Raw genomic sequence first — 57,671 nt, 5'->3', positions numbered from 1 at the left:
CGTCGAAGGATTCGGGCTCAGCGAAGCGTCCCCGGTGACCCATGTCGGCCATTTGTTCCAAGAACCGATCTATGGCCGCATCGGATTGCCGTTGCCGATGACGGAATGCCGGATCGTGGATGCCAACGCCGAACCCGGTGAACCGGCAAACGCGGTTCCCGACGGAGAAGTCGGCGAGCTGTGCGTTCGTGGTCCACAGGTCATGCTCGGTTATTGGGGCGACCACGAAGCGACTCGCATGTCGATTCGCGACGGCTGGCTGCACACGGGAGATTTGGCGATCCGGCATGACGACGGCTGGTACAGCATCGTGGGTCGGAAAAAGGACCTGATCATCACGTCTGGTTTCAACGTGTACCCGAGCGAAGTTGAGTCGGTGTTGTGCCAAGCGGCCAACGTCAAGGATGCCGCCGTCGTGGCCATGCCGGATGAGATTCGCGGCGAGGCGGTCCACGCTTACATCGTCACCGCCGATGGATCGCCGCCCGATGTCGAAGCCTTGGAAGCGCACTGTCGCGATCATCTTTCGGCACACAAACGGCCGCGGGCGTACACCCATTGCCCCGACGATTTACCGCGAAACTTTTTGGGCAAGGTGATCCGCCGTGAGCTGCGAGAGACACAGGCCATGGACAACTAGGAGCATGTGATGAATCCATCAACATCGAATTCACAACCGATCGCCGTGATCGCCGGTGCACGCACGCCGCTGTCCAAGGCCTTTACCGATCTGGCGGACGTCAGCGCCGTTCAGCTCGGTACTCATGCGGTCACCGCTGCGGTCACCCGCGCGGCTGCAACGACCGACGCGTTGGACATCGATCAGGTCGACGAGCTGGTGATGGGCAACGTGGCCGGACCGCCGGATGCGGCAAACATCGCCCGCGTGATCGCGCTCTCGGCCGGTCTGCCCAAGGAACGCATTGCGCACACCGTCAATCGAAACTGCGCCTCAGGGATGGAATCAATCTTCGCCGCTTGGGATTCCATCGCACGCGGCCGTGCGTCGATCGTCGTCAGCGGCGGAACCGAATCGATGTCCCAGGTCCCGATGCTGTTTCGACGCGATGCGGCCAAGCACTGGATGCGGTTGGCGCGTAGCAAAACGATCTGGCAAAAGCTGCAAACACTTGCCGCATTTCGGCCGCGCCATTTCAAACCCGTCGTCGGAATTCAGCTCGGGCTGACCGACCCGGTGTCGGGATTGAACATGGGCGAAACGGCCGAGGTGCTGGCCAGGGAGTTTGGGATCACGCGTGAGGAGCAAGACGCATTTGCGTTGTTGAGTCACCAACGCGCTTCGGCGGCGCGGGAAGAATGTTTCTTGTCGGGCGAAATCGCCGAGATCGAAACCAAACGCGGCGTCGTCGCCAAAGACAATGGCCCGCGAGACGGACAGTCCCTCGAACAACTCGCCCGCTTGAAACCCCTGTTCGACGCCGGGGGAAGTGTGACCGCGGGCAACAGCTGTCCGTTGACCGATGGTGCCGCGGCGCTGGTGTTGAGCGACCTTTCGACGGCGGAGCGATTCGAACAACCGCTGGGCTACATCACCGATTACGCGATCGCCGGTTGCGATCCCCATCGCATGGGCTTGGGACCGGTTTATGCAACGGCCAAGCTGCTGGCCAAGAGCGGCATGTCGTTGGCCGATTTCGATTTAATTGAACTCAACGAAGCCTTTGCGGCACAGGTGATCGCCTGCGAGATCGCGGCGGCTTCGAAATCATTCGCCTCCCAGGAATTGGGACGCGGCCAACCGCTCGGCGAGTTGTCGCGCGACGTGATGAACATCCACGGCGGCTCGATCGCCTTGGGACACCCCGTCGGAATGACCGGAACGCGGCTCGTCTTGACACTGCTGCGGGCGCTGCGGAAACGCGGCCAACAAGTCGGCCTGGCGACGTTGTGCGTCGGCGGGGGCCAGGGTGTGGCAATGATCGTCCGAACCCAACTCGAGGACTGAACGATGACTCATCAAAATCTCAACAACTTCAAACTCTCCCTGGACGATTCCGGCATTTACCGAGTTGCGCTCGACGTTCCCGGCCGACCGATGAACGTGTTGGACGAAAACGTGATGGGGGAACTGGAACAAATCGTCAACGAATTGGAAACCCGCAGTGACGTGAAGCTGGTGGTTTTCAAAAGCACCAAAGAGAGCGGCTTTCTGGCGGGTGCCGACGTGGAGGCGATTGAATCGATCCAGTCCGCCGAACAGGCCGATCGCTTGATGCAACAGGGGCAACAGCTCTTTGAGCGGATCGAAAAACTGCCGATGACGACGCTCGCCGTGTTGCACGGCCCCTGCTTGGGCGGCGGTCTAGAACTCGCACTGGCCTGTGACTATCGAATCGCACGGGACAACAGTAGCACCAAAATCGGTCTGCCGGAAATCAAACTCGGACTGATCCCCGGTTGGGGTGGCACCCAGCGATTGCCCCGACGCGTCGGACTCAAACACGCCCTGTCGATGATCCTGTCGGGCAAACACCTGTCGGCGCGCGAGGCGATGAAGATCGGTTTGGTGGACCGGGCGATCCCGCCGGATCAGTGGCGCGACGGTGTGGTACGGGTGATCGACACGCTGGTGCGTGGCGGATCATTACGTCCAAAGCGATTGAATACCGAGTGGATTGGCCGTTTGTTCGAGCGACTTCCGCTGGTGCGAAACATGATGGTTTCGGTGACGGAGAACCGCCTGGCCGGTAAGTCGAGACATTACCCGGCACTGGGGGCGGCGATTCACGCAATCGTCGACGGCTACCACCGGAATGTCGATGGCTTTGAAACCGAACGCCGCGAATTCTGTCAGTTGATCAACACCCCCACCTGTCGCCAATTGTTGCGGCTGTTCTTCTCCAGAGAACGCGCCCGAGACATGCAAACATGGGCGCCCCATTCGCTGCGTCTGATTCACGGGGACCCGATCCGACGTTTGGGTGTGATCGGTGCCGGTGCGATGGGAGCGGGGATCGCTCAGGCCGCCGCCATTCGCGGCTACGGTGTCCACATCAAGGAGGTCGATGACGAGGCGGCGCGTCAGGGTTCGGCGCGCGTCGATCGACTGATTTCGAAGTACAGTCGGCACAAACAGTGGAACGAATTCCGTGAAACTGAGCTGCGTGACCGTATCACCCTCGGAACCGAATTCCGCCTGTTTGCGAACGCCGACTGCGTGATCGAAGCGGTCGTCGAACGGATGGACGTCAAACAGCGTGTGCTGGCTGACGCGGAAAAGGAACTCGGCAAATCCGCAATCCTCGCCACCAACACGTCGTCGCTGTCGGTCACGGAAATGGCCCAGTCGCTCCAGCGACCCGATCATTTCGCCGGCTTGCATTTCTTCAATCCGGTCCATCGCATGGAATTGGTCGAAGTGGTGCGTGGCGAACAGACCAGCGATGCGACGATCGCCCAACTGGTTTCGCTCGTGCGGGCGTTGGGCAAGACCCCCATCGTCACGTCGGATTCGCCGGGGTTCCTGGTCAATCGAATCCTCTTCCCCTATTTGGGCGAAGCGATCTTGATGGTCCGCGAGGGGTTGGCCATCGGAACGATCGATCGTGAACTCCGTCAGTTCGGCATGCCGATGGGACCGCTTCAATTGCTCGATCAAGTCGGTTTGGACGTCGCACTGCATGTCGCCCGATCGCTCGGCGTGGTGATGAGTGACGTCGACGACGTGATCGAAGTGTTGTCGCCACTGGCCGAGCGGAATCAAATCGGGGCGAAGTCAAAGCGTGGATTCTATGACTACCGTGGCAAGAAACCACAACCGCGACAGACGTCCGAAGTCGTGGATTTCATGGTGGAACCGGCGCCGCCGGAACGTTTCACCCCCGACGGGCTGTCCGACATTCAGCGGCGGCTCGTGTACCCGATGTTGGCCGAAGCGATCCGATGCGATGACGAACGAGTCGTTGAGCACTCTTGGGCGATCGACTTGGCCATGGTTCTGGGAACCGGGTTTGCGCCCCACCGAGGCGGCCCGCTGAGCGTGGTCGAGCAAATCGGGACGCAGACCGTGTTGGCAAACATGGAACTGCTGCGTTTGCAACACGGCGAACGATTTACTCCACCGGAAAAGCTTTTACTGGGAGCGAGACAATGAGTTTAGAAATCGATCCAACCACGACCCATGCAACCAATCCGGTGGTGACTCCGGGCAATGACCCCGTCAAGCGTTCAAGGACGAACGACGAGCGGCACACCGATGGCGCGGAACTAGAAACGGCGTCCGAAAAGCCGACCGAGTCGTTCGCCGAGATCGCACTTCGACTGGGCGGCGCATCGGTCGACGAGGCGCAGCGCACCGGCGTGATCGATACCGCCGACGATCAGGTCGAAGACCTGTTCGCCGAGCAGCACAAGACGATCCACAGCCCGATCCACCGCGCTGTCTGGGATCGTCACGTGCCGACGGAATTGTTCGCGCCAAATCTCGCCTTGCCCAGCGGTGACGTGGCACACGTCGTCGACCGCTCGCTGAGCATCGTGCGGACACATCGCAAACTCGGTTCGCTGGTCGATGGTAACGGCAAGATCAGTGACGAAGTGCTGCGGGACCTGGGCGACGCCGGTTACTGGGGCTTGTTGGTGGGACAAGAGTACGGCGGTTCAGGCGCGACCATGCGTGATTTCGCCAGAATGATCACGCAGATGGCCACGATCGATCCGACCGTGGCCGGATTGGCGTCGGTTCATGGATGCATCGGCGCGGTCGACCCGCTGCGTGCGTTCGGCAGTGAAGACCAAAAGCGTCGTTTCTTGCCGGGACTGGCCGACGGAACCCGGCTGTCGGCGTTCGCGCTGACCGAACCGGGGGCCGGAAGCGATTTGACGGCATTGCGGACGACCGCCGTTCGTGATGGAGGTGACTATGTGGTCAACGGAGAGAAACTGTTCATCACCAACGCGACCTTTGGCCGAACGATCGGTTTGGTTTGCAAAATCGATGGCGTTCCGAGTGTCTTGATCGTTGAACTGCCGCAGCAGGAGACCGAATCGTTTCGAATCAATCGCTATGGGATCTACGCGCTGCGACGTGCCCAAAACAACGGGCTGATCTTCAAAAATTTCCGTGTCCCGGCGGCCAACCGGTTGGTCCCGCGACACGGCGATGGTTTGACGATCGCGTACCACGGTCTAAATCTGGGACGGGTCTCGTTGTGTGCCAATGCCGCCGGCGCGATGCGGTGGATGTTGGCCGAGATGTTGCCGTGGGCCCGCTATCGTGAAACGTATGGGCAAGCGATCGAAAAGCGTGAATTGGTTCGCCGCCGCGTCGGACAACTCGCCGGTCTGATCGTTGCGTGCGATGCGCTGACGCACTGGTGTGCCAACCTGCTGGACCAGGGATACCGTGGCGAAATGGAGTGCATCATCGCCAAGATCTTTGGCAGCGAAGCACAAAAGGAGGCGGCGATCGAATTATTCATGAAGACGCATGGAGGCCGATCGTTCTTAGCCGGACACCTGTTCGGTGACAACGTCCATGATTTCCTAGCCCCGTGTATCTACGAAGGCGAAGGAGAGATGCTGGGGATGGCGTTCTTCAAGTCGCTGGTCAAGCAACATGGCAAGCAGCACTTTGAACCGATCGGACGAACGCTCCATGAACGGGGCATCAAAACGCCCAGTCTGGTCAACCCGACGCATCTGTGGGCGCTGCGTCGTCCGATGCTGGGCTACGCGAAATGGTATCTCGGCCGCACGCTGCACCGCTCGCAGTGGAGGAAACTTCCCGGCGAAACAACTTCGCAGGAACTCGACCGGCATGTCCGCTTCGCTCAGCGCTATCTGTCCGCAAGCGGAATGGAGATTAGCGGCACGATGCGTCAGCACCAATTGAAATTGGCGGACCGTCAATGTCGGATGTCGACGCTTTCGCTGCGGATCCAAAACGCGGTCACGCTGTTGGTCACGGCCCTGTACGCCGCCGGTCAAAACGACCCGGTTACCCGCGCGGCAGCCGACACGGTTTGTCGCGAACTGAAACGTCGTATCACGGGAGGGCATCCGAGCGACGGCGATTTCCGCCAGGTCACGACGCTGGGGGCGACGATCGCCGAGGAAGGATGGAATGAGTTGCTCGGCGTCGAATCGGGGGCGATTCTACAGGGGTACAAGTGATGCATGGCAATTGCGTTTCCGGTGCCGGACGGCGTCCCGTCCACGCCGCGGCGAACGTCGTTGCGGCAACCGTTTTCCGCTCGTTGCTAAGTAAAAGGAACCATCAATGAAGATGATCGAAGCCACGGACAGCAATCAAGTCTTGTCGATGGGTGGACACGTCAACTGCGAAACCAACCGCCGCGCGGTGATCGCGTTGGGCGGTGGCGGCGCGCGGGGGCTCTCACATTTAGGTGTCATGGAGGCGATCGGTGAATCGGGAGTTCGAACCGAGCGCATCGTTGGGGTCAGCATCGGTAGTTTGATGGGCGGCTTGTGCGCCGTCGATTCCGACGTCAAACAGGTGCAGGCCAAAGCGATCGGACTCCTGCATTCGCCGGTCTTTTCAGAAAAATGCCGGCAGCTGATGGCGGCCGCTTCGAAGGTCTCTGCCGGCAATCGCAAGCAGACCCAACAACTCGGACCAGCCGATTGGTTCGGGCTGTGGTACCGTCGTTTGGAACGCATCATGCGGCACGGCCACCGCTTGACGAAGATGGTGCGTGGGCCGTCGATCCTCTCCGATGAGATCTTGCACGAAGCGATCGACGCCTTGATTCCCGACATCGATTTGTCAGAAACGTCGATTCCGTTGAGCATCGTCGCGGCGGACCTGAAAAGTGGTCACCGTGTGGTCTTGGAACGTGGTTCCCTGCGAAAAGCGATCTTGGCCTCCACGGCCATTCCCGGCTTTTTCCCTCCGATCCCATGGGACGACATGTTGTTGTCGGACATCGGCGTGTTGGATGCGATCCCGTTGTCGATCGCAAAATCTTATGCTTCGGATTTAACGATCGGAGTCGATGTCGGCAGTTCGGTGCAACGGATCGACACGTTCGGTACCGCGATCGACGTGGTGATGCGGATGGAAGAAATCGGCGAGCGGCTGTGTCGTCGCCACTCGTTGCCCCATGCCGACATTCTGATTCGCCCCGATGTCGGATACCGACCGTGGTATGATTTCACCGAACCCGGAGCGTTGATTCAGTCAGGATTGCAGGCGGCCAGAGCGGCACTGCGGCACGTGACAATCGCCAGCGCCGCCTGTTGACCAACCCACGCGCCTGACGCTGTGAAGTATTTTTTAGCGGTAGGGCGCGAGCCCTCCGGTGTTTCGGGAACGTTGAGGAACCGGAGGGCTTGCGCCCTGCCGCTAACACCTCGTAAAACGCAGGGAATAAATGCTTCACAGCGTAGCCACGCGCCGCTCGCTCACGCGTCCCGCTGAAATCACCAGCACGTCGCGCCAGCCAGCACGCCGCGTTAGCCAGTGGCGCGTGTCCAACCCCTCATTGATTTCAACAATTTTGCCGCCGGCAACCCTTCTCGCCCCGGTTGTCTCTTAAAATCGGTTGCTTAGAGAGCATTGTCGACAGAGTGCACGGGACATTTCGATTTTATTACGGGGGAACCTTGGCATGGGCACCAATAGCGGGACGGTGGCGGTCCAAAACGCGCACGCTGCGGATAGCTTGATCGATCATTTCTTTCAGGTCCGTGCGTTTTCAGAACTGATCGTCGAACCTCTGTCCCCCGAAGACTGCGTGATTCAGTCGATGGACGATGCCAGCCCGATCCGTTGGCACCTGGCGCACACGACGTGGTTCTTTGAAACGTTTTTGCTGAAACCGAGCGGAGATTACCGGCCGTTTGATGAACGTTTCGAGTATTTGTTCAATTCCTATTACAACAGCGTCGGCGAACAATACCCGCGGGGCAAACGCGGCTTGATGTCTCGTCCCAATTTGGCGGAGACGCTCGACTATCGCAGCCACGTCGATCAAGCGATGCGGTCGCTCGTCGACGGCCACGATCTGACCGACGATGAGCGGCACGTGTTGGAAATCGGAATCCATCACGAACAACAGCATCAGGAATTGATGCTGACCGATCTGAAACACGCACTTTCATGCAATCCGCTTGCACCGGTGTATCGCGATGGAGCGTGTGAAGATCTCGACGCAGCGGTCGGTCAGTCATGGGTCGAGTTTGATCCGGGGGTGGTTCGGATCGGACACGACGGCGACTCCTTTTGTTTCGATAACGAACTCCCCCGACACCGTGTCTTTCTAGAACCCTTTCAAATCGCTGATCGCTGCGTGACCAATCGCGAGTACCTGGAGTTCATGGAAGATGGGGGATACGATCGGCCCGAACTGTGGTTGTCGCTGGGATGGTCGGCGGTCAACGAGCACGGCTGGCGATCGCCGTTGTATTGGACCAAAACGGGCTCGCGTTGGTCGCACTTCACGTTGTCCGGACGCAAGCCGATTCGGCTCGATCAGCCCGTCTGCCATGTCAGTTATTTCGAAGCCGACGCATTTGCCCGCTGGGCCGGATGCCGATTGGCAACCGAAGCCGAATGGGAACACGCCGTCTGCTGCCAGCTGGACGACCCGTTCTCGGCATTGCAACGCGGCAATTGGAGCGACGAACTGCTCCGCAGCGGTCGCTGTATCCACCCCAAGTTGTCTGGCACGGACGGTTACCGCAATCCGCAATCTCAATACAGTGGCATCGACCGTGACGACTCCGGCCGGCCTCCATTGGCCGACGTTATGGGCAACGTTTGGGAATGGACCAGCAGCCACTACTCGGCATACCCCGGCTACCGGGCGCCGGCGGGTGCGTTGGGCGAATACAACGGGAAATTCATGTGCAACGTCTTCGTCCTCAAGGGCGGATCATGCGCGACTCCGTCTGGACATGCGCGACCGAGCTATCGCAATTTCTTCGCCCCAGAGTCGCGCTGGCAATTTACCGGCATCCGGTTGGCACGCTCCTAAAGTACCAGAGTCCCCCGCTAGTTGACTCGACCATGGTTCAGGGTACGCACCGTGTTAAAAACCGCACCGCCAAAAGCGTCTTCTCGATCGATCACGTTTCAGCACGACGTGATCACGGGACTCGGCAAGAGCCCCAAACGGTTGCCGTGCAAGTATTTTTACGACAAACGCGGGTCGGCCCTGTTTGACGAAATTTGTGAACTCGACGAGTACTACCTGACTCGGACCGAGCAAGCCATCATGGATCGGTACGCGTCGGAGATGGGCGCCCAGATCGATTCGGGAGCGATGTTGGTTGAGTATGGTAGCGGCAGCAGCATCAAAACCCGAATCTTGCTGGATCATCTGATCGACCCGGTCGCTTATGTCCCGGTCGATATTTCGCATCGGCATCTACAACGTGTGGCAGAACGTTTACGGGCGGATTATCCGCAGCTGGAGGTGATTCCGGTGACCGCCGATTTCACCCGCCCGTTTTCACTTCCAACCCCTCGCAAACCCGCCACGCACTGTGCCGTTTACTTTCCCGGATCGACGATCGGAAATTTTGAACCGGCCGAGGCGGAGCGACTGTTGCGATCGATCACCGAGCGATGCGGCGATGGCGGCGGGCTGCTGATCGGGATCGACCTGGTCAAAGATGTCGAGACCTTGGAGCGCGCGTACAACGACGATGCCGGCGTGACGGCGGCATTTAATCTAAACCTGTTGCATCGGATTGGCGACGAACTGGACGCCGAGATCGACGTGGAAGCGTTCGAACACGTCGCGTTCTACAACGGGGAAGCGTCCCGAATCGAAATCTACATTCGCTCGTTGAAACGACAAACGATCCGCATCGCGGAGAACTCGTTTCAGCTCGATGCAGGCGAATTGATTCACACCGAGTATTCGCACAAATACACGATCGACGGCTTTTCGAAGCTGGCCGCTCGTGCAGGGTTGGCATTGCATCGCAGTTGGACCGATGATGACCGGCTGTTTGCCGTGCTGCATCTGGTGGTCACCGGCGGGCAAATGTAGCCGCCGTCGCCGGCCGGCGGCTCCTGCACGCGCTGTCGAGCGTTACGACAGCAGTGTTGTCCCGTTACTTGGCGTCCGCTTTCAGATTGTCGGTGGCCCAGAGTATCCCGCGGGAGACCAGGTCCAGGTAGCGATCGTCGCCGACGGTTTCGTTGTTGTGGCCGAGCGTGGTGCTAAAGATCTTGGTTTGCTTGGGCCCGTACAGATTGGTCCAAACCACGACCGCCTGAGCCGTTTTGGGTTTGGCGTTGGGGTTCTGGTTCAGATCCCTCTTTCGCGGCGATTGAACTTGATCCCCGGTCGCCAGCACTTGGGTGTTCCCAAACACTCGGACGTTGTTGTAAAGCTCTTCGTTGATCGTCGTCCAGTTGTTCAGCCCCTTGGTTACCGGATGATCCGCTTGAGTGTAGTGGACGTCGATCGGGGATTGAGGACCATGGCCGGTCGATTGGACGCCGATCATTTCGTACCAACCGGCGTTCTCGGCCCCGATTTCGACCGGGTTTCGGAAATCGCCCCAGCGGTAACTGTGCATCGCGCAGTGCAGGTTGACCGCCGGAACGCCGGCCCGGTGGGCAGCCAGAATACGATCGACGTAGGGGCGTTCGGTGACCGACGCGGAGCACTCGTCGTGCAGGATCACGTCGTAGTCTTCGGCCCAGTCCTCCGACTCGTAGACTTCAAAACGGGTGCCGGTCGTCTTGCTGGGATTAAATTCGATCGTCACCACGGCATTGATCCGCTTCTCGATGCCTTGCTTCAGCAATTGGGTTTGGGTTGCATAGTCATGGCAGCACCCGCCGGCGACCAGCAAGACCTTGAGCGGTTTGTCCTGCGCGTGGGCCGGTCGGACCGCGGCGAACGAAATCAGCGCGACGCCGCACAGGAACAGGTACAGGGCGCGACGGCCGACAGAGAGACGGCCGACAGAGAGACGGCCGACAGAGAGACTTTGGAGCGGATTCATGGTGGAGGGCCTTGGAGAGTCGGATCAACCGATGGAGCAGGAGAGGTCGTCGCGGGGCGAGCGGTCGACGTTAAAATTGATGGCCTTTGCGGGGGCCGTCATTGCACTGGGTCAGAATCTCGGGGCCGTCCTCGGTCATCATCACCGTGTGTTCGAATTGGGCCGACGGGCGCCCGTCTTTGGTCCGCACCGTCCATCCATCCACCTTGTCGCAGCGGGCGTAGCGGGTTCCGGCATTGATCATCGGTTCGACGGTGAAACACATGCCGGGGAACAGTCGATCGATACGGCTTTGCCGATTCGGGAAGTGGGGGATCGAGGGATCCAGGTGAAATTGTTTCCCCAGTCCGTGCCCGACGTATTCGCGGACGACCGAAAAACCACGCCGATGCGCCTCGGGCACGATCGTCTCGCCGATTTTCGAAACCGTGCATCCGGGAGTCAGCGCGTCGATCGCCAGGTGCATGCAGTCAAAGGCGCATTGAGTGACCGCTTTGCGCTCCTCGGAGACCTCTCCGATCAAAAACGTTTCGCTTTGGTCCCCGTGCCAGCCGTCGACGATGGTGGTCACGTCGATGTTGACGATGTCGCCGTCTGTCAGCTCCTCGTCGCCGGGGATGCCATGGCAGATCACTTCATTGATGCTCGTGCAGCAGCTTTTCGGGAAATTCTGATACCCCAGCGTTGCCGCGGTATGCCCGTTGTCGAGCGTCCACTGTGCGATCATCTCGTCGATTCTGCCCGTGGTGATGCCGGCCTTGATGTGCGGTCGGATGTAGTCCATCAGGCTCGCATTGACGCGTCCGGCGCGGCGCATCGCATCGCGTTGCTGGTCGTTTAGAATCAGTTTTCGTTGCTTTTGCAGCATTCCTTTCATGTTCCCTTCGATGCGAACAGCGGTAGATCTGCTCGTGGTTAATCCTGCGGCAAGCCGGCGTCGGTGCCCTGGTGCCCTGGTGCCCTGGTGCCCTGGTGGCCTGGTGGCCTGGTGGCCTGGTGCCCTGGCGGAATCGCGTTTGATCGCCGGCCGGCGTCAGTGCGTATCGTACCAACCCGAAAGTGTCGTTCGTAGAACCGAAAACACCCCTCGCTCAGATTTTTTAGAAGCCCACCGGCGACTGATCCTACGACCGGTTCGGCAACACGGGGTCCGTCGCGAAGTCAATTCCGGACATCGTCATGCCCCGCCCAGAGGGGCATAGAGTGCGAAAACCAGGCCTCCGCGGGGATCAACTGGCATGAAAACCGCACGAATCAACCGAAATCCGCGATCGGTCGAGAAACCCTGGCCCGCGCGGAAGGTTAGATCAGTGGGCCGGCGAAGTGATCTCCGCTTCCAAAAACTGGCGCGATTGGTGCCAGTCGATTTGATGGGGGGCAATTAGAATGAGCCGGTCCGCAGGCCCATTGAGTCGAAATCTCATCCACTTCTTTTGACAAAACCGCTGCAATAATGCATTTCCAACTCCCATCGTGCACCGAAAGCTCGTGCACCGATAGCAACGCACCGCTTGGCGCCAGCATCCGCCTGCCGCTGCGGCAGTCGTCCGGGCTGGCGAAGTCGTCTCTTCAGATCCTTTTCGCCGCCGTGTTGGCATCCATGCTGCCGATCTCGACGCTTTCGGCACAAGAACAGACGCCCGAGGGAGACCCGGCAGCCGAAACGGCCGGCGCCCCCACTGAGGAGATCGACGCCACCGAGGACAGCGAAGACCAAGTCCCCGCCTCGCCGTCGGACCAGCCCCCGACGACTCAATCTTCACCGGCACTCCGCGGCGAGGACGTGACACCGGAAGAAGCCGCACGGATTTTGTTGGACGAACTCGATCGTCCCCAACAACCCTTGCTGCGTTTCAATTTCACCGGTGCCAGCTGGAACGACGTGCTGAATTGGATGGCGACCGAAGGCGATTTGTCGCTCCAGATCGACCGCTACCCCGAAGGCTCGATCTCCTTCATCGATCGCTCGCGGATGTACACGGTCGCCGAGTCCTTGGATCTGTTGAATCGATTGCTGCTCGATCGCGGTTACGCCTTGGTCCGCCGCGGTCGAATGTTGTTCTTGATCGACCTGGAAGTCGAAAACGCCGACAAACTGATTAGCGAGTTGGCCGATTTAGTGCCGCTGGACGAACTGGAATCACGCGGCAAAAGCGATATCGTGACCGCGATCTTTCCGCTCGGCAGCATGACGCCCGACGAAGCCAAAACACAATTGCCACAGATGGTCGGTCCGTGGGGGCGGGTGATCGTGCTCGACAGCGCTCGCCAAGCCAAAGTGACCGAACGGGCGGAGAAGCTGGTCGCGATCCGCGAGGTCATCAAACAATCCGACCAGGAAGTGCACGAGATCAAACTGCAACACCGCAGCGCCGAGGAATTGCTGCAAACCGCTCGCCCCTTGCTCGGCCTGGAAGCCGACGAAAACTCCAACGACGACATTCGCATCTCCGTCGGGCTCTATGGCGATCGTATTTATGCCACCGGGTTGCGATCCAAGGTCAGCATTCTGGAGAACCTGATCGCCAAAGCCGACCAACCGCTGGAAGGTTCCGGTGACGCGACCGAGGCGGAAGTGGCTCGTCCCCTGTTCCAAACCCATTTCGTTCGTGTCGCTGATCCCGCCACCGTGTTCGAAGTCCTGCAAACGCTATTGCAAGACGAACCCGGCACGCGTGTCGCCATCGATCCCGCCACCAACGCCATCATCGCCTTCGCAACCCCCAACACCCACAAGCAGATCACCGAAGTGATTGCCAAGATGGAAGGCAGCGGTGAAGACTTCGAAGTCTTTCAGCTCAAACGCATCGACCCCGCCCAAGCCTTGCTGACCATCAACAAGTACTTCGGCGTGACCGAAGAAAACACCAGCGGTCCGATCGTTGACGGCGATCCGGCGACCGGGAAATTGTGGGTTCGCGGCTCGCAAGACGAAATCGAACAGATCCGACGGCTGCTCGACCAACTCGACGGCACCACCAGCGAAGGGTTGCTCAGCGGGAAAGTCCGACTGTTACCGCTCAACGGACGCCAAGCCGAAGACGCGTTGCGACAGCTGCAACTGTACTGGCGAATGACCGGACGCGATAATCCGATCCGTGTTGTGTCTCCGTCCGGGGCCGGTGAATCCAACGGCATCCGCGATCGCAAGATCCAGCGGGCTCCTTCCAGCTCGACCTCGCCGCCGCAATCGACGTCGAACCCTGCCAGCAATCTCGACGCCTCCCGCTTCGATTCGCAACGGTTCTACTACCTCACCCAAGCCCCAGCGGCATCTAACTCAGCGGCATCTAACTCAGCGGCATCTAACTCAGCGGCATCTAACTCAGCGGCATCCAGCCCGGCGGACAACCAACCCGTCAACGTCCAACCCGAACCCGTCACCACCGAAGTCGCCAAATCGCCCAGTCCGGACATCATGATCGAACTGACGCCCAACGGCATTCGGATCGCTTCGGATGACACCGAAGCGTTGGACGAATTGGAAGAACTGCTGTCACAGCTGATCGGCCCGATGGGAACCTCCAGTGACCTGCCGACGATCTACTGGTTGAAGTACATCCAGGCCGATATCGCTGCCGAAATGATTGCCAGCATTCTCGGTGGCGGCGACTCGGCGGGCAGCCTGACCGACTCGATCACCGGCGGACTCGGCGGCGGCATGCTGGGTGGATTGATGGGATTGGCCGGCGGTGGCGGTGGCGAGACCTCTTCGGCCAAGTCCATTCTGACCTCCACCGGTTCGGTCAACATCGTTCCCGATCTACGACTCAACGCGCTGTTCATCCAAGCCAACGAGCTGGACTTGCAAGTCATCGAAATGGTGCTTGAAAAAATCGACATCGAGGAAAGTCCCGAAAACATCGAGCTGACCGCGACGCCGCGGATGATCCCCGTGCTGTATCAAAGTGCGGCAGAAGTCGCCAAGGTGGTCAAGGAGATCTACGCCGATCGGGTCGCCGGTGCCGATCAGGGACGCAATAGCGGCGGCGGAGGCGGAGGTCGTGGCGGGCAACCCTCGCCGGAAGATTTCATCAACGCCTTGCGCGGCGGTCGAGGCGGCCGCGGCGGCGGTGCCGAGACGCCGAAAAGCGAACGCTCCAAGATCACCGTTGCCGTCGACACGCAAAGCAACTCGCTGGTGGTCACGGCCACGACCAAGGATTTTGAAGAGATTCAAATGCTGGTCGAAGCGCTCGATCAAGGCGGCCGCGTCAATGAAGACGAGACCGTCGTTTACACGCTGCCCGGTACACTTAACGGAAACACCATCGTGCAAGCGTTGGAAGCCATCCTGAGCGCCAAAGTCGAAACCAAAGACAGCGGGTCCTCTTCTTCCTCCAGTACCCCGGGGGCGCGGACCGGAGGCGATAGCTCCAGCAGCACCGAAGCGGCTGAGGCGATGCGGCAACGGATCGAAGCGTTTCGATCGCGGTTCGGTGGCGGTGGTGGCGGCAGCCCCTTCGGCGGCGGACGCCCCGGCGGATTCGGCGGCCGCAGCAGCGGAGGCTCACCCTTCGGGGGCGGCGGACGCGGCGGTGCACCCGGTGGTGGCGGCGGTCGTCCCGGCGGCGGACGTTAATCATCCCGTCCAGGAAGACGTCTTCAACGCGCCACCGGGGATCGACCACGATGCAAACTCCCCGGCCGCGCCGACGTTCTCCCCCGCAACACAGTACAATCCAAGCATCACTCTTTGGAAGAACACCGGAACCGATTCCATGATCATGCGTGCAGGCGAAATCCTTCGACGACGCGGACTGCTCAGCGACGCACAGCTGGCAGACACCCACGGCAGCAATGCGTCCGATATCATTCAAGCCGCCGTCGAAAAGGGATTCGTCGGCGAACGTGAAGCGCTCGAAGCGCTCGCCGAAGAAGTCGGCTTGGAGTTCGTCGATTTACGCGACACCGAAATCGACTTGGCCGCCTTGGAAGGATTCCCACAACGATTGATCTATCGCCAGTCGCTGTTTCCGATCCGCTTCCAAAACGGATCGGTTGTCGTGGCGACCGCCGATCCGCTGGACCTTTACCCGCTCGATGAAGCCAGCGCGGCGACGGGCAAGAACATCATTCCGATCGTCGCCCAGCGCGGCGAGATCGCACGGCTGATGAAGCGACATCTCGGTGTCGGTAGCGAGACCGTCGAAGACCTGATGGCGGCCGTCTCGGATGACGAAGACGTCGAGTTGCTCGAAGAGTTGGAAACCGACGGCAGCGAACTGAGCGAGATGGCTCAGGAAGCTTCGGTCGTCCGGCTGGTCAACGAAATCCTGCTCGAAGCCATCGAGACGCGTGCCAGCGACATCCACATCGAGACCCAATCCGACGGTTTGATGGTCCGCTATCGAATCGACGGGATTCTGCACCGCCAACCCACGCCGCCGGAAATCAACCGTTTCCAAGCCGCCATCATCAGCCGCTTGAAGATCATGGCGCGGCTCAACATCGCCGAAAAACGGCTACCCCAAGACGGACGCATCAAGCTGAGGGTTCACGGTCGCGAAGTCGACATTCGATTGAGTGTGATCCCGATGATCCACGGCGAAGGCTTGGTGATGCGGGTGCTGGACAAGTCCTCCATGGTCTTCGATCTGGGAAAACTGGGGATGTCCGATGAGATCTACCAGACCTACAGCAAGCTGATCGAGTTGCCGCACGGGATCATCTTGGTCACCGGGCCGACCGGTAGCGGTAAAACCACGACGCTCTACAGCAGTTTGCTGCAGATCCGCAGCGAAGAAACCAAGATCATCACCACCGAAGACCCGGTCGAATACCAACTCGACGGCATCAACCAAATCCAGGTCCACTCGAAAATCGGGTTCACCTTTGCCGCGTCGCTGCGAAGCATCTTGCGGCACGACCCCGACATCGTCCTGGTGGGGGAAATTCGTGACCTGGAGACGGCCGAAAACGCCATCCAAGCGTCGTTGACCGGCCACCTGGTCTTCAGCACCTTGCACACCAATGACGCTTCGGGGGCCTTCACCCGGTTGGGCGACATGGGCGTCGAACCGTTCCTGGTCGCGGGGACCGTCGAAGGCGTCATGGCGCAGCGACTGCTCCGTCGACTCTGCCCGCTGTGCAAAGAAGCCTACAAGCCGTCGCCCGACGAAGTCCCCCAGGATTTCCCCTGGGATCGCGGCGGCGAATTCACCTGGTATCGCCCGGTGGGTTGCCGAGAATGCCGCAACCTGGGCTATTCCGGCCGAATGGGTATTTACGAACTGTTGGTCACCAATGACGAAATCCGCCAACTTGCCCAGGATCGGGCCAGCAGTTGGGTCATCCGCAAAGCGGCCGTGGATGCCGGCATGCGGACCCTGCGGATGGACGCTTGGGACAAAGTGATCGCGGGCATGACGAGCATCGACGAAGTGCTACGAGTTTCCAAGGGCGAGGCTCTGTAGAATCATGCCGACGTTTGCCTACACCGCCCGCGACATGGCGGGCAAGACCGTGAGCGGCTCGATCGAAGCCGCCAATGAACGCGAAGTCGCCTTGCTGCTGAGCGAAAAGTCACTCTTTCCGTCCAAGGTCGCCGCCGCCCAAAACACGTCCGGCCGTTCCCTGTTTGGTCAGCGAAAACGGGTCAAAGGCCAGACGATGGCCACCTTTTACGGCCAGCTGGCCTCGCTGCTCCGCAGCGGCGTGCCGATGATGCGTTCGCTGACCGTCCTTGGCGAACAAGCGACAGACCGGGTCTTGGGCGATATCGTCAAAGAGATCAAGGCTCGAGTCGAAGACGGCGAACCGATCGGCAACGCGATGGCACGGTTTCCCAACGTGTTCTCGGACATGGCGATCAACATGGTCCGCGCTGGGACCGAAGGCGGCTTTTTAGAAGACGCCCTGGAACGTGTCAGCACGTTCACCGAATTGCAGGAGGATTTGAAAGGCCGAACCATCAGCGCCCTGGCCTATCCCGTGTTCCTGTTTTCCGTCGGCTCCCTCGTCATCAGCGGCCTGCTGGTGTTCTTCGTCCCCAAGTTTGATGCGATGTTTGATCGCTTGCGTCAAAAAGACGAAATGCCCTGGTACACGGAGTCCCTGCTCAGCTTCAGCACGGTGCTGCAACACTACGGCTGGGTGCTCATCCTCTTGGTCATCGCCTTGATCGTGGTGATCAAAGTTCAACTGGCAACCGAAGCCGGCAAGCAGATGATGGACAAGCTCAAGCTGCGAATTCCGGTGCTCGGAAACATCCTGATGAATCTGGCTGTCGCGCGATTCTGCCGCGTCCTGGGCACCCTGTTGGGAAACGGTGTGCCGATCCTGAAGTCGCTTGAAATCAGTCGTTCGGCCGCCGCCAATCGTTTGCTCAGCCAATCGATCGCCGATGCGACCGAAAACATTCGCGGCGGTGAGTCACTGGCCACACCGTTGCGGGCCTCGGGCTATTTTCCGCCATCGGTCGTGGAAATGATCAGCGTGGGGGAAGAAAGCAACTCTCTTGAGAAAGTTCTTCCGGAAATCGCCGACTCACTGGAGAAGCGAACTTTCCGCAGACTCGACCTCTTTGTAAGATTACTTGAACCAATGATGTTGCTGGTCATGGCGTTTTTGGTTCTGGCTGTTGTGCTTGCACTGCTCGTGCCGGTACTCAAGAGCAGCACAAGTCTGTAGTTGCAAAATTTGCTCGAACGATTCACCCGATCGAGCCGATTCAACGGAAAGACCATGTTCCAGCCAGAACTGTTGTTCTCCCTACGTCAGTCTTTCATCGGAACACATGGTTCTGTTCTGACGTAGAAGGGGCAGAGAGCGGGCAAGTTCGGCGTACCAACTGTGGGCGGTGCGGATATGAATCTTTTAATCATCTGGCTGATCGTTTCAGTCATCTGTACGGGCGTCGTGCTCGTGTGCATCCGGTTCGCCCCCAGGATCGAAGATGAACCTTTGAACAGTTATTATAAGTCTGAAGCACGTATCGATCGCCGCCAAAGATCGGCCGAACGCCAAGCAAAATCTTCCGCGTGCGAAACGCGAGGTGAAATCCGCTCGATTCACCGCACCAAGCCCGGCCAGCGAGCCCCGCTGGCGCCGAAACTGTCTCCCTTCGTGATCAACCGGCCCGAAGAATCGCAGTCGTAGCGGCGCCGTTTGTTGGCGGAACGGGGGCAAGCGGCCTGTCGATCGAGCTGCGTAGGGCATGCTGTGCATGCCAATGAACCCGTAGGGCAATGCTGTGCATGCCAATGGGCCGTCGGCACGCCTGACCTACCACGCCCACCCGCGACCGCAGCCGCATCACACCAACAACTCGAAATCGATCCCTTTCAGCCGCGTGCTTCCGTTGGAAATCAACACGTCCACCACTTCACCGCTGTCGGTCAAGCGGACTTGGTAGTCGCCGGTTTCTTCAAAGGATCGGAAACGATAATTGCCACGACTGTCGGTCACCGTGGTGTCGATCACTTCGCCGCTGTCGTTGAGTAGCTCCACCGCCGCCCCTTCGACGGCAGCCGAGCGTCCCCGATCGACGGCCCCGCCTCGTTGGGAAGAACGAGACAAACGGTCGCCCGCGGTGGTGTCGACGGTGACTCGGCCGCGAACTTCGGCGAGCATGAAGAACACGTTTTCCTGCAGCCCCTCGACCGTTGTATTCCGCTCGATCACATCGGCGAGCGAGGTCTGTTCAATCGCACGCAGCTCCTGCCCATCGAAGACGTTTTCATAGTAGAACCGGTCACCGTCGCGCAAACGTTGGAATTGATCGGCGATGATGGTGGACGTCAGCTCACCGACAGACGCTCCACGCACGTGATCTTCGGCCATCAGCCCGACCCACAGGTCGATGTTGTCGACATCACCGTACAACGATTCCAGTTTTTCCCGCAGCTCCACATCGCTGGTGATGTCGCCAAACGATTCAACAGCGTCCAGCCCGTACGCCTGTCGCGTCGTGTTGTAGTCATTCAGTCCGTGATCGCGGCCGCGTTGGATGTTCAACGCCACCAAGTCGAAGCCGCCGGCGCCGGGTGCCCCGAACAGAAAGTTTCTCAAGCTATCGACGACTTCTAAATCGATTTCTTGCGATTGCGAGGAAGCGTCGTACTTGAGGATCGCGTCGATGCCTGTTTCTTCCAGCAGCGTGGGGTTGAAGAATGCGTCTTTCAGTTCGACCGCGTCGTGAACCTCGCGACCATCGTTGTCAAAGAACTCGATGTCGTCGTTCAACGTGCTGTGTCCGAACCGAAACGCCGCGGTGGAGAATTCAGTCGCGATCGTCGGGTCCACCGACGAATCGTAGCCTTCGTAAGGTGTCAGAGCGTTGTTCCCGAGCAAAGCCGGCATGAATTCGTTGTAAGTGATCGATTGAATTTCAGCGATCACGATCGCACGGGCGCGCTGGTAAATCTCTTCGTCGGTCAGCGAATCATCGGTCGCAGCGATCTCCTCGGCCAAACGATTGTGCTCGCGAACGAACAGCGTCTGGATCGCGGTCAGCGAGATGTTCTCACTGGCGCGAACGTCACCGGCGATCACGCCGCCGTCTTCACCGATCGGCAGCAATCCGTCGTCTTCAATCACCAGCATTCCTCCTTCAAAGGTCCGCAGTCGATCGGCGGTCTCCTGATCGCTACCGTAAACTTGCGAGCCGTCGATGAAGGCGGTGATCGAACTGACCTGTTGACGTGGGTTGTCGACCGAGGTTTCGGTCTCCGGGTCAAATTCCGATCTCGTCAACGGAATGATCACTTCGCCACTGCCCGTTGGATCAAACAGCGGATCACCGGCCGGAACCTCGATGGCAAACAGTTCGCCATCGGTTTGCGTTTCTGTCAAGTCGATGTCGTGATCGATGAACTGCCCCCAAACGTACAGGAATGCGGACAACCCGCGTTCATTCTTGGTCCCGTCGCCTTCGACATCCGACAGGGTGTTGCTGATCTCACGGGCGCTCGGCCGGTCGGCCCCGGCGGGCGTGGAGATGCCGTCTTCATAGTCCGCCTCAGCGATCCGCAGCAACGCTTCCCCGGTGCTTCCGAGTTCGGGGTTGTCGAGGTTGTTTCCGGTGCCGTCGATCGAGCGAACTTCGTCGGGCAATTCGGGAATCACGCTCGTGGCTGCGTCGTTTCGATCGCCGCGTGAGGAATCGTCCACGGTCCCGTTGCGCTCTCGTCCGAGTCGATTGATGACCCTCAATGCGTCGAGCACACTTCGGCGTCCATCGTTGTTGACGTCCGTGAATTGCAGGGCACCGTCGCCGCCGTTGCGGTTCATCGAATTGAGAATGATCAGCGCATCGACGGCGGAGACTTCGCCATCGTCGTTGACGTCTTCGGCATCGAAAACGTTGTGTCGAAAAGCGTCGAAGTCCGCCGCAAGTAAGCGACGTCTTTCCAGCGTTTCCCCCCGCAGGGGGCGACGTTTCCGTCGACCGCTCGGGACGGACGCGTCTCGCCGGACCAGACGTTCTAGGACTCGGATTTGAAGTCGGCGGAAAGAATCGGAAGCTGAATGGAAAAGGCTCATGGGAATTGCGCTCACACTGAGGAGGAAAAGAGACGAGGAGGCGGGCGGGGAACGACGCCTCTCACTATCGGGGAACATCCGCCGCGAGGATGTCACGCCCGCAGCTCACGTTTCGCGTTTGTTCCCGCGTTTCGTACCCTGAAACACCGGAGGGCTCGCGCCCTACCGCTAACAATCAATCGAAGAAACACCGGAGGGCTCGCGCCCTACCGCTAACGATCAATCGAAGTGTTAGCGGAACGGCGCGAGCCGTCCGGTCGCGTTTCAAAAACACCCTGAAACACCGGACGGCTTCCCCCCCCGCCGCTCGCTCATTTGCTATAGTGAATACCCCGCGATTGCACCCCACCTCCGCAGTTCCACGTCCGCTGATGCCTGGATCACCGTCCCAAACGTGATCGACCACGCCGACCTGCGACCTGCCTCCTGCTGAAATCGATATGTTCCGCACGTTTGCCTTGCCGCTGCTCGTCGCGACAGTCTGCATCCTCTTCGCCCGACCTCTTCGTGCCGACCAAACGTCACCCGCCGCCGCGTCCCCGCCTGCGGCCCCAGCCCTGGAATTCACGACCGACGTCATGCCGGTGCTGTCCAAGGCCGGGTGCAACCTGGGGACCTGTCACGGCAACTTGAACGGCAAGGGCGGATTGAAGTTGTCTCTGCGTGGTCAAGACCCTCAGTACGACTACGAGATGTTGGTTCGTGCCGCCAAGGGACGCCGCATCAACGTCGCCGCGCCGGAGTTGAGTCTGTTTCTGCGGAAAGCATCCGGCGGTGTTGCACATGGGGGCGGCACTCGCTTTTCCACCGACTCGCCCTCGTATCAGCTGCTCACACATTGGTTGCGTCATGGTGCGCCGGGGCCGTCCGCCGAAGCGCCGCGATTGATCGGACTGGAGGTGCAACCGACGCAAGCGATCGTCGCCGATCCAGATCGAGCCCTTTCGGTCCATGTCACCGCAACGTTTTCCGACGGTACATCGCGTGACGTCACCGATACGGCCTGTTACGAACTGTCCAATTTGAACGCGACGGTCGATGCCGACGGCGTTGTCACTCGCGACAAGTTCGGCGAAACCACCCTGATCGTTCGCTACCTGCAAGAACAACGTCCCGTACCGATCGCCTTCATCGAATCACGGCCCGATTTCGTCTGGAGCGATTCCCAGCCGTTCAACGAAATCGATCGACATGTTTTTGCAAAACTGAAACGCTTACGGATCAATCCTTCGCCCCTGTGCGAAGACACCGTGTTTGTTCGCCGCGCTTATTTAGATGCGATCGGAAGAATCCCGACGGCCGACGAAGCCAAAGCATTTGTGTCCGATCCGGCCTCCGACAAACGCGACCGATTGATCGACCGATTGATCGCCCTGCCCGAGTTCGCGGATTATTGGGCGTTGAAGTGGGCCGACGTCCTGCGAACCGAAGAAAAGGTATTGGACACCGAAGGCGTGGAAGTCTTTCACGGTTGGATCCGAGACAGCATCGCATCGGGCCGTCCCTTGGATCAGTTCGTCCGCGATTTGGTCACGGGAACGGGCAGCACGTTCGAGCAACCGGCGGCCAACTATTACCGTGCCAACCGCGACCCATCGACACGGGGCGAAACCACCGCACGTCTTTTCCTCGGGACCCGGTTGCAGTGCGCCAAGTGCCACAACCATCCGTTCGATCGCTGGACGCAAGATGATTATTACCAATGGTCGTCGCTGTTTTCGCAAATCGGTTACGAAATCGGCGAGAACAAACGGCAAGACAAACTGGACAAGAATGAATTTGCCGGTGATCAAACCGTGTTGGTCGCCAAGATGGATGAAGTCCGCAATCCGACCACCGACCGTGTCGCGTCACCAAAATTTCTCGGCGGCAACCGACTCGACGACCAAGCAATGAAGGACCGTCTGGCCGCGCTGGCGGATTGGCTGACGGCCCCGGACAACAGGCTGTTTGTCCAATCCCAGACGAACTTCATCTGGTACCAGTTGATGGGGTTGGGCCTGGTCGATCCGATCGATGATTTTCGCTTGACCAATCCGCCCAGCAACCCTCCGCTGATGGACTGGCTCGCATCGCACTTTGCCGACAGCGGCTTTGACATCCGCAGCCTGGTCGGCACGATCATGAAATCGAGAACGTATCAGCTTTCCGCCGAACCGAACGCAACCAACGTCAACGACAGCACCTGTTACTCGCGAGCCTACGTGCGGCGGTTGCCGGCCGAAGTGATCCTGGACATGCAAAGCGACGTCCTCGACTCCCCGGCTCGCTTCCTCGGCTATCCCACGGGCATCCGAGCCGTACAGATTCCCGGCGTACGCAGCAAGCAGGCCCGCAAAAGCGCTCCCGAAGCCGGGGACCGTTTCTTGAAAACCTTCGGCAAACCGGATCGGATTCTTGCCTGCGATTGCGAACGCTCCAACGAAACGACGCTCAAGCAAGTGTTCGTGTTGGTCGGTGATGGACTGAATGATCGTCTCGCATCGCCGACCAATCGAATCGCCCGTTTGGCGCTATCCAAACGATCCGACGCCGAGGTGGTCGAGGAACTCTATTGGACGGCTCTGTCACGCCCGCCGACCGAGGCCGAGCAAACCGCAGCGCTGCAATTGATCCATGGCCCCAATCACAATCCGGCAACGTCTTGGCAGGACCTGCTCAACGCCGTGGTGACCAATCCGTCGGGCAACAAACGGGCCGACGCCTTACAAGACATCGCGTGGGCGTTGTTGAACGCCAAAGAATTTTTGTTCCGCAAATAGAATCATCTATCACCATGAGAATTCCTCCAATGGATCGACGTTCGGTTTTGCGTGTCGGCGGCGCGGGCATGCTGGGGCTGACCCTGCCGAACCTGATGCGTGCGGCCGAGCGTGCCACGTCGATCAAACCGAGAGCCAAATCGGTGATTTTCTTGTTTCAGTGGGGCGGGCCCAGCCAGCTCGACACCTTTGACATGAAACCCGACGCGCCCGAATCGGTGCGCAGCCCCTATCGCCCGATCTCGTCCAGCGCCGATGGGATTCAGGTCTGCGAACTGTTGCCCGAGACGGCCAAACGGATGCACCATGCGACGCTAATTCGCACGATGACACACACGATGAAAAATCATGCGTCGGCGGGGTACTACGCGCTCAGCGGCCACGAACCACCCAGTGACGACCAACGTTTGCGTGATTCGCTGGATCTGTATCCCGCCTACGGTAGCGTCGTCGACCATCTCAGCCCCAACCAAAACGGCATGCCGACCTCGGTGGCCTATCCGCATGTGATCCGCGATGGCTCGATCGTTCCGGCCCAGCATGCCAGCTTTCTCGGCAAACGCCACGACCCATTGTTGTTCTTGGAAGACCCCAATGACCGGGACTTCAAATTGCCCGAGCTGAGTCTGCCGCGGGGGCTTTCGGTCGACCGGCTTCACCGCCGCCGCGAGATGCAAAAACTGGTCGACGCCCAGACCAGGTTGCTCGACTATTCGGACCAGGCTCGCGGGTTCGACGATTACTACGAACGGGCGATTTCGATGCTGACGTCCGACCGCGTCCGCAAGGCGTTCGATCTGTCGGCTGAGAAAGAATCCGTGCGAGACCGTTATGGCAGGACGACGTACGGCCAAAGCTGTTTGATGGCGCGTCGACTGGTCGAATCGGGTGTGAAATTCGTGACCGTCTATTTCTCGGCCAGCATCGGCGGACGCCGCGTCAACGACGGCGGCTGGGACACGCACGGATTCGACAACACACGCATGTACGAGATCGTCAACAAGTACCAGCTGCCGATCACCGACCAAACACTACCGGCGCTATTGGACGACTTAGAAGAACGCGGACTGCTCGATGAAACGCTGGTCGTCTGGATGGGCGAATTCGGCCGCACACCGCAGATCAACAAGAACCTCAGCCGCGATCACTGGCCGCAGTGTTACACGGCACTGTTGGCCGGCGGCGGCGTCAAGAAAGGCTACGTCTACGGCAAATCCGACGAACACGCCAGCCGGCCCGCCGAGCATCCGGTCAAACCCGAAGACCTGGCCGCCACCATCTACCAACTTCTCGGCATCGATCCGGCAACCGAAATCTACGACCGCAACAACCGCCCCCTGATCATCGGCGGCAACACGCTGCACGACGTCATCGCCTGAACGAAAAGTTGATGCGGATGCGTGTTGGTGTCCAGGCTTTAGCCGCCCAAGCTCTCTGCATCGCAGCGAGCGCAAAAAGGGGAAAGGGGTTTTATACGCGAGGCCAACGCGCAAAGGGGACGGGGGTTGTTTACGAATCCGAAGCCGGCCCCAGTTTCCGAAACGGAAAGTGTCGCGTCGCAGCCACAACCTTTTCGCGTGGCCGCCGTTGCGATGTGGGTTGGCAGGGACTGGGAGTCAATGCCTACAATATCGACTTCCACCGCTGGAGCACTCATGAATCGAAAAACCTGGACGACGTCCCGTGTGGGAATCACCCTCGCGATTGTGTTGCTGGTCGTCGCCGTCATCGCGACCGCAGCCTGGTCACTGCGACCGGTCAGTCACCTCGCAATCGGCGCGCATCAGACCCGCTTCGTCGTGCCATGCGACTACGACAAATTTCGCCAGATCATGGTGAGAAAGAATGCGACGGCGGCGATCGTCGAACGGTCGGGTATGGAATTGATTGACGTCCGAATTCGGGACGTGCAAGTGGACGCCAGTGCCGACGATCGACCATTGCTCAACGCGATTCGAGGCAAATCAAAAATGAACCTCGACGCAATCAGACAGATCAGGGTGCGACTGGACGATCCGGCGATCGACGCGGACGAACTGGCGCTGCGGCAACAGGCCACGATTGAAACCGATTCGATGAATGTGGTGACGAAGTCGATTGCTGCGGCAGGCAATCTGGAAAGCTACGAGACAACACTCCAGGCACGGCCGAGTGACGATCGCACCGAGGTCCAGGTAACCGTCGAAATGAAAGTCCGCGTTGACGTGCCAAAGTTGTTCACCAACCGGGCGGACGCAAGAGTCCAACAGGCTGCCGAAGAGGCGATCAACGAACAGGCGCGTTCGATCGAGATGTTTATCGCCGAACATGCCGACAAACGCTTGATTCTGCCCGAACTGGGAGGCGGGAATTAGGCGAGTGGCATGCACAGCATGCCCTACGCCGCTGGGAGGCGGGAATTAGGGGAGTGGCATGCACAGCATGCCCTACGCCGCTCGTCGCTGAGTTAGACTGGGTGCTTTCGTCCCCCGAACCTTCCTCCCACACCGGACCGTTCATGCCCACGCCACACACCCGAAGAACGTTCCTCGCCGCCACTGCCGCGGCGGTCGCCGCCCCTGCGATCATCACGTCCAAACGAACTGACGCTCAAGACGTCGTCGGCAGCGGTGAGTTCCAATTTCGATGCCAACACCACTGGCCGCAGTTGCCGGACAAGTACCATTGGCAAATCACGCACAACGTCACGATGGACGGCGACAATCGCCTGTACGTGATCCACGAAGGCGACGCCCAAAAATCCGATCACCCCTCGATCTTTGTGTTCGACGAAGAGGGGCGATTCGTCAAAGCATTTGGCCAGCAGTTTCAGGGTGGCGGCCACGGGCTGGACATCCGCGTCGAAGACGGCACACCGTTCTTGTACGTCAGCGGATACCAACACCTCAAGACGATCGCAAAGCTGACGCTCGATGGTGAAGTGGTTTGGCAAAAGTATGCACCGATGAAATCGGACCGCTACGCCGACGGTGAAGCCAGTGACCCGAAAAAGATCTGGGGTCGCGACCGATTCATGCCGACCAACTTTGCTTTCTTGCCCGACGGCGATTTCCTGTTGGCCGACGGATACGGCGCATACTGCATCCACCACTACGACGCCGATGGGAATTGGAAAGGCCACTTCGGTGGCGCCGGCAAGGGCGAAGGCACCTTCAACCTTCCCCACGGCATCTGGGTCGATGACCGCGACGGCATCGAATCACGAATCGTGGTGGCCGACCGAGCCAACCACACGTTGCAGTTGTTCGACATGAACCACCGCTACAAACAGACCGTCGAGGGTTTTGGATTGCCGGCGAATGTCGACACGCACGGGGACCTGATGCTGGTCCCGGAACTCGTCGCCCGGGTTTCGCTGTTGGATTTGAATTACAAACCAGTGGCAACGCTCGGTGACGACCGTGAGCGGATTTTGGCAGACAAAAAGCGATCGGTTCGCTCCGACGAGTCACGCTGGCAGGACGGCAAGTTCATCCACCCGCACGACGCCTGTTTTGATTTGGAAGGAAACATCCACGTCGCCGAATGGGTCGCCACCGGACGCGTCACCAAGCTGACTCGCGTGTGATCTATTTCAACAGGCTGAGTAACACGTCTTTGGCCGTCACCATTCCGACCACCGTGTCGGTTTCGTCGCTGACCAGGACAAAGGAGCACTTGGTTCGTTGCAGGACTGGCAGAAGATCGCTGACCGGTCGTGATCGATGCATCACCGCCAGCGGGTTGGCGAGCAGTCTCAGATCAAACGCATCCGATTCGGCCGATAGAATCTGCTCAATGCCCACCCAGCCGATCAAACCGTTGCCGGAATCTTCCGCGACGGGATAGCAGGAATGCGGGGATTGACGAATGCGGTCCAAGGTCTCCATCATCGAATTGGAAGCCTTGAGTTCGATCATCGCCTTGCGAGGCCGCATCACGGCACCGATCGTGACGTCCTGGAACGGCGACTCATCGACGGGCTGGAATTCGACGCTCGCGCGGCTTCCGGCCTGTCCGGACGTCTGCATCGGGGATGCTGGACGCCCCTCCGCTTCGTCTTCCGGTGGATCGAGTTCGATGTTGCAGTTGAAGCAAACCGAAATGCTGCTCGGATAGACCGCGCCACAATTGCTGCAGTGACGAGTCCGCCCGTCGTCTTCCGGCACGACGGGTTTGCCGAAACTGTCGATGATTCGCATCACACCGGTATCGCTGAGCGACCGTGCCTCGACCGGTGGTGAGCCGCTGACTTGTGTGACAACGGCCGCGGTCGATTCGGGGCGGTCAAATCGAAAGGTCGCTTGGCAATGCGGGCAGCGGACTTCGCGGTGCAGCCATCCCAGGTCGCCGCGGACCCGATGTCCGTTGGGGCATTCGGTCGTCACGTATTCGTTGGACTCGGCGGTCACGACTGATTCTCATCGGCTGGGAAGGCGTTACGTTTTCGACGCCGCATCGACGACGGGGTGCACGATTCTGCTGCGTCAATGATTGCAGATGCGGCCGCGTCACGCCAGTTCGCTACCGAAATGTAGCCCTTGGAGACTACATCGAGGGTGAGCGAAGGTTTCGAAACGGCAGGAACCGACCGGATAAAAGTCGTTCCAAGGTGAACGACCCCATCCCTGCCGCGACGGCTTTGAGCAAGTCGCACTTGCGGACAACCGCCACCACCACGCCGTGACTGGACACCAAGAACTCGTCAACCGACTGGCTAGACAACCAGCCCAGAACATTACGGGCATCCCATTGTGCGTTGACCACCGGCAATGACTGCTCGGCGGCTGCCGACTGGGGACTTGCCGGCTGGAGGGACACCTGCTCCAGCGGAAGCGGTTGCTCGCCCGTCGAGTCGATCGGTCGCCAGCCGCGTCGTTCCCATTCCGCCTCGCGCTCCACCATCATGGCTTCGCCGCGACCGGCCAAGAACACGAATCCGGCCAGGATGACCAGCATCAGGTTCGCCGACAGCAGCCCGAACAACGCGAACAAGACGGCCACCACTTGGCCTACGCTGGCGGCGAGGCGTGTCGCGTTGCGATAGGGCATGCCCATCGCCAACAGTGCTCGTAAGACTCGACCGCCGTCCATCGGGAACGCCGGCAGCATGTTGAAGACCACCAGTGCCACGTTGACCCACGCCAGCTGACCGAGAAACGCCAACACACCGTCGGCGAAGATCGACGTCGCGGCCAGTAGGGGCAGCAACGCGAACAACGCCGTCGCGATCACCACGTTCACGGCCGGCCCAGCGATTGCAATCGCCAACTCTTGCCAGGGGCTGCGCGGGATCCGTTGCAAACTGGCGACACCCCCGATCGGAAGCAGGGTGATATCACGGGTGGGAATCCCGAACCGGCGGGCGGTCAGGGAGTGCCCCAGTTCATGCAACACCACGCAGCCGAAGATCGCGAAAACCAGCAACACTGCCACGGTGGCAGCGACCGCGCCGCTGCCCGCCGCCAGGCTTGAGTAGTAAATCCATATCGGCAGCAGCAAAAACGTCCAGTGAATCCGCACGTCAATGCCAGCAAGCCGTCCTAAATGCCAAGAACCATTCATTCCAGTCGCTCCAAAAAACTAATGACACACCTCTCCACTGCATTTCCCGTGCCATTCCACGCCGACGGACTTTGCCGGTCCAGCGCAGCGGTGCCACGTAACTCGGTATGATTGATGTAAGCCCAGTGGATGATGGGCGATTCGGGATGGAGTCCGCCTGAACCCTCAAGAGAGAAGGATTGAAATGAAGATCTTAGTGCCGACCGCTGGCGAAGAAGCGGCCGTCGAAATCGCTGATTACGTGATTCTTGTCGCACGGCAACTCGACGCCGAACTGACCGTGCTACACATCCTGAAGCAGGACGAATCGAAGGCCAACGGAAGGGATTGCTGCGCGGTGTTTCTCGAAGCGGCTCATGACACCGGGGTATCGGTCACGTCCAAGGTGGCGACCGGAAACCTGGTCCACACCATCATCGCGGCGGCCAAAGAGATCGACGCAGATCTTATCTTGATGGGTGCCAGCAGCGGAACGGTGGTCGAAAACTGGCTCAGTGCCAACGTGATGGATGAATGCGAAATCCCCGTTCTGGTGGTTCCCCACTGCTACCGCCAGTTTTAAGCGGCCGGCAAGGCACGGTTTATCACTCCATCTCTCTCATCAGGCTTGATGTCCGCAGAGCGAACGACCGTTGCAAACCGACACTCTTTGTCCCAGTTCAGGTCTCGCGCCACGATGCCGATCAATCAGTAACGGTTCGCTTCGTTCGGCAGGACTTATGGACAAATCGATTCTTCCCTTTCATCGTCGAGACGCTGCAAGATTTCCAATGCGTTTCAATGCGATGATGGTCCTGATGATCTTCGGTTTTCCGGCGGTCGGCTTTGCGGGCGGCAGCAGCCTGCGCGTCCTGGAGAGCAGCCGAGAGTCGCTTCAAGCTCGGGTCGATCTGATCCAGCAAGCCCGCCAAACGATCGACTTGTCGTACTACGCCATCGACACCGATGAAGTCCCGGTCGCCATTTTAGAGTTGCTGCGTCAAGCCACGCATCGGGGCGTACGCGTGCGGATCTTGGTGGACGGATTGAAATCGCGATTGCCGTCGAAATTTGAGCATTATCTGAGGACGTATGGGATCGAGGTCCGGGTCTATCACCCGCTGCGTCAAGGCAATCCGAGTTGGCTGAATCGACGGCTGCACTCCAAGCTGATGGTGGTCGACACCTGTCATGCCGTGGTGGGAAGCAGCAATCTTGAGAACGGACATTTCGAGTTCCGACGACCGCGTGAGTTTGTCGATTGTGACGCGTTTGTCTCTGGTGAAATCGCCCAACGGTCACAAGCGTACTTCGATTGGCTGTGGGCAACACCAGATGTCCAACCGGCACCGGAGCGAGATTCATTGGGTTTGGACATTCTCAGCTACCGCCCCTTTGGAAAGAGCGATTGGAAAAATTCCTGGCGTGATGCCAACGGCCCCGCGGATTATCAGCAATTGCTGAGCGAGGCCTTGCAACGGGTCGTTTGTCGCTGCGGCGTGCACTTGGACTGGCAGCGCGACTGGGCCGCAGAATCGATGCAAGGGATCGAAATGGAGCTCTTGTTCGACCGTTCGTCCGATAAATCCGAGCGTCACGTCAATCACCAAATCGTTCGGATGATGGATCAAGCAAAGCGATCTCTGTTCATCGAATCGCCTTATCCCGCCTTCGATCGGTCGGTTCGCTCTGCCATCTCTCGGGCACGAAAACGTGGCGTTTGCGTGACCATCCTGACCAATTCGCTTGATTCGACGGACCAGTTAAACGTTTACGCGGCCTACCAGAATCACAAGCGGGGATTGTTGCGTGAAGGTGTTCGGCTGCTTGAATATGTCGGAGCGGAGACCCTGCACGCCAAGACGATGCTGGTCGACGACTGCTGTTGGATGTTGGGCAGTTACAACTTTGACGCTCGATCGAATCAGCTCAATTTGGAGCTTTGCATCGTCTCCAACGATCCGGCCGGCGCGGAGCAGCTGCGATCCAACGTGCGATCACGACTCGCCAAATCGGCCTCGGTACCTGCAGGAACGTTGTTGCTGTCGGTCGGACAAGACGCCGCGGCGCCCAAGCGCGCTCGATTGATGATGAAGCGAACCGTGATCGAACTTTATCGCGAACTGCTCTGACACTCTATCGCAGACAGCTCTGTGCACCGACGTGCTGCCAGAAATAGCGATCGAGACCTTCCAGGTTGGTGTTGAACTGCTGAGCCTTCCAGGTCGTGAAGGCGTGCCGAGGCTCCCATCCGAAATACTCGATCCGGTACAGTGCCACCAGCAATCCCACTCGATCGAGTCCGAGATTGCAGTGGAAGTAAACAGGACCGGCACAACCGCTGGTCAGCTGTGCCAAGATGGTTGGCACGTTTCCGGTTCGAATCGGGAAGAAGCCCATCGGAATGCGGCGGTACGCGATCCCCAGTTTGGCCGCCCGCCGCTTTTCTTTTCCGCTGGCAAATACCTTGAACGTCCGGACGTCGATGATCCGTTGGACGCCCAATCGACGCAGTTTCGCAAAATCGACATCGCTTTTCGGAGCGGCGCCGTAATAGATCTGGCCGTCCAAGTGATGGATGTCGAGCGTGTCGCCCGGATGGTCCATGGCGCCGCACGAATCAGAACATGCGAGAACCAGCGAGCTTGCGACGATCAGAAGAATCAACATGCGAGCACAACGAAGGACGGAGCGGTGACTGGGATCGTGATACGGCAACCAACAATTATGACACGCAATCCTGGTTCAGGCCCGAGAAATCAGAGGGACGTCGATCGGCTTACCGACAACTCGAAACATCGGCAGGTTCATACATCGCGGCGCAAACCGCGCAGCCACGCCGCAATCTTCGTGGGACGCCGACCACTAAAAAACTCGCCATCGGATCCGTCGACACACAACGCCGCTTTCCAAATACGTTTATCCTTCTTGTGCTCTGCCCCTTATCCGCTCGAACACAACCACGAACACCAGCGGATCAATCCATGGAATCACACAGCAGCCTGTACGACAATCACGCAAAGAATCCAATGACACGATTCCTCAAGATCCTGCTTTTCCTCGCAGCGGTCGCATCATCCGATCAGGCGATCGCTCAGGAGATGCTGTCGTGGACTGAACTGCCGCCGATGCCCGATAAACTCGGTTTCGCGGGACCGTTTGTCGGCGTTCACAACGACGCCATGATTGTGGCCGGTGGAGCGAATTTCCCCAAGCCGGTTTGGGAGAACGACAAAGTCTGGCACGATCGCATCTTTGTCATGACCAGAGATGGTGACGATTACGAATGGAAAGACGGCGGCAGGCTGCCCCGGGCGATCGCGTACGGAGCGTCCGTCTCGACTCCAGACGGTGTGGTTTGCATCGGCGGAAACGATTCCCAAGAAACCTTTGACGACGTGTTCGTACTGAGTTGGGACGCACAGTCTGAACGCGTTTCGAGGACGGCGTATCCTTCGCTGCCAAAACCCTGTGCGTTTGCCGCCGCGACGAGGATCGACGACGTGATCTATCTCGCCGGCGGTCAAAGCGGCCCGTCGTTGGAAACCGCGATGACGAATTTCTGGACGTTGGACTTGTCGAAAAAGACCAGCAACGACGAGTTCGGGTGGCAGGAATTACCCGGCTGGCCGGGACCGCCGCGGGCCTTGAACCTGACCGTCAGCCAACACAACGGCTACAACGATTGCGTGTACGTCATCAGCGGGCGCAACCAAGACGGGCCTGCCGACGACCCTGACAGCTACCAGTTTCTGCGCGACGTTTGGGAATTCAATCCCAACACCGCCAGCTGGCGACAACGAAGCGACGCACCGCGATGCTGGATGGCCGGAACGAGTATCAAGTATGGGCAAAGTCATCTACTCGTCCTCGGCGGCGCCACCGAGGAACTGTTCTTCCGATCCGACGCGCTCAAGGATGACCATCCAGGCTTTGGCAACGAAACGGCTGCCTACCACACCATCACCGACACTTGGGTTTCCGCCGGAAACAATCCCGTCACCCAGGTGACGACCACGGCCGTCCAGTGGGGCGACGAGATCATCGTGCCGACCGGTGAAGTGCGACCACGCACCCGCACGCCGAACGTCTATCGCGTTGCAGTCCAGCGAACCGATCACAGTTTCGGAATGGTCAACTATGTGGTGCTGTTCGGCTATCTGGCATCGATGGTCGGCGTCGGAGTTTATTTTGCGCGAAAGAACAAGAATACGGACGACTTCTTTCGCGGGGGCCGCCACATTCCCTGGTGGGCGGCTGGGTGCAGCATCTTCGCGACGATGCTGAGTTCGTTGACGTTCACCGGCATCCCGTCCAAGGCGTATGCGCAGGACTGGGTCTATTCGATCGGCAATTTCATGATCCCGGTCGTCGCGATTGTGGCGGTATTCGTCGCGATGCCGTTTTTTCGTCGCATCGATGCCACCAGTGCGTACGAATATTTAGAAAAGCGGTTCAGCCGACCGGTCAGGCTGTTTGGAAGCGCCAGCTTCACGCTGTTCCATCTCTTTCGCATGGCCGTCGTGATGTCATTGACCGGATTAGCGATGGCCGTCGCGACACCCTTGACACCGACGCAATCGGTGTTGCTGATGGGAGTGCTGAGCATTCTCTATTGCACGATGGGGGGCGTCGAAGCGGTGATCTGGACCGACACCCTCCAAACGCTGGTACTGTTCGGCGGAGCACTGCTCGCGATCGTCTTGTTGGTGATGGGCACCGACGGCGGACTGGGCGGCTTCTTGACCGCAGCAGACAACGCCGACAAGTTTCAGATCGCGAACTTGCACCTGAGTCCGACGAGTGCCCAAATCGCTTTATGGGTCATCGTCGTCGGAGCGATCGGCCAGAACCTGTCGTCCTACACCGCCGACCAGGCCGTCGTTCAGCGTTACATGACGACCGCCGATCAAAAGCTCGCGGCGCGTTCGATCTGGACGAACGCCGTGCTAACGATTCCCTCGACGCTGTTGTTTTTCGGCATCGGCACGGCGCTGTTCGCGTTCTATCAATCGAACCCCGGCCGACTGGACCCCACGATTTCGACCGACCAGGTCTTTCCCTACTTCATCGCCCATGAGATGCCGATCGGTTTGGCAGGGCTGGTGGTCGCCGGAGTTTTTGCGGCGGCACAGTCGACCGTTTCGACCAGCATGAATTCCACCGCGACGGCTTTGGTGACGGACTTCCTGCGACCTTTTCATGTTTGCCATTCCGAAGGCGGCTATCTCACTGCGGCGCGCGGACTGACGCTTGTGACGGGTGTGATCGGAACCTTGCTGGGGCTGGTGTTCGTCAATCCCGAAATCAAATCGCTGTTCGATACGTTTCTGGTCGTGATCGGTTTGTTTATGGGCGTGCTGGGGGGGCTATTCGTGCTGGGCGGCACGACAACACGCGCCAGTTCCAGCGGGGCGATGACCGGCGCGTTGGTCGGCGCAGCGGTGATGTTCAGCCTTTGGAAATTCACTGCGATCAACGGTTACTTGTACACGACATGCGGCATCACCACGTGCTTCATCGTCGGTTACATCACGAGTCTTGCCTCGCCAAAGTCGGATCGCGACCTGACCGGTCTGACCATTCATACGCTGCGGGCCACAGACTTGCGGGCTACTGAGTGGAAGACCGGCACCCTGAACACGGACGGTCTGCGCTGAAGACGTCATGCCGAAGAAGAGATCAGGGCAACCGAAGCCATTGAAAGATGGCATTTAGATAGGCCCGTCGCCCGTCAACGCGTCTTGTTCGTCGCGGTTGATGACAAGCCGAGCATCAAGTGCAGTGACGCGACCATTTTGATTGGTGTCCACGACCAAATCGCCTTCACTGTTTGAATCCACGTATTGCCGATGATTGATCAACCAGGCATCAAACGGCGAGTCGGATCCGCCGCCCTTGGCAACTGGCGATGACATCAACGTAGCCGTGGCATTTGCAATAGCCGCGTCCTCCGTTTTCTTCAGCAGGCCGTTCCACATGTGCTGGGAAGATTCAGGCGGACCGACGTTATCGGGATTTAAGTGTTCGGCAAGATCGCGTCCCCCGTCGCCGTGTTTGATTAGCGCGATGCGATGGTCTGGATATTCGTCGGCAAGTGTTCGAGCCAGGCTGAGTTCTGGTCACAGTCCGTTTCTTGAATCGAGCCCTTCGGCCTCCTCAGGCCGTGGGGCGTGGGTTCCCCAACCGTGTCCCGGCGTCACAGTCGTCCATTGGCCTCCGTCCATGTTGTGATCGAGCCAAATCCAGACGTCGTCTTGCGGCACGTTCCACGACGGATCGAGATTATCAGCTGAGGCGGTTCCCGTCATGTTCGACTGTCCCGCCAAGATGAATACCTTCACCGGCTTGATATCGACTTCATCAACAGTCACAACCACGGTATCGGTGGAAGATGCTCCCTCGTTATCCGTCACCGTCAAGGTGAGTTCGTGGTTTCCGATCGGGAGCGTGGGCGTGATGTCTGCGGTTGTACCCAGAATCGTTGAACCTTGCCGCCATTCATAGGAGACAACTTCGCCATCGGAGTCGCTGCCGCTGCCCGTCAGCATCACAAACCCGTCGCCATTTCCTCCCGCGTCGTTGAGCGTCTGATCCGCACCGACATCCGCCGTTGGTGTCTGGTTGCCAACATCACTTGAGAGATCGAGGTCGACGACGAATGACTCGGTCGCGCCACTTGGATTGATCCCGTGACCGGTGATGATCAGGCCGTCTTCGGAAATTGCTAACGCTCGACGAAGCCTCCAGCCTGCAAGAGCATCGCCCAGCCCGTATTCTTCGATCAGGACGTTCTGAAGATTGCGCATTCCGTTGACACTATCCCAAATGTATGCGCTGTCGTTCGCTTTTCCGATGACAACCGATCCATCGCCACTCACCCCGCGTGCGCGACTATCCACGGTCGCTCCGGGAAGGTGCCCGAGACCGACCATGCCGGTTTCGCTGGACCATAGATACGCCTCCACTCCTGCTGCGGATTCACTTTGGCCAACGACGAACCGACCGTTTTCCGATACGGTCCACGCGAGGCTCTTAAATCCTCCCCCGGGAAGGTCTCCCAGCGGTAGGCTTCGTCGCTATTGACAGAGTGACCGCAGCCGACGACGACGGAGCCATCCGCTGATACGGCTCGCGCACCACTGTTATGGGCGTTGCCCGGCAGGTCCCCAATGGGTTGTATGTCCCCGCCGACGATTCGAAAAGAACCCGCCTCTCCATTAATTACCGGCGTATTGCCAACCATGACAGATCCGTCTGCGGAGACTCGGTGGACGCTGGCCATTCTCGTCCCGCCGGGATCGTCCTCCGTGCGACCAATGGTCGTAAGATCGCCAACGACGGACAAGATCCCGTTCTCCCAGCGATAACCGTTGCTCACGCCGTCGCCTCCGACGACCACGGATCCGTCGTGGATACGTCATCGGCTTTGAAGGTCCCTAAATCGATCATTCCCTGATCTCGACTCCAGCGATACGCCTGATCCCCAGAGTTTCCCACGATGTACCGGCCATCCGCCGACATCCCTCTAGGATCGCTGGAAGTCGCACCCGGCAAGAAACCCAGCGGTGTGAACTCGGCGAGTGGTTCGGTTGGAATGGGGGTGCCGGAAATCATCACGTTATCAACGTTGGCATCTTCGTTGCTGCGGCTGACTTTGGCTCGGAATCGCACCAGCAGATCAGACGACATTTAAGGATTCAGGTCGACGGTCTCGTTGTACCAAGTGTTCTCTTGGCTCAAGTTGCCGTTGAGCCGGAGCACATTGGTCTGCCAGCTCGATCCGCCATTGGATGAAATGTCCATGGCCAAATACTCACCGGAATCGAACCTTGATTCGATCAACCAATCGAAGGATGACTCAGCCGAATCGTAGCTCGTAAGATCCACCGGGCTACTCATCGTCAGGGTCGAGTCACTCGCTCGGCCATCGACCTCTGCGGAAACATTTCCGTCGGTGGCTCGCTGCGTCGAACCAATTGCCAGCCCAGTCATTGGAACTGCTACCCGATTCAAAGCTGTCGGCAAACAGCGTCACGTCCGCGGCCGGCAGCTGGCGACCTTCGAGTTTTTCCAGGCCTGCGACCAGTCTCCGACGCTTTGCGTTTGGGTTCCCGCGACGGTTCGTCGTTCTTGAGCTGCGTCGGCTTGAGCTTGAAGGTCTGGCCATCATCCGGTCTCCGGGAAATCGCGACTCGGATTAGCTTGGGCAACCCCAAGCGTGTTCACAGTCCAATGCGAGATCGGACTGCGAAACGTCCGCCATTTGGAGTGATTTCATTAGACATATCGACAGAAATTTGCCAACGCCAAGATTGCGAGCTGTTTTAGCCGACCTGCTACCAGCGTTTCCGGCCAAGCAGACGATCCCTCAAAGCGATCGTCTGCTCTCGTTGAAATCAAATCACGTCAGCCTCAGCTGCGGTCCGAGCTCACGCCTATAGCTCTGTAACGAAGTCTCCGGCCCGATTGTTTTTCTTGAGGTCCGTGATGCGGTCTCCGGCGCCGATCATAAACCAATCAGAACCGGATCCGCCGGTAAGCTTGTCCTCGTCGTTATCGCTGAAGATTTCATCGGTGGCATCAGTTGCGTCAACTTCGACAGCCTGATCGATCCATTGGTCAAGCAAATGATCAATCTCTTCACGCAACGTGGACTCAGTGAATTGTTCGGACATCAGAATATCATGACCGGCTGAACCAACCATCCGATCGGCCCCCGGTCCACCGACCAGAAAGTCATCGCCGCTGCCACCAACGATTTGGTCATTCCCCGACCCACCAAAAATGAGGTCGGAGTTACTGCCACCAGAAACATGATCATCTCCTTGGCCCGCATGTACCATCGATTTGATATTTAAGCTACCCAGATCAATCGTATCGTTACCCTCACGCGACCAAATACGAATTTCATCGACTTCGGCAAGCGGAACTCCGGTGTTTTCTCCGTTCAACGTAAGCATTCCGTTGCTTTCGCCGAAGAGGAGCACGTCATCGTTCTCGGTGCCTCCGACACGTAGAATGTCGCCAGTCAATTCGATCGAACCCTCAGCGATGGCGGGCGTAATCTCGATGCTGACATTTGCGTCAGCCAATCCACCATTTCCATCGGTGACAGTGTAGGTAAAAGTCTCGGTCTGTCCGGCAAGGTCGCTGGTCACACCGGGTTGATATTGCAACGATCCGTCAGCCTGCACCGTCAAAACACCATGGGCCAGTGGCGTGGGCACTCCCACTGCGGCGGTTTCACCGTTGATCGCGAACACCGATAGTGAGTCAAGCCGATCGATGTCAGTGTCGTTGGCCAACAATCCGACGCCAACCGGAATCGTCAAGGTGTGATCTTCGCTGACCGCGTAAGATTCAGCCGATGCGAACGGGGCATCATTTTTACCGTCAATCGTAACGACCGCAGTCTCCGTGGCGGTGCCGTCTAGTGAGACAACCGCAAAGGAATCGGTTTCGACTTCATTCGCGCTCATGGGTTGAACGGATGAATTGTCGAGCACGTAGGTCCAGTCGCCTGTCGCATCGATGCTGAACGTTCCGAAGTTGCCAGCCAAATCGGTTTCGGGAACGAATCGGTTTTCACCGTCGTCGAGATCCGTCACGAGCAGCCCGCCAGGTACACTCGTAAGCGAATCCTCGTTTGTTTGTCCGGTCGCAACGCCAGAGATTGAGGCTACGTCGTTCAATCCTTCGATCGTGATGGAAACCGTCTCGTTGGCGGTCCCGTCGACCGAGCTGGCAGTAAACGAATCGGTGACCAAATCACCCGCATTCAGGCTCTGAGCCGCCGCGTTGTCCAACACATAGCTCCAATTGCCGGAGGGATTGATGGCGAATGCTCCATAGGTTCCTGTTTGGCTGCTCGATTGGAAAACCGTTTCACCAGCATCGACGTCCGCGACTGTCAACACGCCCGAAATCGTTGCGATTGAATCTTCATCGGTGCCGCCTGTCGCCACACCGGTAATCGATGCGGGGTCATTTTGGCCATCGATCCTCACCCTTACGCTCGCGGTGCTCGTGCCGCCGTTTCCGTCGTCAACGGTGTACGTGAATCGATCAGTGTCGGATGAGCCGCCGGGCAGTGTTTCGAACCTTCCGGCCGGAGCGTACGTGAAGGTTCCGTCGCCATTGTTCGTGACTGTTCCAATCGTGCCGGTGGTGTCAACGCTAAAGATATGGATGTCGCTCACATCGACGTCTTCATAGTTCGCCAGCAGTTCCACCACCGGTCCGTCTTCGCTGACGACGACTTGGACATCGTAAGCGACCGGCGGCGTATTTAGGATGACGTTCAATTCGAACGTTTCTGTCGTCACGCCGGACTCATCGCCATCACTGACGGTAACGCTAACGTTGCGACGTCCTTCCACATCAAATACTTGGTCAAGTTCAAACGTTCGGGTTCCGACAGGGAGAACGATGCTTTCATCGACGGTGCCATCGTCATCCCAATCGATATCAACAGAATGTTCGTCCACGACACCAAGATCGACAAACGTCACCGAACGGGAAAATACTCCTTCGAGGGGTGGAAGAAGTGTTTCATCGTCCAGCGTGAAAGCAGGGGCTACGTTGGTGACTGCCACGTCGACCGTCGAGACATTGCTGACTGTGCTGTGGGAGTCCTCAAGCTGGACGCTGACTGTCGTCGTGTTCGGGCCGTCGTGGAACGTGACATCGAAGTCGCCGGTGCCAGTGATCGGATCGAACACCCGATTGGAGACGGTGGCATCCGGGCCGGCATCAATGCTCACAAGAGCAAAGGTGTCCGGTCCTGGATCGTAGGTCGTGAAGCTGTACGTGTGCGTCTCGCCCTCAATCGCGGCGGCTGGACCGCTGAGTGTCACCGTCGGCGCGACATTGTTGACGACCAGATGCACGTCGTTGCCGTCGTCTGCCAGGTAGCTGATTAACGCATCCGACTGGCTCCCGTTGATCGCGACTGGATCACCCTCCGGATAGCCAATAAAAATTCCCACGACCTTGTCAACCGTCTCGTTGTTCACGAGTTCGAAGGCATCACCGGGCATCGGTTGATACGATCCTGCAAAGTCGAGAGCCACCCCGCTCAAGTCGATGGGACCGTCGATCGCCAATTGGGCGTATTGGGTATCAACAGAGGTCCCATCAATGCGGAATCGAATCTGGGGCGGCAGCGTTAAATCATCCGCAACGATGCGAAGCGAGGCGTCCGCGGTCAGGTGACCACCAAACGAAATCAAACCCATTGCGGCCTCCAACAGACTGTCACCCATCGTTGTCGTCGTTCCGGCGATGGAAATCGACTCACCGACCGTTGCGAGCGTTCCAGCGATCGCGAGGTCGTTTCCATAGCTTTGACGACCGGTCGTAAAGACGTCTACGGCTCCCGTCGAACCGCCGGCATCGACCGAAACGCTTGCCAAAGGATTTTGAGCGCCAACGGATTGCAGAAATTGGATGGTTCCTTGGCCCTCGGCCACCAACGCATGGGGGCCGTCGATCGGCTCCGCAAACACCACGGTTCCCGATCCCGAATTCAGGTAAAGATCAGCTTTCAACGACACCGAACCATTGACACGAATATCACCGGCATTTTGGTCGAAGCCCGATGACAGTTGCACCGTTTCGCGGACGACGACGTTCACGTCAAGCGTCAGGTCGCCGCCACCGACTGCTGATTTGGTTGCCAAGTTGCCTTCGAGCAGCAGCGAAGTTGATTGAATGGATACAGGTCCGGCGAAGGTCACATTCCCCAGCACGGTGACCACGTCGTCAGCCGTGCCCGTCTCCACGACAAGCCCAGTGTTGCGGTGGTCATTGTCGGCGGACAGAATCGAGACGGTGTCTTCGCCGTCTTGAAGTGTCGTGTCCAAAGTGAAAGACGAACGTGCGACACGCAGTTCTGTCATCGCGACACCGTCGCTGGTACCGGAGATTACGAGCGAGTCGGTTTGGTCATCGGAAAGTTGTCCTTCAGAGATGGCAATTTCATCATCCAAGTTGGGAGTTTGAAGTACAATTCTTCCGGCCGAGTCGAACTGGAGAACATCGATGCCGTTGAAGCCGACTGATGCGTCCCCGATTCGGATCGATCCGTTGCCGGTAATCGTTGAGCCGGGCTGAACTATCCAGTCGAGCGTCTCATCGCCGAGCAACGTCAGAATGTCAGCACCCAGGCCGCTGGAAATCGACAGCCCGCCGGGTGGAATCAAACTGCCGCCACCGAAATCGACGATCATCGCGTCAGCGCCGTCGCTACCCTGGATACTGACCGCATTGGTCACGCTAGATTGTGGTACGCGAACTTCGTTGGCCGCGGTACCACTGGTGCCCGCACCGGCGGTAATCGCTGAAGTGCCCGACGTGATCACGTACTGAGCCGTGGCGGGATCGATTCGAATGGTCAATTCCGCGTCGTCCTGTTGCGGCATCGTGACCAACAGGTTGCCGTTCTCGAGCGTGACATCCCCGAGCGGATCTGGGACAAAATTTTCGATCTCGCTGAGAATCGCTTCGAGTTCGGGATCCCCCGGGACGACGGTCAGGAAGTCTTCGCCGGACGAACGGATGATCAAAGATTCTGTCGGACGTCGGAAGCTGATCGGCGCAAAGGCGTTGCTTTGGCTGGTCAACTGCAGGAGTTCGCCGTCGTGAGAGAGCGTTGCGTCGGTGACCTCGTCGGCTAGGTGGAAAATCATCTCAGGAACACCACCGAGGTCACTTTGCAGTGATTCGATTTGCGTCCACTGGACGATCGATTCGTCGCCGCCAGAAAACGGGGTCAGTTCGGTTCGGCCGTCGCCGCCGCTGGTCCACTGGTGCAAGATCGTCGCGAAGGATCCGTTCCGATAGACCAACGAATCATTGCCAGCGACACCACCGGCAAAGGAGACCGAATGGTTCTTGGCGGACGGCAAGAAGCTCAGCAGCAAGGAGTCATTGGTTGCGTCGTCGCCGATCAGTTCCATGACCGTCGGCAGCGTTAAATCGCCGCCGGCGATCGTTTCGCTGCTTTCGATCAGGTTAAAATCGGATTCGGCGAGTTCCAGAAAGAGGCGAGTCGAACCGTCATCCGTGTTTTCGATCGTGTGTTGTAGCGTGTCGTCGTTCAGGATGTAGCCATAGCCGATGTGGCTGGCCAAGACCGCGTTGGACGCATTGCTAAGGAACACAACAAGACTGCGATCGGCGTCGAAGGTCGTGTTGGAATGAATGGGGACTTGGACGACGCGTGACGTATTGTCTCCGGCTGCCCAGGTAAACTCGCCCGAGACGGAATCGTAATCGCCGCCGTCGACCGTCGCAGTGTTGTCGGCGGTCGCGAAGTCCACCGAAACGGGAAGGTCGTGATCGCCGATCAGGTCGACCGTCAACTCGATCAACGCGGTTCCATCGTTGCCTTCGACTACGGCTGCGTTGTTGATCAGCAACGACGGGGGAAGAATCGTGCCGACCCTCGCAGCGTCAACTTTGCCTTGAAGTCCCGATCCTGAGAACTCGGTCGCCATTGATTCCGGCGTCCTGACCGCCTCGACGACCTGTCGCATCGCCGGGGAGAGTTCGCCGAGCATCACCTTCTTGACTTGGAATAACCGGTTCAAGTAGTCCAGGTCGAGAGTCACGCTGATTTGGTCGATGGCTTGATTGCCGGCCGTGATGGCTCGGGACGCCGCGTCGACAACGGTTTGATGGACCGCCGGATCATCAGAGAATCGTAAACCGCTCTGGTTGCTGATACGGTTGATCAATCCCGCGACCACCGAATCGTAGCTGAGATTCAGCGACGAACCCTCACCGGCGATCTCATCGGCAAAGGCTCCGAATACAAGATCACTCAAGTAAGCCGTGGAAAGTGTCGGTGCCGAAGCGGCGAACAGGTCCGCGATCGGCTGGGCGGTGGCATAGATCCGGACCGCCGTTTCTTCGGTCTTCGCGGCATCGCCATCGCCACTGATCGTGGCGTTAAGCGGGTCGGCGCCACGGGTCGTCAGACTGGGGATGTCGAAGGCTTCGGCGGCTCGTCGGTTGGCGGCGGCGACCGACAGTCCATGAACGGTCGTGAGTCGTTCCACAACGCTTGATAGCGACGAAATGACGAAGTGACCGACGGGAGCGGAGAACTGCATCCGCAACGGCAGCCCGATCGAGATGTCGATTCCGCCGGCGAGAATCCAGCGGCCTTCTTCGGCGGTGATCCATCCATCGCTGTTCCGATCGAACGCCGCCGGCACCTGGGCGGTGAACCTGCCGTTCAACTGGGTCGGGCGAACGGGTTCGTTTGTTTCATCGGAATCCTGGATTCGGTTTCCGTTCAGGTCGGCGAAGTCCGCCACGCCATTGAAGTTGCCGTCGAAGAAAGCGACTGCTCCTTTCACAAACCCCTGAGTGGCACCGTAATACGAAGGAGTTCCGGGCGTCATTTCGCCCACTTCATTGACTTGTTCCTGCGTGAGGCTTTCGTACGATGTTCCCAGGGGCGGATCGATCTCGCACACCGGTTGGGCGATCGAGTTGAGTGTCCCGGCCGGACCGGCGGGCGGTTCGTTGCAGATCGTTTCCGCGTCGTCATCCAGAATCCGAATACTGCGTTCCTGAGCGTGTTCTGGTCTCTGCGCGTTGTAGACGACACTAAAGGACATGTTGATCGTTTCGGTCGGCTCGGTTTTGTCGTCGTTCTTCACCCGCACCGAGAAGTAGCCCACTTTCTCGCCAGCCGGGATTCTCAGCTCGCTGTTGCCGTCCAGCCCGGTCACCTCGAAGTCCGAATTGTCCGTGGCGGTTCCGGTGAACCTGATTTTGACGCGGACGTCTTTTCCCGACACCTTGTCGATCTTCACCGCATAGCGGATCTCGCCGTCGGTTTCGCCGAATGGCTGATCCGCCGCGGCCAGGCGGTTTCCGTTGTGTAACTGTCGTGCCGAACCGAAGGCAACTGTCGGAGCCCCGTCGTCGTCATTAATTCGCATCACCGCGAAAGCGTTCTCGTCATCGACCTGAGCGTCGCCCAACGGATCTTCGATCGTTACGAAGACATTGCGTTGATAGTCATCGATTTCGTCTGCAATAGTGGTGACCCGAAGGGTTCCCGACGTGGAACCCTTGGGGATCAGGACGGAGTTTTTATTGAAGACGTAGTCGCGGTGTTGGACCGCATTGCCGCTGACCCGAAAGGGAACCCAAATGTCCTCATTGGTCGACGAGGTTAGTGAAACCGTGAAGAAGCCTTGGTCGTTGGCTTCCTCGAGCGTTTCGTCGCCTGAGTTCGTCTTGATTGAAACGAATGGGTCGTTGTCTTTGATCGTGATTTGATGCGATCCGTGGGTTCGCGACACCCGCGTGCCGTTGCCGGACGGCTGGATGCCGATGTGAATTTCTTCAGGGGACTCGTTCACTCGGTCATTAGTGATCGTGACACTCCGTGACGTGGACAGTTGGCCGGGGTTGATGACCAGCGGTGATAGTCCAAGCGAGAAGTCGGAACCAAAACTGGCATATCCGGGACGATCAAACCCGTCCCGCCCCGAGACGGTCAGCGGCACGGTGATCGGGCGAGTCGATTTGATCGACGAATGAACCGTGATCGTCGTCGAATTCTCGTTTTCCCAAATTTCCTGTTCGTCGATTTCAAAATAGAATTCTGCGATGTCGTTGTCCCGGATACCGACGGTGTGCAGCGTCGTGGGTCCGGGGATTGCGTTGACGGGGACATCCAAACTGATCTCGACGGATTCGTTCGCGCCCGGTTCGAGCAGACTGTCGTCGGTGATTTCGAAGGAGATTGAGTGGCTCGTTTCGCCCGGGTTGAAAACCAGTTCGTACGTCTCGTCGTCACCAAATACGAAGTCCTGATCGTTCGCCGTTCCGGTGACGGAGAAGGGCACGTGAATCGGCAGCGGCGATGGTTGGGAGAGAGTCACGTCGATGGAGTATTCGCCGAAGTCTTCGGGAACGTTGCTAAGTGACTTTGAAAAGTTCACGCTCGGTGCGTCGTTCTGGGGGATCACGATGACTTGCTGTGTCGCGATGCCCCGTTCGTCGAGCAACCTACCGTTGATCGGAGTGCCCAGCTCGACAACGATCCGCTCGGTTGCTTCGGCCAATGTGTCATCAACGATGGTCAGCTTCGCCGTCGCCGACGCTTGACCGGCGGGAATGGTCAGGCGGTTCAAGCCACCGTCGCGAAAGTCGAGGTTGCGAACCGCCGTACCCGAAAAGGTCAGCGGCACAGTGACATCTTGGTGCGACGGATCGTTCAAACCGACCTCGATGGTCACGGTCGTACCCTCTTGAGCGGAAACATTCGACGTCGCGCCCACGAATGAAACGTACGGTTGCAGATCGTTGTCTGTCACCGTGAATGTCACGGGGACGACACCGGGGGCGAAGTCGACGAACGGGCTGGTGTCCAAAGCGACCGAAAAACTTTCCGTCAGTTCAAAGCGTTCTTCGTCGTTGACCGACACGTTCACGCTGGCTGTCGTTTCACCGGGCGGAAAGACGAGTTCGGTTCCAAGACGATCGAAGTCTTCGCCGAGCGTGGCGGTACCGCTGTCGAGACTGACGGGAACACGGATGGGGAAGTCGACCGGCGTGTCGATCGTGGCGGTCAAGGTCACAAAGCCGACCCCTTCGTCAACGGTTTGATCGGTCGTCGTGATTGAAAGAGTGGGCTTTGTGAAATTCCCAAAGCGACCGTACAGTTCGCGACCGAACGCCGCCGTTTGCGCCACGACGAACAGGTTTCCGCCCACGGCGGTCAGTTGCGTCGGGACGCTGCCGCCGCCATCGGCACCGGTGAAGTTGGCGACGATCGTCGTGCCCTCGGCCGTGCCGTCGGTCTGCCACAGTTCCTCGCCGTTGACGCCGTCGTTGGCGATAAAATAGAGAGTTCCGTCGATGTTGGTCAGACCGGTTGGATCGGATCCCAACGGTCCGGGGCGGATGTCACGCACGACCACCGTACCTGCTTCGGTGCCGTCGCTAGTCCAAAGCTCGGTGCCGACATCGCCGTAACCGATCACGATGAAGTACAACGTGTCGTCGACCGCGGCAAACCGGTCCAGTCTGGGTGAATAGAAGGGAAGTTTGAAGGTCGCGATCCGCTGAGTGCCCTCGGTCGTCCCGTCGGACTTCCACAGGTCGTCGAAGCGGCCGCTGGTAAAGAACAACGTGCCGTCGACATCCATCATGTTGTCAAATGGCCAGGACTCGTTGGTGGGAAATTGACTGACCTGGACGGTACCGTCGGTCGTTCCGTCGCTCTTCCAAAGCTGGTAGATCGAGGTGTCGGGGTTGAGATCAACGAAAAAGAGCGTGTGAGTTTGGCCGCCCAACTCATCGGTGGCGGTCACGCTGGTCAGATGACGAATGGCGGTGCTGGCCGGCCCCGGATGCCGGTCTCGGACCAGGACCGTCCCGGCTTCCGTCCCATCGCTCTTCCACAATTGGTCTCCGCCGCCCCCAGCGGAAACGGTGAAGAACAGCGTGTCGCCGACGGCGGTCAAATCGTTGATGCCTGAATTCCCGCCGTCGGGAGTGAAGTCCTTGACGACGACCGTTCCCGATTCAGTTCCATCGCTGACCCACAGTTCCCGGTTGCCCGAACCCTCGGTGCCATCAATGGCGGTGAAGTACAGTTTGTCGCCGATCGCGGTCAGTTGAGCCGGACTGGAACTGGCACTCGACGCGGTGTCGTTGATGTCTTTGACCAGATGGGTTCCGTCCGGCGTTCCGTCGCTGGTGTACAGCTCGCGTCCGTGCCGATAGCTTCCGTCGGCCCCCGATGCGACGAAGAACAAACGACCGTCGACGTCGATAAAATTGTGCGGCGTCGATTCCGCTCCGCCTCTCCATAAATCCTTGAGCAGTCCCGTTCCGGCCTCTGTACCGTCGCTGACATACAGTTCGCGGCCGAGCAAAGGATGGTCTCCTCGGTAGAACAGCAGTTCGCCCGACGCGGTTAACTCGGACGGATTAGAGCTTCCTGTGGTGTTGTCAAAGCTTGGAACCAGGATGGTGTTTTCCGGCGTGCCATCGCTACGGAACAGGCTGAATCCCGTGCGTTGAAATCCGACCCGGCCTTGGGCGGAAAAGACGAGCGATTCTCCGTAGCCTCCGTCGGCGGATGGCAAGTTGGCGACCACCATACCGGTCGGGTCTCCGCCGGTCGTCCCGGCAAAGATATCGACAGCCAGTTGTGGCGTCGCGTCCGCGCTTTCCAGCACCCACAGTTCCCGACCGAAATCCTCTCGGAAAAACGAACTGCCGTTGGTCGCGTTGAAAAACAGTTTCTCGCCGAAGACAACCAACTCACTCGGATTCGCGCTGGGTCGCGCGTTGTATTGATCCGGGGCGTAGATGTCTTGAACGAGCGAGGTGCCCCCTGCATCGTGTTTCCACAATTCGACCCCGTGCGTGCCGTCGTCGGCGGCAAAGAAGACCGCATCCCCAAACGCGGTGATCCACTCGGGGTTGGAATCGCCCGTCGGCTGTATGTCGCTGACCATGACGGTGCCCGCCGCGGTCCCGTCGCTCGTCCATAGTTCGACGCCGTGGTTGTCATCATCGGCAGTGAAATAGAGTACGCCGTTGATTTCGGTCAGGTCGGCGATGTGTCGAAACGACGATACGTCACTTGGACGGATGTCCTTCACCATCACAGTCCCGGCAGGCGTTCCGTCGGACTTCCACAGCTCATGGCCATGCGTGTCATCGTTGGCGGTAAAGAACAGGGTCTCGACCGCCGCACCGTTTCCGTCATGCGTCGTGACGGTTGTCAAATTCTCTGGAAATCTCAGTACCGAATTGTTGATGAACTGTTCAGCTCCCGATGTGGTGCCGTCACTTCTCCAAAGATTATGGTTCAAATTGAAATAAAGGTGGTCGCCCATGACCGCGAAGCCGGAAGGGGGAACGCTTGAGCCAGGCCCGGCCCCGGCTGTGCCTTCGATCGTGCCGTCGGTTTTCATCAGACGGTACGAATTCCCGGTCGTTTCGCCACGGGCGGAGAAATAGACTTCCCCTTGGAATTCGATCATCACGACGTCGCTTTGCGATGTCCGGTACACCGTTCCTTGGTGCAGCTGGAAGGTCCCGTCGTTGGTTCCGTCGGACACCCAAAGTTCGTTTTTGGCGACGAACAACAGCTTGTCACCGAGCGCGAGAAAGGAATCGAAACGGGAAGAAGCGGCGCCGACACTTATGTCCTTGACGATGCGAGTTCCGTCGCTGGTGCCGTCAGTCACAAACAGCTCGCGGCCTTTGGTCGGCGCTTCGGCGGTGAAGAAGACCTTGTTTCCCACGGCAATGAAGTCTTCAGGGTTAGCGACTCCGGTCGTCTCAATGAGGTTGTTGTTGGTGTCCTGCAATAATTCGAAACCGTTCCAATCGAGTTCCGGCAGATCGTTGACGTGGATGGTGAAGGTCTCTTCGATGCCCAGCCCGTATTGATCGATCGCTCGGACGCGAAGATTAAACGTGTTCTGCCTCTCGTAGTCCAGTTCCGCGGCGGTCAGCAACCGATTCCCCTGCACGGCGAAACGGAGGTTATCCTCGTCACCTTCGCCGGGAACGAGTTGGAACGTATGCGTGTCGGCCGGGTTTCGATCCTCGGCCGTCAGGATTCCGACCGTCGATCCCAATTCGGGATTTTCGTTGATCGTTTGATGGCTGAGCGTGATCGCCGAGGGGTTGTTGTTCGTGGCGATGGAAAGTAACTCACGCCCCAGAACAGGATGATTCGCCGCGATGACCAGACGGTCTCCGGCGGCGAACGCGACGGCGGGCGAAGGGGCGGTCGAAGACGGGTCGGTCGAGGCGGCCCCCAAATCGGCGATGATCTCGGCCGTGCCGATCAGGTCACTTCGCCAGAGTTCGGCCCCGTGAACCCCGTCGTCGGCCAAGAAGTACAGGTCACCGTTGATGTTGGTCAGGTTCGCCGGATCGGCCGAATCGCTGCCGACATGGATGTCGGCGATCAACGTGGTACCGATCGGTGTTCCGTCGCTCCGCCACAGTTCTCGTCCCCGAGAACCATCGTCGGCGACAAACACCAGCGTTCCGTTGACGTCGATGAGTTGTTCAGGATGGCTGCCCACGCCCGGATCGCTCGCAATATCGCGCACCAGTTGCGTTCCGATTTCGGTCCCATCGGAGACCCACAGTTCGCTGCCGTGCGTGCCGTCGTCGGCCCGAAAGAAGATCGTTCCATCAACGGAAATCAGTTCTTCCAGCCTCGTCGCGACGGCATCGTCACCAAGGTCCTTGACCAATCGGGTTCCCGACTCGGTTCCGTCACTGATCCATAACGTGTTCTCGTCGGCGACGAAGTACAGGTTCTGGCCGTCACCGGTCAGTTCAGTCAAACCGCCGGGCAAAAGGGATTCGAGGTTTCCGACGATTTGGGTGCCCGGCCCGGTTCCATTCGAACTCCACAACCGGGCGACACCGGCCTGGTCATTGGCGACGAAAAACAGCAAACCATCGTTGCTGGTCAGCCAGCTGGGGGCGGATCCGGGTTGCCCGCTAACGAAGCTGGTGACCTTGCGGGTTCCGGATGCCGTCCCATCGGTCTTCCACAACTCGACTCCTTCGACCGCATCGTCGACGACAAAGTAGACATTGCCGTCGTGGACGGTCATTTCGCGGATCATTTCCGTTCCGGGAACCTCTGCAAAGCCTTTCAACAGAGTCGTCCCGTCCGCGGTGCCGTCAGAAACGTACAGCCCGTTCCCGCCGCCGGGCGTGGTGGCCGAGAACAACCACTGGGAACCGAGAGGCGTGAAATTTTGGGGATCGGCCGACGCTTCGCCCGGATGAACGTCTTTGAACAAACTCGATGAAAAAACGTGGAGGGTGAACGATTTTTCGATCGTTGCTCCGATGGCATCCGTGGCCGATACTCGGATGTCGTGGATCGGTTTGGTTCCAAAGTCCAGCGGCGTCGCGGTAACCAACTGATCTCCGACGATCGTAAAGTTGGCGTTGTCGGTGCCACCTTCGCCAGCAACGAGCGCGAAGGTGTGCGTGTCGGCGGTGTTCGCGTCGACTGCCGAGAGTGAAGCGGCCGGGCTTCCCACTTGCAGATCCTCATTCAGCGACGTTCGAGAGATCAAAATATCGGTCGGCGAGTCGTTGCTGATAAAGATTTCGACACCGGTGCCAACGCCGTTGTGGGTTCCGCTGCCGATCACCAAGGTGTGGCCGCCGAGATCGAGCATCGGAATGGGTTGGCGGATGGCGGCGGCGAGTTGCGTGCCGGCGGTCGTCCCGTCACTGGTCCACAACTGATAGCCGTCGGTCCCATTGTCGGCGGCAAAGTAAAGCTCGCCGGCGATGTCGGTAAAGCGGACCAAGTCCGATCTCAGGGCGTTGCCCAAGCCTGGATTGATATCCTTGACCAACCGGGTTCCCGCCGCAGTGCCATCGCTGGCCCAAAGTTCCACGCCGTGTGTGGCGTCGCTGAGGATGAAGAAAAGTTGGTTGCCGATCTCGATCGGTGAGTCGAATCGGCCCGTCGCGATCGGGAAGGTGCCCGCTTCGGTGCCATCGCTTACAAAGGTTTCGGTGCCGTTGCCGGTCGTGGCGTGGAAGTAGAGCAGATCGCCCGCCGCGGTCAGTCCACTAGGTGTCGAATTGCCCACGCCGGCATTCAGGTCCTTGACCATGACCGTTCCGTCTGCGGTGCCGTCACTGGTCCAGAGTTCGAAACCGTGTTGGTCGTCGCGAGCGCGAAAGAACAGCGTTCCATCGAAATTCGTCAAATCGGTCGGGAACGAATCGGATCCGCCCGGATAGATGTTCTTGACAAGCTCGGTGCCCGCTTCCGTTCCATCGGTCTTCCATAACTCGAGGCCATTGGTGTAGTCGTCGGCGCGGAAATACATTTCGTTGCCGACAGGGGTCAAGTAGCTGGGACTCGAGCTGCTGCTGCCACGGCGAATATCTTTCACCACCGTCGTGCCTGCTTCGGTGCCGTCGGTGACATAAAGTTCGGTTCCGCTTGTTCCGCGTGCGCTGAAATAGAGTTGATCGTTCCACGGCGTGAGATTTCCGGGAGAACTGGAAGCCGCGCCGACATTGAGGTCCGCGACGATTCCCGTCCCGACGTCGGTTCCATCGCTGACCCACAGCTCTCTGCCGCTCACGCCGTCATCATTCGTAAAGAAAAGCTTGGGCGTCGGCGAGTCCTCCACGTCGACTGCCAGGAAGTTCCGGTGGCTGTCGTAACGGTCGATCGCGATCGTATCGATTCGCGTCGTACCCGCCGTGGTGCCATCGGTTTTCCAAAGCTCGAAGGCATCGTTTCCGTGAACCAAACGATTTGCCGAAAAATAGATTTCGTTGCCGACAACGGTCAGATTGGAGGGTAGCCCGCTGCCGGGTCCCGGATTCAGGTCTTTGAGAAGTTTCGTTCCGGCACTGGTCCCATCGGTTGTCCACAGTTCCGTCCCGTGCTGTCCATCGTTTGCCTCGAAGATGACCCGGTCGCCGATTCGCGCGTACTCAGACGCGTTGGAATTGTTTGCGTTGTTGAGCGCCGAGTCGGACCCCGGATGGATGTCGCTAAGTAATTGAAAGTCCGCACTCAATAGGCGTCGATCTTCCAAAAGTTCGCTCCGCAGCTTGCGACGCGATTCAGCTCGCACCCTTGTTCGTTGCTTGTCGCGGGTACGGAAGAGAGGCAGGAAATTGTGCAACGATTTCTTTCGCATGGTGGGGCTGCCTGTGCATGGCCTAACGGGAGGACGCGCCGTTTGATCAACCCGAAACGGGGCGGGCGAGGGGATGGGCCCCGCCGCCATCCGCCTCTGACCGCTCCTGCAAAATCAAAAGGCCCTGTCAACGCGGGCTCAAAGACTAATGCGAGTTTCCGAGACCATTCGTCCGGAAGTTTGACGGTTTTCTGTAGAAAATCTCATGAGCTAATACCCACGCCAGATAGCGTCACGGAGAGAAGCTTCCGTTTTTGCCGTCTCGGACGCCTTGCATTGCCGCGACAGCGGTGAACTACCGCCGCGAGAGTCCAGAGTCTGGATCTGTCGCCTCAACGTTCGATCGGTTCGTTCAGCACCAGCGAACCGTCCGCCGTAGGGCTGCGGGAATCGCAACCAGATAACCCAGCGTTTGGATGGACATCATTACCAGAATTAAATGGTGCATCAGGAAGCGGGCCGCTGGAAAATCATCGTATAACTCGATCGGCGAGTCACCGTTGAACAGGATTCGGCCCAGCACAAAGACCGTGATCAGACTCAGCAAGGATGCCGGGAAAACCGACCAGCGAATGCGACGAAACGAGAGCACCGCCAGAATCAGTAGAGGAGCATGCCCGGCGAAAGCGACCTTTGCTATGTCGAGCGACGTGCCGCCAGGATCGACGGACTCCTCAAAAGCACCCTGGTGGAGGCCAATGACCACACCGGCGAAATTCGCCAGCAGTGCGATTTGAATGGCAAGAGAAATCAGGCCGGCCTGGAAAATCCGCGCCGGTTGCCGGGTCCAGCGGCCGAAACGATGCCACCAACGAATCGGCTGAGTGTGGATCGCCTCGCCACGTAAATACCGATCCAAATCCTCGGCCAGGGCATCGGCGGTCGGGTAGCGCGACTCGGGCGAATGCTCGAGGCAACGCTGGCAGATCGTTTTAATGTCGCTTGGCACGGCCGATACATCAGGAAGCCGAATCGTCTCTTCCGCACGCACGCGGTCGAGCACCTGCATGGCCGAGTCGCCTCGGTAGGGTCGCTCGCCGAAGACCAATTCGTACAAGATGACACCCAGCGAATAGACGTCGGATGCTGGCCCGATCGCGTCACGCCGACAATTCGCCTGTTCGGGCGCCATATACAGCGGTGTCCCAATCAAAATGCTTGATTCTGTAGCCGTCAAGCTCTCCTCAATCACGCGAGCGATGCCAAAATCGGTCAGCATCGGAATGACGGTAGGATGACGTGAATGATTGACGGCGACTTCGAGCGGGTTTGGCTTGGTCTGTTTCGTGGCACTCAGCAGTGCTTGAACTCTTCGCTTCAGCGCAAGATCATTTCCACAATCCTGGAAATGAAGAGCAACGCCCCAACCGAAATCGTGGCGATTGCTTCGAACCTCAGGCTGATTCTCGTAGGCTTCATCCAGAAAGGACTCTCGCTCAGCGTCACCCTGCAGGCGTATCGTTTGCAGATAGAGCTCTCGCAACGAATCGTTCTTGGCGTCGGTTGACATTCGAAACTCCGCGCTCAGGCAGACAGATCGGTCATGGCATTGAGTCAAGCGCAGATCGGTGGCGTGCACGCAATGCGCTGTCATCTAATGCGTATCTGGACTCCGAGTCGTCCGGATTCCGAAGATTTTATTCCGATCGGCCGATGGAACGCGGCCTGATTGCCTAGCTGGCGGAAATCTCGACGGAATACCAGGCGAGTGCAAAATCCCAGTATTCGTAGGCGGTGGTTCGAGAAACCCCGATCACATTCGCAGCTTCCGTCACCGACAAACCGGCGTACAGCCGAAGTCGCACCAACTCCGCCACAATGGGATCTTCCTGTTCCAGCTTCTGGAGCGTCTCATCCAGCTCAAGTATTTGCTCAGGAGTCACTTTTGTCGAATCTTCAACGAACTCGGTCATTCCCACATGGGCTGCCTGGCCACCACGCTTCGCCGCGGCTTTGCTGCGCGCATGATCGACCAGGATTCGCTGCATCGCCTTTGCCGCAGCGGAGAAGAAATGCCCTCGCGAGTCCCAGTCCTGAACGTCACTGGGAACCACCAGCCGCATGTAGGCTTCGTGGACCAGCGCGGTCGCTTGCAGTGTATGATCCGGCCGCTCGCCCGCCATTCTTGTTGCAGCGAGCTGACGCAATTCGTCATAGACCAGGGGCAGCAAGTCAGATGGAGCCTGTGAATCACCTGATCCAAGCTTCGAAAGGATCTGTGTGATGTTGACCGTGTTACCCATTTGCAGTTGCCTATCACGTTAATCGGGGCGGCCGTTTCAATCGCATGTTAATGACTGGTTCATGCTCCTCTACGGTGACAGCCAGGCGGGAGACTGCCGTCAGAAACAGATTGTCTGGTCGTGGCGTTCGGGTCCACTTAGTTTGAACACCCGTCCCCCAAGATGGTAGCAGAGGCAGTGCCAACCAGGGATATTCCTACCCATGTCCTCTAGATGCTGACGCGAACTTGGCATTGGAGGCCCGCCGCAACGCCGCCTGAGGACGAAGCACCAGACAAGTCATCTGCCTGATGCGACGCCGAAGTGGGAACCATCTTAAAAAAGGCGGTGTGCCATTGAATCAGGATGGGTGGGTCGCTGATGATTGATCGCGCGAAAAGATGGGTTCGGCACGAATTGAAGAAACAGGCGTAACATGTGCCGACGACACATTCAATCAATGTCCTGAAAGCAACAGCAGGATACTGAGGCCACGATGGATTCCAGGCTGGAACACGCTATGAACCCCGGTAGTGGAGGTAGACGGACTTGAACCGACGACCTACGCGCTGCCAGCGCGTCGCTCTCCCAACTGAGCTATACCCCCTCTTGGGCCCCCATTTGAATTCTGATCGACGCCATGGGGGGAAGCACGTCGGCCCGTCGCAACGGGCTGACCAACTGATCAGGAGCGGTATTATCAATCCGACGGCCGATTCGTCAACCCGCGTTTTGGACGCAAAATCGAGGTAGCTCGGCGCGGCGGCGGGGCGCGCCTACAATCCGCCTCTGATCCCCTGCAATCCCCGAAAAAAGCGTCTCAGTCGAAAGAACACGCGTCCCGAGATCCTGAATGTCCACCCGCCGTCGCGCCCGCGAGATCGTTTTACAGTTACTTTACGAAGCCGACGTCAACGGCACTCGCGATGCCGTGTCGGCTCGCCGGTTCATCAAGTCGCGACTGCAGGGACGTTCGGCCTTGTCGGCGTTTGCCGAAAAACTGTTGACCGGCACGCTGGAACATCGCGATCAAGTGGATCGGCATCTTTCTCGTTTGGCCAAGGGCTGGGCGCTGGGGCGGATGGCGATCACCGATCGCAACGTAATGCGAATGGCGGCCTATGAGATCCTGTTTGCCGAAACGCCCGGCCGCGTCGCGGTCAACGAAGCGGTGGTGTTGATCAAACGCTATGGCGACAAGAACAGCCCGCGGTTTGTGAACGGGATTTTGGACCGATTGCTCAAGGAATTTGAGGCCAACGCATTGGGTGACGTCGGCGAAGAAGACGTCACCCAAGACAACGACGGTTAGGCGATCGACCGATGCCCGAAGTCGTTTCCTGGTTTTTTCCCTGGTTGCTCGTCACGCTGGTGCTCTCGGTCGGCATCTTCGTTCAAGCGGCAGCCGGATTCGCCGCGGGCATGCTGATCATTCCCACCCTGTTGTGGCTGGGTTACTTGATCCCCGAAGCCAGCATGGCGCTGTTGGTGGCGACGATTCCGCAGAACATCGCGGGCGTTTACGCGCTACGGGATTCGATCCGACCGAAAACCATTCTCTGGCCGGGCATCGGACGCGTCGCCTTCTTTCCGCTGGGAATCGTCGCGCTGATCGCGATCGAAGAAGCATTTCCGTTGGTGCGGATCCGCCAGTTCGTCGGCGGCGTGGTGCTGGCGGCGACCATCGCGACGGCGGTTTATCACCCGGTCCCCAAGGCAAAGCTGTCGCCGATCTGGGCCTGGATCGCTTTTCCGATTTCAGGGTTCTTGCAAGGGTTGGTCGGGATGGGCGGGCCCGCAATGGTGTTTTGGGTCTCCGCCCATGATTGGAACACCCGCCAGATTCGCGGGTTTTTGTTCGCGATGTACCTGACCAGTCTCGCGCCGGCGATCGCCATGCTGTTCGCTTTCTTTGGAGATCGATTGGTCGTCCCGGCGTTGAATGCGTGTGCATCGATTCCCATCCTGTTGTTGGTCACCTCGCTGGGACTTAAATTCGGCAATTGGCTCGGACGCAACCGTCTGCGACGCGTTACCTTGGGGCTGCTATTGTTGATGGGGATTCTCGGCTTGGCGTCACCTTGGATCCGCCCCGGCTAGTGCGATGACAAAAAGGCATTGGATATGATCGCGGAAATGGGATCTCTGCTTACCGGCGACGCCATCATGGCGTTGTTGACGTTGACCTTGATGGAGATCGTGCTGGGGATCGACAACATCGTCTTCATCGCGATCATCACCGGACGCTTGCCGCCCGAGAAACGGTCGTTTGCCAGACGATTCGGACTGGTGCTGGCCATGGGCATGCGAATCCTATTGCTGCTGGGGATCGGCTACCTGATGCAACTGGTCGGGCCGCTGTTTCATCTGTCCGACTATGTCCCGCTGGAATCCGTTGTCGAGTACCTGCGCGAAAACGAAGAGGCCGACGAAATCAGCGGCAAAGACCTGATCCTGTTGTTCGGCGGTCTGTTTCTGTTGTGGACCGCGGTGCGTGAAATCCACCACAAGATCGAGGGTCATGAAGAAGAAGCCGAGATCGGGAACCTGCCCGGCGACAGCGGCGGATCGTCCGACGGGATCAACCCGATCACGGAGGAAAACCGGTCGAGCGTCACCGTCGGCGGCGTGTTGTTTCGAATCGCGTTCATGGACATCATCTTTTCACTCGACTCGGTGATCACCGCCGTCGGCATGGCCAAAGAAGTCTCCGTCATGGTCATCGCCGTGGTGATCAGCGTCTTGGTGATGATCGTGTTCGCCAACCAGATCAGCGAGTTTGTCCAGAAGCACCCCACCGTCAAGATGTTAGCCTTGTCCTTCTTGATCTTGATCAGCGTCGTCTTGATCAGCGAGGCCTCCGGGACGCCGATCAGTAAGGGGTACGTCTACTTTGCGATGACGTTTTCCCTGATGGTCGAATTCCTGAATCTGAGAATGAAGATGAAACGCATTCGCCCCAGCCGCGGCGAAGGTGAAACCGGGAGCATGAGGAAGTAGGATGGTTTCAGGTTCCAGGTTCC

34 protein-coding genes and 1 tRNA gene (1 of these 35 only partly in view) are annotated in these 57,671 nt (G+C 58.7%); 21 read left to right on the top strand and 14 right to left on the bottom strand.

The genetic code is table 11. The features are described from left to right. From NZK35_RS08060 to egtD, 7 genes are all read left to right on the top strand, one after another. On the top strand, positions 1-640 hold the end of the coding sequence (locus NZK35_RS08060; protein WP_259632020.1) for an AMP-binding protein. It extends 1,199 nt beyond the left edge of the window; 640 of the gene's 1,839 nt are visible here — the last part of the coding sequence; the start codon falls outside the window, past its left edge; the stop codon is at positions 638-640. Between the two features lie 9 nt (positions 641-649). Next, positions 650-1,966: a thiolase family protein gene (locus tag NZK35_RS08055; protein ID WP_259632019.1), complete on the top strand. Its 1,317-nt coding sequence runs from the start codon at positions 650-652 to the stop codon at positions 1,964-1,966. A 3-nt stretch (positions 1,967-1,969) separates the two neighbouring features. Next, entirely contained in the window at positions 1,970-4,114 is a 2,145-nt protein-coding gene (locus tag NZK35_RS08050) for a 3-hydroxyacyl-CoA dehydrogenase NAD-binding domain-containing protein (RefSeq protein ID WP_259632018.1), read from the top strand. Beyond that, positions 4,111-6,135: an acyl-CoA dehydrogenase family protein gene (locus NZK35_RS08045; RefSeq protein WP_259632017.1), complete on the top strand. Its 2,025-nt coding sequence runs from the start codon at positions 4,111-4,113 to the stop codon at positions 6,133-6,135. The genes NZK35_RS08050 and NZK35_RS08045 overlap by 4 nt, the downstream gene beginning before the upstream one ends. A 106-nt stretch (positions 6,136-6,241) precedes the next feature. After that, complete coding sequence (locus NZK35_RS08040) at positions 6,242-7,225, top strand: patatin-like phospholipase family protein (protein ID WP_259632016.1); 984 nt, start codon at positions 6,242-6,244, stop codon at positions 7,223-7,225. 367 nt (positions 7,226-7,592) lie between these two features. Then, positions 7,593-8,960 carry an ergothioneine biosynthesis protein EgtB gene (gene egtB / locus NZK35_RS08035; RefSeq protein ID WP_259632015.1) on the top strand — a complete coding sequence of 456 codons (1,368 nt, stop codon included), beginning with the start codon at positions 7,593-7,595 and terminating at the stop codon, positions 8,958-8,960. Between the two features lie 51 nt (positions 8,961-9,011). Further along, the gene (egtD, locus tag NZK35_RS08030) at positions 9,012-9,983 is read left to right on the top strand and encodes an L-histidine N(alpha)-methyltransferase (protein WP_259632014.1); all 972 of its coding nucleotides are present in this window, start codon (positions 9,012-9,014) and stop codon (positions 9,981-9,983) included. Between the two features lie 64 nt (positions 9,984-10,047). On the opposite strand, the gene NZK35_RS08025 is transcribed toward egtD, so the two are convergent. Together NZK35_RS08025 and map are read right to left on the bottom strand one after the other, a co-directional pair. Then, positions 10,048-10,950, bottom strand: coding sequence for a ThuA domain-containing protein (locus NZK35_RS08025; protein ID WP_259632013.1), 903 nt, complete (start codon positions 10,948-10,950; stop codon positions 10,048-10,050). A 70-nt stretch (positions 10,951-11,020) separates the two neighbouring features. Then, entirely contained in the window at positions 11,021-11,818 is a 798-nt protein-coding gene (gene map / locus NZK35_RS08020; protein WP_259632012.1) for a type I methionyl aminopeptidase, read from the bottom strand. A gap of 585 nt (positions 11,819-12,403) precedes the next feature. Between map and NZK35_RS08015 the strand changes: the two genes are divergently transcribed. From NZK35_RS08015 to NZK35_RS08005, 3 genes are all read left to right on the top strand, one after another. Then, positions 12,404-15,532, top strand: coding sequence for a secretin N-terminal domain-containing protein (locus NZK35_RS08015; protein ID WP_259632011.1), 3,129 nt, complete (start codon positions 12,404-12,406; stop codon positions 15,530-15,532). A gap of 139 nt (positions 15,533-15,671) precedes the next feature. Continuing rightward, entirely contained in the window at positions 15,672-17,366 is a 1,695-nt protein-coding gene (locus NZK35_RS08010) for a GspE/PulE family protein (protein ID WP_259632021.1), read from the top strand. Positions 17,367-17,370: 4 nt separating this feature from the next. Next, positions 17,371-18,582, top strand: coding sequence for a type II secretion system F family protein (locus NZK35_RS08005; protein WP_259632010.1), 1,212 nt, complete (start codon positions 17,371-17,373; stop codon positions 18,580-18,582). 624 nt (positions 18,583-19,206) lie between these two features. On the opposite strand, the gene NZK35_RS08000 is transcribed toward NZK35_RS08005, so the two are convergent. Next, on the bottom strand, positions 19,207-21,435 hold the full coding sequence (locus NZK35_RS08000) for a peroxidase family protein (protein WP_259632009.1): 2,229 nt from the start codon (positions 21,433-21,435) through the stop codon (positions 19,207-19,209). 440 nt (positions 21,436-21,875) lie between these two features. Between NZK35_RS08000 and NZK35_RS07995 the strand changes: the two genes are divergently transcribed. The 4 genes from NZK35_RS07995 (at position 21,876) to NZK35_RS07980 (ending at position 27,765) form a co-directional block, all read left to right on the top strand. Further along, positions 21,876-24,197, top strand: coding sequence for a DUF1549 and DUF1553 domain-containing protein (locus NZK35_RS07995; RefSeq protein ID WP_259632008.1), 2,322 nt, complete (start codon positions 21,876-21,878; stop codon positions 24,195-24,197). Between the two features lie 14 nt (positions 24,198-24,211). After that, a complete protein-coding gene (locus NZK35_RS07990) occupies positions 24,212-25,576 on the top strand; it encodes a DUF1501 domain-containing protein (RefSeq protein WP_259632007.1) in 1,365 nt (454 codons plus the stop codon). A gap of 276 nt (positions 25,577-25,852) precedes the next feature. Continuing rightward, a complete protein-coding gene (locus tag NZK35_RS07985) occupies positions 25,853-26,551 on the top strand; it encodes a hypothetical protein (protein WP_259632006.1) in 699 nt (232 codons plus the stop codon). Positions 26,552-26,694: 143 nt separating this feature from the next. Next, positions 26,695-27,765 carry an NHL repeat-containing protein gene (locus NZK35_RS07980; RefSeq protein WP_259632005.1) on the top strand — a complete coding sequence of 357 codons (1,071 nt, stop codon included), beginning with the start codon at positions 26,695-26,697 and terminating at the stop codon, positions 27,763-27,765. A 1-nt stretch (position 27,766) separates the two neighbouring features. Here the strand turns inward: NZK35_RS07980 and NZK35_RS34645 are convergent, their stop codons facing one another. Further along, on the bottom strand, positions 27,767-28,588 hold the full coding sequence (locus tag NZK35_RS34645; RefSeq protein WP_259632004.1) for a CBS domain-containing protein: 822 nt from the start codon (positions 28,586-28,588) through the stop codon (positions 27,767-27,769). Positions 28,589-28,724: 136 nt separating this feature from the next. After that, entirely contained in the window at positions 28,725-29,741 is a 1,017-nt protein-coding gene (locus tag NZK35_RS07970; RefSeq protein ID WP_259632003.1) for a site-2 protease family protein, read from the bottom strand. Positions 29,742-29,925: 184 nt separating this feature from the next. Here NZK35_RS07970 and NZK35_RS07965 point away from each other — a divergent pair, with 184 nt between their 5' ends. Both NZK35_RS07965 and NZK35_RS07960 read left to right on the top strand, forming a co-directional pair. Then, entirely contained in the window at positions 29,926-30,303 is a 378-nt protein-coding gene (locus tag NZK35_RS07965) for a universal stress protein (RefSeq protein ID WP_259632002.1), read from the top strand. Positions 30,304-30,511: 208 nt separating this feature from the next. Continuing rightward, entirely contained in the window at positions 30,512-31,852 is a 1,341-nt protein-coding gene (locus tag NZK35_RS07960; protein ID WP_259632001.1) for a phospholipase D-like domain-containing protein, read from the top strand. A gap of 4 nt (positions 31,853-31,856) precedes the next feature. On the opposite strand, the gene NZK35_RS07955 is transcribed toward NZK35_RS07960, so the two are convergent. Then, complete coding sequence (locus NZK35_RS07955; RefSeq protein WP_259632000.1) at positions 31,857-32,390, bottom strand: protein-tyrosine phosphatase family protein; 534 nt, start codon at positions 32,388-32,390, stop codon at positions 31,857-31,859. 359 nt (positions 32,391-32,749) lie between these two features. Between NZK35_RS07955 and NZK35_RS07950 the strand changes: the two genes are divergently transcribed. Then, a complete protein-coding gene (locus NZK35_RS07950) occupies positions 32,750-35,380 on the top strand; it encodes a sodium:solute symporter family transporter (RefSeq protein ID WP_259631999.1) in 2,631 nt (876 codons plus the stop codon). Between the two features lie 54 nt (positions 35,381-35,434). Here the strand turns inward: NZK35_RS07950 and NZK35_RS07945 are convergent, their stop codons facing one another. From NZK35_RS07945 to NZK35_RS07920, 6 genes are all read right to left on the bottom strand, one after another. Further along, the gene (locus NZK35_RS07945; protein WP_259631998.1) at positions 35,435-35,638 is read right to left on the bottom strand and encodes a dockerin type I domain-containing protein; all 204 of its coding nucleotides are present in this window, start codon (positions 35,636-35,638) and stop codon (positions 35,435-35,437) included. A gap of 204 nt (positions 35,639-35,842) precedes the next feature. After that, entirely contained in the window at positions 35,843-36,529 is a 687-nt protein-coding gene (locus tag NZK35_RS07940; RefSeq protein ID WP_259631997.1) for a PKD domain-containing protein, read from the bottom strand. Between the two features lie 568 nt (positions 36,530-37,097). Continuing rightward, entirely contained in the window at positions 37,098-37,412 is a 315-nt protein-coding gene (locus NZK35_RS07935; protein WP_259631996.1) for a hypothetical protein, read from the bottom strand. Next, positions 37,413-37,715, bottom strand: coding sequence for a hypothetical protein (locus NZK35_RS07930; RefSeq protein ID WP_259631995.1), 303 nt, complete (start codon positions 37,713-37,715; stop codon positions 37,413-37,415). 443 nt (positions 37,716-38,158) lie between these two features. Next, positions 38,159-52,360, bottom strand: a complete 14,202-nt coding sequence (locus tag NZK35_RS07925) for an ELWxxDGT repeat protein (RefSeq protein ID WP_259631994.1) — start codon at positions 52,358-52,360, stop codon at positions 38,159-38,161. Between the two features lie 418 nt (positions 52,361-52,778). Then, positions 52,779-53,645 carry a serine/threonine protein kinase gene (locus NZK35_RS07920; protein ID WP_259631993.1) on the bottom strand — a complete coding sequence of 289 codons (867 nt, stop codon included), beginning with the start codon at positions 53,643-53,645 and terminating at the stop codon, positions 52,779-52,781. A 24-nt stretch (positions 53,646-53,669) separates the two neighbouring features. Between NZK35_RS07920 and NZK35_RS07915 the strand changes: the two genes are divergently transcribed. Next, positions 53,670-53,933, top strand: coding sequence for a hypothetical protein (locus tag NZK35_RS07915; RefSeq protein WP_259631992.1), 264 nt, complete (start codon positions 53,670-53,672; stop codon positions 53,931-53,933). 166 nt (positions 53,934-54,099) lie between these two features. Here NZK35_RS07915 and NZK35_RS07910 read toward each other — a convergent pair whose 3' ends face one another. Both NZK35_RS07910 and NZK35_RS07905 read right to left on the bottom strand, forming a co-directional pair. After that, positions 54,100-54,669, bottom strand: coding sequence for a sigma-70 family RNA polymerase sigma factor (locus NZK35_RS07910; RefSeq protein ID WP_259631991.1), 570 nt, complete (start codon positions 54,667-54,669; stop codon positions 54,100-54,102). 513 nt (positions 54,670-55,182) lie between these two features. Then, positions 55,183-55,255 (bottom strand) — tRNA-Ala (locus tag NZK35_RS07905). 246 nt (positions 55,256-55,501) lie between these two features. On the opposite strand from NZK35_RS07905, the gene nusB reads away from it, so the two are divergent. Genes nusB through NZK35_RS07890 form a run of 3 tightly spaced genes read left to right on the top strand, consistent with a single transcriptional unit; the run spans position 55,502 to position 57,648 of the window. After that, entirely contained in the window at positions 55,502-55,960 is a 459-nt protein-coding gene (gene nusB, locus NZK35_RS07900) for a transcription antitermination factor NusB (RefSeq protein ID WP_259631990.1), read from the top strand. A gap of 11 nt (positions 55,961-55,971) precedes the next feature. Next, positions 55,972-56,748: a sulfite exporter TauE/SafE family protein gene (locus tag NZK35_RS07895; RefSeq protein WP_259631989.1), complete on the top strand. Its 777-nt coding sequence runs from the start codon at positions 55,972-55,974 to the stop codon at positions 56,746-56,748. Between the two features lie 36 nt (positions 56,749-56,784). Then, positions 56,785-57,648 (top strand): TerC family protein, encoded by an 864-nt coding sequence (locus NZK35_RS07890; RefSeq protein WP_259631988.1) that lies wholly within the window; start codon positions 56,785-56,787, stop codon positions 57,646-57,648. The last annotated feature ends 23 nt before the right edge of the window (positions 57,649-57,671 follow it).

This window comes from Stieleria sedimenti (genome assembly GCF_025060895.1).
In the GTDB taxonomy this organism is placed as follows: domain Bacteria; phylum Planctomycetota; class Planctomycetia; order Pirellulales; family Pirellulaceae; genus Stieleria; species Stieleria sedimenti.
Note: the sequence above shows the minus strand (reverse complement) of the source record. Positions and strands in the feature narration are given on the sequence as shown.

Coding starts and splice junctions, on each gene's coding strand:
- NZK35_RS08055 (WP_259632019.1), top strand. CDS start 650: ATGAATCCATCAACATCGAATTCACAACCGATCGCCGTGATCGCCGGT.
- NZK35_RS08050 (WP_259632018.1), top strand. CDS start 1,970: ATGACTCATCAAAATCTCAACAACTTCAAACTCTCCCTGGACGATTCC.
- NZK35_RS08045 (WP_259632017.1), top strand. CDS start 4,111: ATGAGTTTAGAAATCGATCCAACCACGACCCATGCAACCAATCCGGTG.
- NZK35_RS08040 (WP_259632016.1), top strand. CDS start 6,242: ATGAAGATGATCGAAGCCACGGACAGCAATCAAGTCTTGTCGATGGGT.
- egtB (WP_259632015.1), top strand. CDS start 7,593: ATGGGCACCAATAGCGGGACGGTGGCGGTCCAAAACGCGCACGCTGCG.
- NZK35_RS08025 (WP_259632013.1), bottom strand. CDS start 10,950: ATGAATCCGCTCCAAAGTCTCTCTGTCGGCCGTCTCTCTGTCGGCCGT.
- map (WP_259632012.1), bottom strand. CDS start 11,818: ATGCTGCAAAAGCAACGAAAACTGATTCTAAACGACCAGCAACGCGAT.
- NZK35_RS08015 (WP_259632011.1), top strand. CDS start 12,404: ATGCATTTCCAACTCCCATCGTGCACCGAAAGCTCGTGCACCGATAGC.
- NZK35_RS08010 (WP_259632021.1), top strand. CDS start 15,672: ATGATCATGCGTGCAGGCGAAATCCTTCGACGACGCGGACTGCTCAGC.
- NZK35_RS08005 (WP_259632010.1), top strand. CDS start 17,371: ATGCCGACGTTTGCCTACACCGCCCGCGACATGGCGGGCAAGACCGTG.
- NZK35_RS08000 (WP_259632009.1), bottom strand. CDS start 21,435: ATGAGCCTTTTCCATTCAGCTTCCGATTCTTTCCGCCGACTTCAAATC.
- NZK35_RS07995 (WP_259632008.1), top strand. CDS start 21,876: ATGTTCCGCACGTTTGCCTTGCCGCTGCTCGTCGCGACAGTCTGCATC.
- NZK35_RS07990 (WP_259632007.1), top strand. CDS start 24,212: ATGAGAATTCCTCCAATGGATCGACGTTCGGTTTTGCGTGTCGGCGGC.
- NZK35_RS07985 (WP_259632006.1), top strand. CDS start 25,853: ATGAATCGAAAAACCTGGACGACGTCCCGTGTGGGAATCACCCTCGCG.
- NZK35_RS07980 (WP_259632005.1), top strand. CDS start 26,695: ATGCCCACGCCACACACCCGAAGAACGTTCCTCGCCGCCACTGCCGCG.
- NZK35_RS07970 (WP_259632003.1), bottom strand. CDS start 29,741: ATGAATGGTTCTTGGCATTTAGGACGGCTTGCTGGCATTGACGTGCGG.
- NZK35_RS07965 (WP_259632002.1), top strand. CDS start 29,926: ATGAAGATCTTAGTGCCGACCGCTGGCGAAGAAGCGGCCGTCGAAATC.
- NZK35_RS07960 (WP_259632001.1), top strand. CDS start 30,512: ATGCGTTTCAATGCGATGATGGTCCTGATGATCTTCGGTTTTCCGGCG.
- NZK35_RS07955 (WP_259632000.1), bottom strand. CDS start 32,390: ATGTTGATTCTTCTGATCGTCGCAAGCTCGCTGGTTCTCGCATGTTCT.
- NZK35_RS07950 (WP_259631999.1), top strand. CDS start 32,750: ATGACACGATTCCTCAAGATCCTGCTTTTCCTCGCAGCGGTCGCATCA.
- NZK35_RS07945 (WP_259631998.1), bottom strand. CDS start 35,638: ATGTCATCGCCAGTTGCCAAGGGCGGCGGATCCGACTCGCCGTTTGAT.
- NZK35_RS07940 (WP_259631997.1), bottom strand. CDS start 36,529: ATGCGCAATCTTCAGAACGTCCTGATCGAAGAATACGGGCTGGGCGAT.
- NZK35_RS07935 (WP_259631996.1), bottom strand. CDS start 37,412: ATGTCGTCTGATCTGCTGGTGCGATTCCGAGCCAAAGTCAGCCGCAGC.
- NZK35_RS07930 (WP_259631995.1), bottom strand. CDS start 37,715: ATGACTGGGCTGGCAATTGGTTCGACGCAGCGAGCCACCGACGGAAAT.
- NZK35_RS07920 (WP_259631993.1), bottom strand. CDS start 53,645: ATGCTGACCGATTTTGGCATCGCTCGCGTGATTGAGGAGAGCTTGACG.
- NZK35_RS07915 (WP_259631992.1), top strand. CDS start 53,670: ATGATTGACGGCGACTTCGAGCGGGTTTGGCTTGGTCTGTTTCGTGGC.
- NZK35_RS07910 (WP_259631991.1), bottom strand. CDS start 54,669: ATGGGTAACACGGTCAACATCACACAGATCCTTTCGAAGCTTGGATCA.
- nusB (WP_259631990.1), top strand. CDS start 55,502: ATGTCCACCCGCCGTCGCGCCCGCGAGATCGTTTTACAGTTACTTTAC.
- NZK35_RS07895 (WP_259631989.1), top strand. CDS start 55,972: ATGCCCGAAGTCGTTTCCTGGTTTTTTCCCTGGTTGCTCGTCACGCTG.
- NZK35_RS07890 (WP_259631988.1), top strand. CDS start 56,785: ATGGGATCTCTGCTTACCGGCGACGCCATCATGGCGTTGTTGACGTTG.